The organism is Pseudomonas sp. F007, assembly GCF_057814275.1.
Map to the genome: position 1 here is coordinate 344,316 of NZ_JBVATA010000009.1, position 57,671 is coordinate 401,986.

The window sequence follows — 57,671 nt, forward strand, 5'->3', positions numbered from 1 at the left end:
GCCGGTGCAGATCGAGTAGGAGCGGCGCACTTCTTCGCCGTCCATCAGGGTGCGCATCACCAGGTGCTGGCCCTGGGTGAAGTGGAAGCTGTCCTGCAGATCCTGGGGAATCTCGAAGGCGATGGACACCGCGTCACGGGTCTCGGTGCGCACGTCCTTGATGGTCAGGCTGTGAAATTTGCTCATTGTTTTTCTCCAACTGGGACGGTCGAATCGCCGCTCAGATGCACTTGAAATAGTCGAACGGTTCCCGGCAATCGATGCAGCGATACAGCGCCTTGCAGGCGGTCGAGCCGAATTCGCTGAGCACCTCGGTGTGCACGCTGCCGCACTGCGGGCACAGCACCTGCGGGCTTTCACCGAGCAGGCTGCGCTTGCTGGTGCTGCCCTCGGGCGGCGCAATGCCGTAGGCGCGCAGGCGTTCGCGGCCGCTGCTGGTGATCCAGTCGGTGGTCCAGGCCGGGGTCAATTTGCGTTCCAGCTGGGGCGCCTGGAAACCGCCAAGCTCCAGGGCCTGGCGGATATCGCTTTCGATCACTTCGGTGGCCGGGCAACCGGAGTAGGTCGGCGTGACCACCACGTGCAGGTGGCCGGCCTGCCAGTCGAGGTCGCGGACGATGCCCAGGTCGACCACGCTGACCACCGGCACTTCCGGGTCCATCACCTCGGCGAGGATCGCCCAGGCGACGGCCAGGTCGGCCGGTTGGGCCGGTCGGGCGCCGAGGTCGCTGGCGATCAGCTCACCAGGTTGCATCGGGGTACGCTCGTGGCAGGAACTGCATTTCAGCCAGCAGGATGCCCAGGTGTTCGGTGTGCAGGCCTTTGCGCGCGTTCAGGTAGAAGTAGCTCGCAGCCGCCGGGACGGGCAGGGTGGCGCTGGCGAAAATCGCTTCGACCTTGGCCTGCCAGGCGCTGGCGACGGTGGCGATGTCCGGGGTGATACCGGCAGCGCACAGGCGCTGTTCGCTGTCATCGGCGGCGAGCAGCTCGACGGTGAAACGCCAGACTTCGGGGATCGCCGCGAGCATGCGCTGGTGACTTTCCTCAGTGCCGTCGCCCAGGCGCTCGACCCATTCGCTGGAACGGCGCAGGTGATAGGTGACTTCCTTGACGGCCTTGGCGGCGATGCCGGCAATGCGTTCATCGCTGGATTGGCTCAGGCCCTTGAGCACTTCCAGGTGCCAGGCGTCATACAGGAATTGCTTGAGGATGGTCACCGCGTAGTCGCCGTTCGGTTGTTCCACCAGCAGCAGGTTGCGATAGGCGCGCTCGTCGCGGCGGAACGCCAGGTGATCGGCGTCGCGGCCGTCATTCAGCAGCTCAGCGGCGTATTCCAGCCAGTTGCGCGCCTGGCCGACGAGGTCGAGGCCGACGTTCATCAGCGCCAGCTCTTCTTCCAGCGCCGGCGCCTTGCCGCACCATTGGCACAGGCGCTGGCCCTGGATCAGGGCGCTGTCGCCGAGGCGCAGCAGGTATTCGATCAGATCAGTCTTGTTGTCCATGGTCGACCTCACATGTGTCCGACTTCGGCCGGCAGCTCGTAGAAGCTGGCATGGCGGTAGACCTTGTCGTCCGAGGGGTCGAACAGCGGGTCTTTTTCATCCGGCGAGGACGCGGTGATCAGCGCCGAAGGCACCACCCACAGGCTCACGCCCTCGCTGCGACGGGTGTACAGCTCGCGCGCATTTTCGATGGCCATGGTGGTGTCGGCGGCATGCACGCTGCCGACGTGCTTGTGGTTGAGGCCGTGCTTGCTGCGCACGAAGACTTCGAAGAGGGTCCACTGGGACATGAGGTTTACTCCACATCGGTTGCTTGTTGGGGCTGGCTTGGTGGGGCGCCGCGTCGAAGCGAAGACGACAGTGAAATCGTCGCCGCGCTCGAGGCCGCCTTCGCTGCGATGCGGCGACCCGACGAGCCAGCTCCTACACACAGGGGTTTTTTGCCGGATCAGGCGGCGTTCTTGTTTTGTTTTTTGCGGGCGTGGGCGACGGCGGCTTCGCGTACCCAGGCACCGTCTTCAATCGCCTTGCGGCGGGTGGCGACGCGTTCCTGGTTGCACGGGCCGTTGCTCTTGAGCACTTCGTAGAATTCGTTCCACTGGATCTCGCCGAAATCGTAATGGCCGCGCTCGGCGTTCCACTTCAGGTCCGGGTCGGGGCAGGTGCAGCCCAGCAGCTCCAGCTGCGGAATGGTCTGGTCGATAAAGCGCTGGCGCAGTTCGTCGTTGCTCTGGCGCTTGATTTTCCAGGCCATGGACTGGGCGCTGTTGGGCGAATGTTCGTCGCTTGGGCCGAACATCATCAGCGACGGCCACCACAGACGGTTGATCGCGTCCTGGACCATGTCTTTTTGCGCCTGGGTACCGTGGCGCATCATGGTCAGGAGGATTTCGTAGCCCTGGCGCTGGTGGAAGCTCTCTTCCTTGCAGATGCGGATCATCGCCCGCGAGTACGGACCGTAGGAGGTGCGCTGCAGCACCACCTGGTTGACGATCGCCGCCCCATCCACCAGCCAGCCCACCGCGCCCATGTCGGCCCAGTTCAGGGTCGGGTAATTGAAGATGCTCGAATACTTCGCCTTGCCGCTGTGCAGCTTGTCGATTTCTGTATCGCGATCAGCGCCCAGGGTTTCCATGGCGCTGTACAGGTACAGGCCGTGACCGGCTTCGTCCTGGATCTTCGCCATCAGTTGCAGCTTGCGCTTGAGCGACGGGGCGCGAGTGACCCAGTTGCCCTCGGGCAGCATGCCGACAATTTCCGAGTGAGCGTGTTGCGAGATCTGCCGGATCAGGGTCTGGCGGTAGGCGTCGGGCATCCAGTTCTTGGCCTCGATCTTGATCTCGGCATCGATCTTTTCCTGGAAGGCGCGTTCCTCTGCGGACATCTCCGAGAGTTCCTTGATGCGCTTGACGCCGGTTTCGACTAGCTGTGCGTACATTGTTGTTCTCCCGCCTTGGCACGGTTCTGAGGCATGGAGAACTTTATAAGCGATACAGAAATTAATATCAAACGTAAAATGACGTGTCGTATTGTTTTTTTGTATCGCTTTGGGATGAGTGGTGATTATTTTGGGGGGGGGGAAGTTCTTATGATCGATGCGTAACCCTTGTAGGAGCTGGCTTGCCAGCGAAGAACCTGAGACCGCCGCGTGGCATCAGGCTTATCGCGTCATCGTTGCCCTCCTTCGCGAGCAAGCTCGCTCCTACAGGGGGGCGGTGGTCGGTGACAAAAAACCGGGCAAAAAAAAGCCCCGCATCGCGGGGCCGTAAAGGGTGCAGCAGTCATGCTTTAGGGCGTTTGTCCACCACGTGGCAGGCCTTGCCCTCGGAACGTTTGATCGAGTGGAACGGCTGCAGGACGATCCGTGAGCTGATGCCGATGTAGGTCTTGATGTGCTTGCTCAGTTCGTTGCACACCGCCTTCTGCTGGTCATCGCCCAGGTGCTGGTGTTCGGCTTTCAATTCAACGTGAACGTCAACGCTGTCGAGGTTGCCGTTGCGATACAGATGAATCTCATAACACTCGGCAAGCTGTTTGACTTTCAGCACCTGCTCCTCGATCTGCGTCGGGAACACGTTGACCCCACGGATGATCAGCATGTCGTCGCTGCGGCCGGTGATCTTGTCGATCCGTCGCATCGGCCGCGCAGTGCCGGGCAGCAGGCGCGTCAGGTCGCGGGTGCGGTAGCGGATCATCGGCAGGGCTTCCTTGCTCAGGGAGGTGAACACCAGTTCGCCCATCTGCCCGTCCGGCAGCACTTCGCCGGTGATCGGGTCGATGATTTCCGGGTAGAAGTGGTCTTCCCAGATGGTCGGGCCGTCCTTGGTCTCGGCGCATTCCATGGCGACGCCCGGGCCCATGATTTCCGAGAGGCCGTAGATGTCGAGGGCGGTGATGCCCAGGCGCTCCTCGATGGCGCGGCGCAGCTCGGCGGTCCACGGCTCGGCGCCGAAGATGCCCAGGCGCAGGGCCAGCTTGTGCGGGTCGATGCCCTGGCGCTCGATTTCATCGGCCAGGTTGAGCATGTACGACGGCGTGACCATGATGATGTCCGGCTGGAAATCCTTGATCAGTTGCACCTGCTTCTCGGTCTGCCCGCCGGACATCGGGATCACCGTGCACCCCAGGCGTTCAGCCCCGTAGTGCGCGCCGAGGCCGCCAGTGAACAGGCCGTAGCCATAGGAAATATGCACCTTGTCGCCACGCCGACCACCGGCCGCGCGGATCGAACGGGCAACCACATTGGCCCAGGTGTCGATATCGTTCTGGGTGTAGCCGACCACGGTCGGTTTACCAGTGGTGCCGCTGGAGGCGTGCAGGCGCACGACGTCATTCATCGGCACGGCAAACATGCCGTAGGGGTAGTTGTCACGCAGGTCGGACTTGGTGGTGAAGGGGAACTTCGCCAGGTCCTCGAGGGACTTGATGTCATCCGGGTGCACGCCCAGGGCATCGAAGCGCTGACGGTACAGCGGCACGTTTTTGTAGGCGTGGGACAGGCTCCAGCGCATACGCTCCAGCTGGTGCTGGCGCAACTCGTCGACACTGGCGGTTTCCAGCGGGTCCAGCTGTGGGTCGAGCACGGCTTTGGCTATTGGCATGTTCATGGTTTCACTCGAATTGTTTTTGTGTTTCAGCCCCCTGCACACAGGGGGCTTGAGTGCATGCCCCAAGGATACCGCTGTCGGCTCCCCGGGAATCGCGTTTCTTTATTGGGACAGCCGCTCGATGACCAGCGCGATCCCTTGGCCGACGCCGATGCACATGGTGCACAGGGCATAACGACCGTTGCGTTCTTCAAGCTCCTGCAGGGCGGTGGTCACCAGCCGTGCGCCGCTCATGCCCAAGGGGTGGCCCAGGGCAATCGCGCCACCGTTGGGGTTGATCCGTGGATCGTTGTCGCCCAGGCCCAGTTCGCGCAGCACGGCCAGGCCCTGGGCGGCGAACGCCTCGTTGAGTTCGATGACGTCCATGTCCGCCAGGCTCAGGTTGGCCAGTTCCAGCACCTTGCGCGTCGCCGGCACCGGGCCGATGCCCATGATCCGTGGTTCGACGCCGGCGGTGGCCATGGCTACTACCCGACCGCGAGCCGTCAAACCGTGGCGCTTGGCGACTTCCGGGCTGGCCAGCAGGAGGGCACAGGCACCGTCATTGACCCCGGAAGCATTGCCGGCGGTGACGCTGCCGCCCTCGCGGAACGGCGTGCCGAGTTTGGCCAGTTGCTCCAGGGTGGTGTCTCCGCGCGGATGCTCGTCGTGCTCGACCACTTTGGCCGGGCCTTTGCGCTGCGGGATTTCCACCGCGACGATTTCCTTGGCCAGGCGTCCGTTGGCCTGGGCCGCTGCTGCACGTTGCTGGCTGCGCAGGGCAAAGGCGTCCTGGTCGGCGCGGGAAATGTTGAACTGCGCGGCGACGTTCTCGGCGGTTTCCGGCATCGAATCAATGCCGAAGGCTTTTTTCATCAGCGGATTGACGAAGCGCCAGCCGATGGTGGTGTCAAAAATCTCCGCCTGACGGGAAAACGCCTGCTCGGCCTTGCCCATCACCAGCGGGGCGCGGGACATCGACTCGACGCCGCCCACCAGCATCAACCCGGCTTCGCCGCTACGAATCGCCCGCGCCGCCGTGCCGACCGCATCCAGCCCCGAACCGCACAGACGGTTGAGGGTGGTGCCGGGCACGCTGACCGGCAATCCGGCCAGCAGCGCCGACATGCGCGCGACGTTGCGGTTGTCTTCGCCGGCCTGGTTGGCGCAGCCGTAGATCACGTCGTCGACGGCGTTCCAGTCCACTTGCGGGTAGCGGCGCAGCAGTTCACGCAACGGCACCGCGCCGAGGTCATCGACACGTACGCTGCTGAGGACGCCGGCGTAGCGGCCGATCGGGGTGCGGACTGCGTCAATGATCAGCGCGTCATTCATTCGAGTTCTCCGGCGTCAGCACCGGGCCGCGCACTTTGTAGGATTTGCCGTGGAACAGGGCGATCAACTGACCCTGCTGGTTTTCAATACGCACGTCATAGTTGCCGGTGCGACCGGAGCGGCTTTGCTCGATGCAGTCGGCATTCAGGGTGTCGCCCAGGCGCGCCGGGGCGATGTAGTCGATGCTGCAACCGATGGCCACGGTGGCCTCGTTGTAACTGTTGCAGGCAAAGGCGAAGGCTGAGTCGGCGAGGGCAAACAAGTAGCCGCCGTGGCAGGTGCCGTGGCCCTGAACCATATCGTCGCGCACGGTCATGCCGACCCGCGCGCAACCCGGGCCGGCGGACAACAGGCGCATGCCCATGGCCTGGCTGGCGTTGTCGCGCTGGAACAGGGTTTGCGCGCAGGCGCTGGCGAGGTCCAGCGCTTGATGATCAGTCATGGAATTTGCTCCCTTCGGCTACCCGGCGCCGCAGCAGCAGCGATGGCCGGTAGCGCTCTTCGCCGTAGCCGGCTTGCAGGTTGTCGAGGGTCGTGAGGATGTGCCCCAGGCCCACGGCATCGGCCCAGGCCAGTGGGCCTTGGGGGTAGTTGACCCCGGCGCGCATCGCCAGATCGATGTCGGTGGCCGAGGCCACGCCTTGCAGCAGGGCGTCGGCGGCTTCGTTGGCGAGCATCGCTACGGTGCGCAACACCGCCAGGGCCGGGCTGTCGCTGAGCAGGCTGACCGTGAGGCCGGCGCGTTGCAGCAGGGCCACGCCTTGTTCCAGGGCCAGCGGATCGATACCGGCCGCGTGGCTGATGGCGATGCGCTTGGCGTTGCCGTAGTCGTGCGCCAGATCCAGCAGGATCAGGTTGCGCAAGCCGTCTTCGCGCGCGCGCTGGCAGGCCATGCGTCCGTCGCTCAGGGCCAGCACCGCATCGCCGACCCGCAGCAGGCCCGAGCCGTCGCGCTGGATGACCTCGACGCCGTGTTCGCGCAGGCGTGGCAGCAGCTCGCGGGCAATGCCCAGATCGCCTTCGGCCACACAGCTTTCGATGCTGGCGCCGCTGCTGATCTCGCTCGCTGGCGGGCGCATCGCACCTTCGGCATAGCGATAGAAACCCTGTCCGCTCTTGCGCCCCAGGCGTCCGCCGTCCACCAGTTCCTTCTGAATCAGCGAAGGTTGGAAGCGGGTGTCCTGGTAATAGGCGTCGAACACCGAGCAGGTCACTGCGTAATTGACGTCGTGGCCGATCAGGTCGGTCAGCTCGAACGCGCCCATGGCAAAGCCACCGGCTTCGCGCATCAGGGCGTCCAGGGTCGGGCAATCGGCGGCGCCTTCCTGCAGCAGGCGCAGGCTCTCGGCGTAGAACGGCCGGGCCACGCGGTTGACGATAAAGCCCGGGGTGGAGCGGGTGTGCACCGGCTTCTTGCCCCAGGCTTTGGCGGTGTCGTACAGGCACTCGGCCAAGGCTGGATCGCTGGCCAGGCCAGAGACGATTTCCACCAGTGCCATGACCGGTGCCGGGTTGAAGAAGTGCAGCCCGAGCAGGCGCTGCGGCTGGCGCAGTTGTGCGGCAATGCTGGTGATCGACAGCGACGAGGTGTTGCTGGCGAGGATGCAGTGGTCGCCGCAGATCTCTTCGAGCTGGCGGAACAGCGCGCGCTTGACCTCGAGGTTCTCGACGATGGCCTCGATGATCAGGTCGCAACCGGCCAGGGCTTCGATGGTCTCCACCGCCTGCAGGCGAGCGATGGTAGCGCTGCGCGATTCGGCGGACAGCTTGCCGCTATCGACGCGTTTGCCCAGTTGCCGGTCGATGCCTTCGATGGCCTCGGCGGCAGCGCCAGGGCGGTTGTCCAGCAGCAGTACCGGATGACCGGCCTGGGCCGCGACCTGGGCGATACCGGCACCCATGGCGCCGGCGCCGATCACCGCCACCCGTTCAGTTTTGTTCAGTGCGGTCATGACTCAGCGTCCCTTGAAGGTCGGGGTGCGTTTTTCCATGAAGGCGCCGACGCCTTCGCGGTAATCCTCACTGCGCCCGGCCAGGCGTTGCAGGTCGCGTTCCAGATCCAGCTGTTCGTCAAAGCTGTTGCTCAGGCTGGCGTTCAGGCTGCGTTTGATCAGCGCCAGGCCATAGGTGGGCTGGGTGGCCAGGTGTTGTGCGAGTTTCAGTGCTTCGGCGCGCAGTTCGGCGTCGTCCACACAACGGTAGATCAGGCCCCATTGTTCAGCCTGTTCTGCCGTCAGGCGGTTGCCGAGCAGGGCGAGGGCCTTGGCGCGGGCCATGCCGACCAGCCGTGGCAAGGTCCAGGTGCCGCCGGAATCAGGGATCAGGCCGATCTTGCAGAACGCCTGGATGAAGCTCGCCGAACGGGCGGCCAGGACCAGGTCGCAGGCCAGCGGAATGTTCGCGCCGGCACCGGCTGCCACGCCGTTCACTGCGCAAATCACCGGCAGCGGCAGGTCGCGCAATTGGCGGATCAGCGGGTTGTAGAACTTCTCGATCGACTCGCCCAGGTCCGGCACGGCGCTGCCCGGTGCGACGTTGCGATCGCTCAGATCCTGCCCGGCACAGAAGCCGCGGCCTTCGCCGGTCAGCAGCAGTACCCGCACGTCCGGGTTGTTGCGTACTTGCTTGAGCGCTTCCTTCACCTCGCCATGCATCTGCGTGTTGAAGCTGTTCAGTTGCTCGGGGCGATTGAGGCTGAGCAGGGCGACGCCGGCCTCGATGGAAAACAGGATGTGTTCGAAGTTCATGGTCTTGGCGCTCTCTGGGAGGTCGTTCGCTTTATAGGTGTTCGGGGCGTTACTGGCCGGTGAAGGAAGGCGTGCGTTTTTCCTGGAAGGCGCTGATGCCTTCGTCACGATCGCGGGTGCCGGCCAGCACCGTGAAGGCATGGCGCTCGAAGCGCAGGCCGCTGGCCAGGTCGGTGTCCATCGCCTTGAGCAGGGCTTCCTTGGCCAGGCGCACCGCCAGCGGCGCCTTGCTGGCGATGTTGCGGGCGACCTGCACGGCGCGCTCGACGGTGAACTCCGGCTGGGTCACTTCGCTGACCAGCCCGGCGCGCTGGGCCTGGCGCGCGTCGATCGACTCGCCGGTGAGGACCATCTGCATAGCCATCGACTTGCCGACCGCCCGCAGCAGGCGTTGGGTGCCACCGGCACCGGGCATGATCCCGAGGTTGATTTCCGGTTGGCCGAAGCGCGCGTCTTCGCCGGCAATGATGATGTCGGCGTGCATCGCCAGTTCGCAGCCACCACCGAGGGCGAAGCCGTTGACTGCGGCGATCAGCGGTTTGTTGAAGCGGGTGATGGCCTGCCAGGACGCCTGGCGCGGATCGTCGAGGATGCCGACCAGGTCGCGTTCGGCCATTTCCTTGATGTCGGCGCCGGCGGCGAACGCCTTGCGGCTGCCGGTAATGACCACGGCGCGGGTGTCCGGATCGGCCTGGGCAACGCTCAACTCATTTGCCAACTCGCCCAGCAGCTGGGTGTTCAGGGCATTCAGGGCTTGCGGGCGTTGCAGGGTCATCAGGCGGACGCCGGGCTCGATCAGCTCGACAGCAAGGGTTAGCGGCATGGTGGGTGCCCTCACGGTGCACGCTCGGCGGTGGGCCGGCTTGTTATTGGATCGACCGCAGGGGTCGGTTTTCGCCGAGTATACCTATGATGTGATACGAAAAAGCAATACTAAAAGTGAATTAGCGTGTCCTATTTGTGTTGGGTTTCTACTCTCCTGCTCTGTTCAAGGACGTTTTTTATTGGCGGATAGCCCCGTTTTTATTGGGTTTGTTCGGTGAATTTGCGGGCCGTGGCAGGTCATCGGAAACCGCGGTTTCAAGTGATACGCTTTTTAGTCTTTGTGCTTGTAAAAACGATGTGATACAAATTGATTCATAAATCGCATCGCTTTGTGAAGGAAGCTGCCATGACGTGCTACAGCCTCGACGGCCTGACCCCGGTGGTTGATCCCAGTGCCTATGTGCACCCGTCCGCCGTATTGATCGGTGACGTGATCATCGGCCCCCATTGTTATGTCGGGCCGCTGGCCAGCCTGCGCGGCGACTTCGGGCGGATCGTCCTCGAGGAGGGCGCCAATCTGCAGGACACCTGCGTGATGCACGGTTTTCCGGACAGCGACACGGTGGTCGAGCGCAACGGCCATATCGGTCACGGCGCGGTGCTGCACGGTTGCCGGATCGGCGCCGACGCCCTGGTGGGGATGAATGCGGTGGTGATGGACAACGCGCGGATCGGTGCGCGGTCATTTGTCTCGGCGGCCGCCTTCGTCAAGGCCGGCTTCGAATGCCCCGAGCAGTCGCTGGTGATGGGCGCGCCGGCGAGCATCAAGCGCAGCCTCAGCGACCAGGAGGTGGCCTGGAAACAGGCCGGCACCCGCGAGTATCAGCAGTTGGCCAAGCGCTGCCTGGAACAGATGCAGGTCTGCGAGCCGTTGACTGAGCCAGAGGCGGATCGCCCACGGATCAGCGACAGCGGGTTGCGGCCCAAGGGCAGCAGCGTGTGAACCCTTTGTAGGAGCCGGTCAGCTACCTTGGTGTCGCCTGACACACCTTCGCCAGCAAGCCGGCTCCTACAGGGGGGCGGCTTTCGGTATATTCCCTTTCTTTTTTCGCTCGGTACGCCCATGTCGTCCCTGACACCCTTGAACCATCTGATCACCCGCTTCCAGGAACAGACGCCCATCCGCGCCAGCTCCCTGATCATCACCCTGTACGGTGATGCCATCGAGCCCCACGGCGGCACCGTCTGGCTGGGCAGCCTGATTCAATTGCTGGAGCCGATCGGGATCAACGAACGGCTGATCCGCACCTCGATTTTCCGCCTGACCAAGGAAGGCTGGTTGACCGCTGAAAAGGTCGGTCGGCGCAGCTACTACAGCCTGACCGGCACCGGTCGCCGGCGTTTCGACAAGGCCTTCAAGCGGGTCTACAGCACCAGCATGCCGGCCTGGGACGGCTCCTGGTGCCTGGTGATGCTCTCGCAACTGAGCCAGGACAAACGCAAACAAGTGCGCGAAGAGCTCGAATGGCAAGGCTTTGGCGCGATCTCGCCAGTGGTGCTGGCCAGCCCGCGCAGCGACCGTGGCGATGTCAACGCAACGCTGGTCGATCTCGGCGTTCTGGAAGACACCATCGTCTTCGAAACCACCGCGCAAGATGTGCTGGCCTCGAAGGCGCTGCGCATGCAAGTGCGCGAGAGCTGGAGCATCGAAGAGCTGGCGGCGCACTACAGCGAGTTCATCCAGTTGTTCCGGCCGCTCTGGCAAGCGCTGCGCGAGCAGGAGACCCTGCAACCGGAAGACTGCTTCCTGGCACGTGTCCTGCTTATTCACGAGTACCGTAAATTGCTCCTGCGTGACCCGCAGTTGCCGGATGAACTCCTGCCCGGCGATTGGGAAGGCCGCGCCGCACGCCAGTTGTGCCGCAATATCTATCGGCTGATCTACGCCAAGGCCGAAGAGTGGCTCAACAGTGCACTGGAAACCGCCGACGGGCCGTTGCCGGATGTCGGTGACAGCTTCTACCGCCGCTTCGGAGGCCTGAAGTAAAGAGTGACGGGTACTGGCGTAGACAATAAAAACAAGCCTGCGTGAGGTCTGGAAATGATGCCTTCAAGTGCACAGCGTGCTGATGGGTTCGAGCAGTGGATCCATCAGATCAATCAAGTCTGCGGCGCCTTCGATGCACAGACATTGGGCGGCGGCTTCAGTGGACAGATCCGCCCCTACCAGAGTGGTGCGCTGAAACTCAGCGTGGTCGACGCCTGTCAGGCAAGGTTGTTCCGCACCCCGGCGCAAATCGCCGCAGGCGAGGGCAGCAAATTCTTCGCCGTGTTCCAGCTCGACGGCGAAGCCGACATGGCCCAGGGCGACAGCAAAGCACTGCTGCGAACCGGCGACATCACCCTGATCGATGCTTCCCGGCCCAGCGACTTCACCTACACCGGTAACTCCCGACAGTTGTCGCTGATCCTGCCATCGGAAGCACTGCGTCAGGCCATGCAGTTCAACCCGGTCGCCTGCGCCCAGCGCATCGCCGGCACCACACCGCTGGCCCGGCTGTCGCGGCAACTTATCCTTGAGGCGACGCGCCAGGACAACCTGACCCTGCAGGAAAGCGAAGCGACCCTGGAGGCGGTCATCAGCCTGCTGCGCCCGGCGCTCTGCGCGGCCGATGACAGCAACGACGTCCACGAGCGGGTGTTTCGCAAGACCCTGGAGTGCATCGACCGGCACATCCAATCCGAGGAACTGTGCCCCGAATGGCTGGCCAGGGAAGTCGGCATGTCGGTGCGCGGGCTGTACCGGATCTTCGCCAGAAAAGGCCTGGTGGTCGCGCGCTACATCAAGAACCGCCGGCTGGACCTGTGCGCCGAGTCCCTGCGCAAATCCTCAGGCGAACAGAAACTGTCGGTGCTGGGTTATTCCTGGGGCTTTGCCGATTCCAGCCACTTCTCCACGGCCTTCAAATCGAGGTTCGGCATCGCGCCGGGGGAATATCGCAAGCAGCATGCGGGGTGAGGGTGGCGAGGTTTAGACAGGGTTGAGACGGATCTGACAACCCTGCTGTCTTAATACACAGACCCATCCTACACACCAAACCGAAACGTCTGATTCCATCCGTTATCCCCTTCATGAAAGCCTTCCTGCGCTTCATCGAGGGTAGGAATAGTCCTCCCCCGACACTGAAAAGGTCCAGGGAGGTCTGAGTTTTGTCCGATAAATACCGCGTTTTTCACAACCACACCCTCGAAATCCACCGGCTCCAGGCCAAGATCGACCTCCTGGCCTTCGACGGCGAAGAAGGCCTCAGCCGGCCCTTTCTCTACACCCTCGAATTCACCAGCGATGCGCGGGACATCGGCGTCGAAGAGGTGCTCAACAAGCACGCCTGGTTCAGCCTCTACGGGCCGCCGGAAGACAGCTATTCAGGCTTGCGGGTCATCGAACACAAGCCGGCGCGCACCCTGTACGGGATCATCACCGGCTTCCAGCGCCTGTCGGAGTCTGCCGAACTGACCCGCTATTCGGTGACCCTCGAGCCGCGCCTGGCCCTGGCCGGACGCGGCAAGCAGTACCGGATCTACCAGGATCAGTCGGTGCCGGAGATCGTCAAGAGCATCCTCCTCAGCCGCCATGACATGGAGCATTTCGACTGCCCATTCCGCCTGGTGCACGAGTACCCGCGCCGCGAACAGGTGATGCAGTACAACGAAAGCGACCTGGATTTCATCCATCGCCTGCTGGCCGAAGTCGGCATCTGGTACCGCATCGCCAGCCACCCGACCGTGCGCCGCGACGTGGTGGAATTCCACGATGAGCAGAAGGGTTATGAGTTCGGCATCAAGCTGCCGTACCACCCCCTGACGGGCCAGAGCAACGACAAGGACCGCCTCTGGCACCTGCAGGCCCGCCACCAGGTGGTGGAAAAACACATCACGTTCCGCAGCTACAACCCGCTCGATGCGCGCGCCTACCTCGATGGCGATGTGAACCAGGTGCGCAACGACAAGACCACCTACGGCGAGGCCTTCAACTACGCCGAGCCCTACCGCGAACTGGGCAATACCCTCTACCAGTTCGAAAGTCTGGCCCGGGAAAGCGGTTACCACTTCGCGCGCCTGCGCCACGAGCGCTACCTCAACCAGCGCACCCGCCTCAGCGGCACCAGCAACTGCCTGAGCCTGGCCCCCGGCCAGGTGCTGGAGACGTCCGAACTCGCCCCGCAAGCCTTCAACAAACGCGCGGTAATCACCCACCTGCGCACCCACGCCGCCCGCAACAGCGCGTTTATCGCCCACTTCGACGCGATGCCCTACGACGCCTTCATCTGTTTCCGCCCCCCGATTCCGAGCAAACCGAAGATCGCCGGCACCATTCCCGCGCGCATCAGCAGCAACGTCGCCCGCGACACCTACGCGGAAATGGACCGCCACGGCTACTACCGGGTCAAATTCCTCTTCGACCGCGACACCTGGCCCCAGGGTCGCGAAAGCCGCTGGCTGCGCCTGGCCCGACCCTACGCCGGCGACACCTACGGCCTGCACCTGCCGCTGATCGACGGCACCGAAGTGGCGATCGCCTTCGAAGAGGGCGACCCCGATCGCCCCTACATCGCCCACGCCCTGCACGACAGCGAACGGCCCGATCTCGTTACCGACAGACGCCGCGATCACACCCGCAATGTCTTGCGCACGCCTGCGAACAACAAGTTGCGCATGGAAGACAACCGCGGGCAGGAGCACGTCAAGCTCAGTACCGAGTATGGCGGCAAGAGCCAGCTGAATCTGGGGCATCTGGTGGATGCCAAGAAGCAGAAGCGAGGGGAGGGGGTTGAGCTCCGGACCGATGACTGGGGCGTCATTCGCGCAGGAAAAGGCGTGCTCATCAGCGCCGATAAACAGACCAAGGCCATCGGCGATGTGCTGAGCATGGAGCCGGCAACCGACGCGATCCAAAGCGCACGCCAGCAACTCGCCGAATGCCGGGAAATCGCTCAGGCCCATCACAGCCAAACACCCGACATCGGTGGATTGCAGCAACTGCAGACCGACGCCAAAGACCTGCACGGCGCCGCCATCCTGCTCAGCGCACCCAAGGGCATTGGCGCAGTGACCCCGGCCAGCCTGCTGCTGAAAAGCGGCGACGCGCTCTACGTGCAAAGCGCCGACGACATCAACCTCGCCGCCGCGCAACGCCTGTCGGTCCACGCCAACCAGGGCATGTCGCTATTGGCCCAGCAGGAGGGCATGCGCCTGGTATCGGGCAAAGGCCCGCTGCAAATCGAATCCCACGGCGACCTGCTGGACCTGATCGCCCAGCAGGACCTCACCCTGCAGTCGGCGCAGGGGCACGTGCAGGTGACGGCGAAGAATGGGATCACGTTGGGGTGTGGCGGGGCCTACATCCGCATCACGCCGGCGGGGGAAATTCAGCTTCATAGCCCAGGCTTGATCAGTATGAATGGGCAGCATCGATTCAGCCCACCGTCGGGGGCAGGCTTTCCATTGCCCGAGCTGCCCAGTTCCGTATGCAAGGAGTGCCTGAGAAAGGCGCGGGCTCAGGCCGAAGGCTTTACCGGTCGGGAGGCGCGAGGATGAGTTCAGTTCATTGCGATATCTGGATCGAGCGTCTGGAGTCGTCCTGCGCCGACGCGTCCATCACTTACCTTGACGTGATCATCGATCAAGCCGGCAGCCCGAGCCCGCTGCTACCGAGTGTACTGAGCGTTGAACCGGCGTTGCCCTGGCGCTCATTGTTCAGCGGCTTACCCGAGGAGGGCGCCGTGGACTTGGCACCGCTGCTGGTTCGCGTCGACCTAGCGCAACCGATGCAGCGGTTGTGGTTTGTCGGTCTGGTGCAAACGCTGAAATGCCAATCGCAACTGCTGGTGCTGGCCTCGCTATGGCCGTTTGAGACGCTGGCCGACCACCTGGGTCGCTGTATTGAAGCGCGCAATGGCGGGTGTTTGGGGTTGCTGCGCTATTACGACCCGCGGTTGTTTCCCTTGCTGTTCAGTCATGTGCTTGAACCCGAGCAGCAGCGGGACTTGCTCTGTCCTGCGGTGTTCTGGAGTTGGCTGGACCGCGATGGCTTGCCGGGACGATTGGTGGGTGCTGCGGATTCGCCGCCAGATCCTGAAGACTTCTCTCATATCGAATTGAGCGATAGCCAGTTGGAGACGCTGGGCTGTGCCAGCGATGCGACGTTGGCAATCAAAAGTCTGGCTGCAGTGATCCCACGTTACTTGAGTGCGGAGCAGCGGTTTCAGGTGTGTTACGCGGCCATGCTCGATGCGACGCAGCGCGGATTATTGCTCGATGCCGATCGGCAGGCGTACACGCTCAGCAAGGTGTACGAGGCCTGTGCCACTCATTCTGACAACAGGAGTTAATCAGCATGTTCATACCTATACGTGGCGATGGGGGGCTCGTCATGCTCAGCGCTCTTCTAGCGACAATATTCCCGCAAAGCGCGCCGGGTGGAACTCTCCAAGCCATCAATCACACCCATTGGGCGATCAATCGATTTGCCGTTGATGGCCAGTCGGGGCTGGACATCATCGGGCCCTATCAGGGCGGTGGCGGTGGTTGTTGTTATGCGGCGCCTACGCGCTGGAAACCGGGGATGACGGTGCGGGTTGATTGGGAGACGGGGGTGGCCTATTCCTTTGATTTTCCCGGCTATGCAGATCGAGAAAAGTATTTGGCCTGGGTTGAGAACCTTGAGGCTCAAAAACGCCAACACACCCAATTAGTCCCCATCCCCGACTACACCGGCCAAAAAGTCTGCGGCCTCACCGTGCACTTTCTTCCCTGTGATGAGCTCCAGGTGACCACCTCCTGCCATGCCTATGGCAGCCCCGAATACCCGATCAAGACCCCGTTAAATATTCCGGAGCCACAATCATGTCCGAAATAAATCACGCCAGTATCTGCTATCCACCTCCATTTCCTGAGCAGGGGCGGTTACCAGAGAGTGCGCACCAGGTTTATCGCAACCTCCGACGTCAGGACCAATGGGGGCACGACTACCACGATGCCCTCAGCGTGGCGGCGGGGCGCCGGGTGATGCCGCCGTGCTGCAAAACTCTGCACATCAGTCTGTTCTTCGACGGCACCGGCAACAACCTCAACCACGATCTGTACCTGGCGAACCCTACCCATCCCACCAATATTGCCCGGCTGTTTCGCGCCAGTATCGGTACAGGGCATGCGGGCGGCACCGGGCATGCCGGCAGCACGGCCAGAGGTCTGCTCGACGCTCCGGTGCTCGGCAATGCCGACTATTTCAAGTACTACATGCCCGGCGTCGGCACCCCTTTTGCGGAGGTCGGTGACCTGGATTACACCACGCTCGGGTTGGCCACCGCTGCGTATGGCGAGGAGCGGGTCAACTGGGGGTTGATGATGCTGATTGATGCCTTGCGGCGCGCCTTGGAATTACCGCGTCTGGATTACGCGGCCCAGAGCCGAGCAGTCAAGGCCATGGGCACTTTGCCGGGTATGGAATCTGCCATGGGCCGCGCCAATCGGTCCAACGAGTTTCGTCGGCAGCTTGACGCGCTGGAGAAGCCGCTGCGCATCGCGCTCTCCGACTACCATCCTGGCCGCTCACGATTGTTGGGCCTGCGCCTTTATGTCTATGGTTTTTCCCGCGGCGCTGCGGCGGCCCGGGCCTTTGTCAATTGGCTCAATGGCCTTTTGTCGCGGACCGCCTCGACGCCGTCATTGGCGTTGCGCGACCTGACGTTGCCCGTTAGCGTCGAGTATCTGGGTTTGCTGGATACCGTGGCGTCGGTGGGGCTCGCCGATATTTTTCCGGGGGCGAATGGTCATATGAGCTGGGCCGATGGCAATCAGCAGATACCGGAACGGTTGGTGAAACGTTGCCTGCACATCGTGGCCAGCCATGAGCAGCGTCTTTGTTTTCCGCTGGAGTCGATTCGGCAGGAGAACGGTGGGTATCCGGCAAATTCCACAGAGGTGATTTATCCGGGGGTGCATTCGGACCAGGGCGGTGGGTATCCGCCGGGGGATCAGGGTAAGGCTTATAGCGAGGGTAGGTTTGAGGGTGACGGACTGTTGCTGTCGCAGATTGCGTTGCATGACATGTATGCGGATGCGTTTGCACATGGTGCACCTTTGAAGGTACCACCACTGTCTCTACCTTCAGACCTGCGGAACGAGCTCTGGCGAGCAATGGAATCTGAGTTGCAAAAAGAATTCGATGCGTCCTCAACGCTGGTGGTCAGATTCAACGCCTGGCGAGAGGTCACTCTAGGCTTACTTCCCGTCTCCCAACCCCTATCCCCCGAACAAACAGAACTCTACCAACCCCTGCCATCCACCACCTCCCTCGAACAGGCCCTGCGTGAGCAGATGACCTGGATCACTGCCTGGCGCATTGACCGCTACGCCTTTGCCAGTCTCAAACAGACCCCTTTTTATGCGCAGGCTTCCGATACGGAGGCCGATCCAACCGATCGAGAAAACGCCGAAGCTGCCCGGAACGCAAGGCAGGCACTCATCGTAAAAAACCGTCGAGAACAACAGGTCAACGAACAATTCAAACGTCTCGCACCCATGCCATTGGCCCCCGGCGTCAAGGACTTCGACGCCGACATGGCCCAGACGCAGTTGCGCGAAGCAGCCGAGGAGTTCGGCATCGATTACCGAAACCCAAGCGTCATCACACCCTTTGTGGTTCGTCTGGCACGGCTGGCGATCATCCCGGCGCTGATTGTCAACCAGGCCAGTCCTGAAGCCCGGGTCGAGCGCCAGTTGATGAGAAATGCCGGCAAGGAAAAAGTCAGCCTGTTGTTCCCACCGCCGAAACACGAGCGCAATCATGTCAGTGAAACCCTGCGGTTGAACGTCGACGAAAGCCGCAACGCCACTGAGCCTACGGGCTTGTTGCGTGCGCTGTTCGACGACCAGGTCCACGACTCCCGTGCCTGGTTTCTCTTCAAGCATGGGCGTGAGCCCGGGGGCAGCTACTTCGGCGAGCGCATGGTGTTCTTCGGCGAGAGCAACCGCCGCGAATTGGTGCTGTTCCTCGAGAAGAATGGGCAGTTGCTGGCCGAGGACGCCGGTCGGCGCAGATTGGAAGCTGAGCGTGCGCAACAACCGCCTTACATGGATGCCGAGCGTATGGCAGCAGTCATGAAAGCCATCGATGCACGATGGGCAGACTATGACGCGCAAAATGCAGGAGCCGTTGATGGAACGGTCTGATAGGGCTTGTGTGCGCATGACTCAAGCGAGCGAACCGCTGCTCAAGCACCCTCTGCGGACCTCAATGGCGGCCGGTACATGCGGACTGGTGGGAATGCTCCTGGTTCAAGGTGCCCTGGCCGGCTCTCTTGAAGCGATCAATCACACGCACTGGGCGATCAATCGTTTTAGCGTCGAGGGCCGCTCGGGAGTCGACGTCATTGGACCGTACCAAGGTGGTGGGGGAGGCTGTTGTTATATCGCCCCGTCGCGCTGGAAGTCGGGAATGATGGTGCGTGTCGATTGGGAAACGGGCATAGCCTATCCCGATGGATTTCCCGGCTTTGCAGATTCTGCCAAGTACGAAGCTTGGGCGAAGACGATCAGAGCCCAAAAACGCCAACACTCCCAATCCGTCCCCATCCCCGACTACACCGGCCAAAAAGTCTGCGGCCTCACCGTGCACTTCCTGCCCTGCGACGAACTCCAGGTCACTACGTCCTGCCATGTCTACGGCAGTCCCGAATACCCGATCAAGACGCCGCTGCATCTGCCACAGCCGCAGTCGTGTCCCTCTAAAACATCTGCGAGATAGCAGGAGCAAATCCAATGAAACCGGTAATACGTCAAGGAGACACGCCGCAAGAGTCTGGCGGTGAAGTGCAGGATGGCCGCTGCTGTGCCTGGGGATCCATGCAAGCTCTCTGGATCCCCAGGTCTTGGGTGATCTCATGAATCGCGCTCCAGATTTCGCGCCGTACCCCAGCGCCCAGGCACCCGCGTATACCCGCTGGCTGGCAGTCGGAGCGGGCCTGCTGGTGATGTCGAGCAGCACCAGTGTGTTGTTGCGGCCTTATGTTGAACCACTTCCGATGTTGGTCAGTGTGGCCGCTGCCTTGCTGGTGCTGATACTGGCCTTGCTGATACGCCTGCTGTTGTTTCGTTTCAATCAGCATAACGCCGAGTGTTATGCCATGGCGGTAGCCCAGGAGCATGAAGTCTGGTGGGAGCATCATCGGCAGACCGCCGGCTTGGTCGAGGCGGTGTTGCTTGGAGCAGCCTGCACCACAGCGCAACACGGACTCCGGTTGTTCAGTTCGGACCATCAGCCTCCGGTGCCGGAGAAAACCATCGAAGGACAGACTGTTCGTCTTCTGCAGGTGCATGGCAGTGACTTCGTTGAGCGTGAGCGCAATCTGGCGATCCTGCTTGCCTTGCAATGGCAAGCACAACGCGCGGAGCAACCGATGGTGCAGCCCATAGGTTGTTACTGGCAGGGCTCGCAGGAGTCCTGGCAGGCCTTTGTCGAACAAATGGCACGCTGTTTTCCGCACATGAAATTGCCGGAAAAACCGCTGCCCTGGCTGGGCCTTCGCAGCTTGAATGCAATCATCGACCAACTGCAGGTGGCGCCTGCGGGAGCCCGAATCCTCTGCGCCGGTTGCCAGTCCACAGTCGCGCAACCGGAGAGTCTGTCGCCAGCTGGAGAAGCTGCGGTGCTCTGGTTATTGGGTGCCGAAGAGGGGGTGCGCTTGTCTCGCGGTGAATGGTTCGAGGTGGACACTGAGCCCCTCCAAGTCGTCGCCGATCGGGCGTTGCAGCAGAGCGAGCTGACAACGCCACCTGACGCCTGCCCATCGTTCATCCAGCCCCATGTAGCCGATCTTTCAATCAGCGGCTGGAACACCTCGCAGCACCTGCAAGACGCCAACTTTGGAGCTCTGGAAGGTCTGCAGGCCATGGTCGTGCAGACGCTGGCGGCCTGGTACGCCCAACAGCACCAAGTGCCGTGCGCCTGGCTGGCAAACGATCCTCATTACACCCTTGCCCTTGGAGTTGTGAAACCCAATGACTGAATCAGTTGAAGCTTCGAAATTTTCGCCGCTGGCAACGGTACTTTTACTGGCCCTGATCCTGGGCGTTTCGGTCGCCGTGGGATACACGGCCTGGTGGTTGTGGAGCGGTGCACAGCCACTGGATGACGCGCAATTGCGGGAAATGGCACTCAAGGCTATTTCGCTGTGGGCGTTGTGTTTCGTGATAGCGATATTGATTTGGCATATATTTTTGAACGGAGTCCGCAAGCTGGTGGGGGCGTCGCGGACAACCCCGCCGCCGGTGTTAAAGGCTACTGCGCAAACCAGTCTGTCAAAGATGATAGGCGAACTACGCTTCCAGCACGGCTCACTCTGGCGGCGAAAAAACCGCCTGTACCTGGTCATCGGCGAACCCGAGCAAATCCAGGCCATCGCCCCGCACCTGTCCCAGGACCACTGGCTGCACGGCGAACACAACGTCTTGCTCTGGGGCGGTAGCGTGCAGAAACCGCTCCCCGGATCAGTCATCGAGCTATGCCAGCAACTCACCCGCTGGCGTGCCCTGGACGGCGTAGTCTGGGCCCTGACGCCTGCACAAAGCCAAGAACAACAGACCTTGAGTCACGGCGTGGCACGTCTGGGTGAGTTGGCCACAAAACTGGGTTGGTCGTTGCCGCTGCATGTGTGGCAGGTGTGCGACAGTCAATGGCCGCAACCTATGCGTCTGACCCAGGCCGTCGGTTGTGCGCTGCCAGAAAAAACCACCGCGCAAGCCCTCGACGATGCGTTGCAGACGTTGATCCAACCGCTGCGCCAGGAAGGCTGGGCAGAAGTGAGCATGGACTTCAAACACGATTTCCTGCTGCGCCTATCCAGGGGGTTACAGGTCGAAGGCATCGCTCGTTGGCGGCATGCCCTGGCGCCGCTGTTCGGTATGTACGCCCGCAGCCTGCCATTGCGTGGGCTGTGGTTCAGCCTCCCATTGCCTGTCGGGGAAAAATCCAATAATCACCACTGGCCCCATGAGCCGGCCTGGTCCGGGATTCTCGATGGACAGAGGCGGCGCAGTCGACGCCTCGGCTGGCCGGCGACGCGCATGGCGTATCGGTTGGCCTTGGGACTGGCCCTGGTCTGGAGCGTCGGAATGCTGCTCTCATTTACCAGCAACCGCACACAGATTGCCCATCTGCAAAACACCCTCGCGACCCTGCAAACGGCGGAGCAGGGCGACCCACAGCTTCGTGCCTTTTCCGAGCTCACCCGCGAACTCGACCGCCTGGATTACCGCGCCACAAACGGCACACCCTGGTACCAACGCTTCGGCCTGAACCAGAACGACGCCTTGCTCAACGCCCTCTGGCCGCGTTACGTCGAGGCCAACCAACGGCTGTTGCGCGACCCGGCGGCGGCCAATCTGCAAGCCGCGCTGAAGCGCCTGATCAAACTACCGGCTGACAGCCCGCTACGCACCCAACTCTCGGCCCAGGCCTACGATCAGCTCAAGGCCTACCTGATGCTGGCGCGTCCGGACAAGGTCGACAGCGCGTTCCTCGCCAAGACCCTCATTGCTGCCGAAACCGAGCGCGAAGGTATTTCGACCGGCCTCTGGCAAGCACTCACCCCCGAGCTCTGGAAGTTCTACGCCGAGCAACTGCCCGCTCACCCAGACTGGCGCATCGAAGCCGACCCCAAGCTGGTCGCGCAAGCCCGGCAAGTGCTGCTCAGCCAACTCGGCCAGCGCAACGCCGAAGCCAGCCTCTATGAAAAAGTCCTGGCCGATGCCGCCACCCAGGCGCCGGCCCTGCGCCTGGCGCAGATGGTCGGCGACACCGACGCCTCGGCCTTGTTCTCCAGCCGCGCGGAAGTCCCCGGGGTCTTCACCCGTCAGGCCTGGGAAGGCCAGGTGCGCCAAGCCATCAACGCGATTGCCGAGCAGCGCCGCGAGGAAATCGACTGGGTGCTCAGCGACCAGCATCACGAAATCGCCGCCGAGTTGACCCCCGAGCAACTGCGCCAGCGTCTCACCGAGCGCTATTTCCAGGATTACGCCAACGCCTGGCTGGACTTCCTCAACGGCCTGCGCTGGCGAGAAGTGAAAAGCCTGGGCGAGGTGATCGACCAGTTGGCGCTGATGAGCGACGCCCGCCAGTCGCCGCTGATTGCGTTGATGAACACCTTGGCCTATCAGGGCCAGGCCGGTGCCCGTGGTCCGGCGTTCAGTGAATCGCTGGTCAAGTCGGCGCAAAAACTCATCGCCCAGGATGCGGTGGCAGCCATCGATCAACAGCTACCCGGAGCGACCAGCCCCCTGGACAAAACCTTCGGCCCGTTGCTGGCCTTGATCGGCAAAGAAAGCGAAAACGCCGACCGCCTGAGCCTCGCCGCCTTCCTCAATCGCGTCACCCGGGTACGCCTGAAACTGCAGCAAGTCAGCAACGCGACCAACCCGCAGGAAATGACCCAGGCGCTGGCGCAAAGCGTGTTCCAGGGCCAGAACATCGACCTCACCGACACCCAGTCCTACGGCAGCCTCCTTGCCGCCAGCCTCGGCGCCGAGTGGGACGGCATCGGCCAGACCCTATTCGTGCAGCCGCTGGAACAAGCCTGGCAGCGAGTCCTGCAACCCTCGGCCGCCGGCCTCAACAGCCAGTGGCAACGTTCGATCGTCAACGAATGGCACAGCGCATTCGCCGGCCGCTATCCCTTCGCCGCCACCACCAGCGACGCCTCGCTGCCGATGCTCGGGCAGATGATCCGTACTGACTCCGGACGCCTCGAGCAATTCCTCCAGCAGCAACTCGGCGGCGTGCTGCGCAAGGAAGGTCAGCGCTGGGTCGCCGACACCCGCCACAGCCAGGGCCTGCGTTTCAATCCGCAATTTCTCACGGCGATCAACCAACTCAGCCAGCTCGCCGACGTGCTCTTCACCGACGGCGGCCTGGGCCTGAGTTTCGAGCTGCGCGGCAAAGGCGTGCGCGACATCGTCGACACCACCTTCATCCTCAACGGCGAAAAACACCACTACTTCAACCAGCGCGAACGCTGGCAGCGCTTTACCTGGCCCGGCACCAGCAGCCACCCCGACAGCCGCCTGCTGTGGACCAGCGTCTACACCGGCGAACGCCTGTTCGCCGACTACGAAGGCACCTGGGGCCTGATCCGCCTGCTGGAGCACGCACGCATCACCCCGTTGAACGACAGCGACAGCCAGATGCGGGTGCAAATCAAGGCGCCGGACAACCTGGAGCTGACCTGGAATTTGCGTACCGAGCTGGGGACTGGGCCGTTGGAGTTGCTCAAGTTGCGGGGCTTCACTTTGCCTACCGAAGTGTTTCTGGAGGAGGGGGCTAAGGCCAAACCTGTGGTGAAGAACCGCAAGTCCGGCTAAACCAAAAACAAAAAAAACCTGCGAAGCCCCCCTCGCAGGTTTTTTCGTTTCAAGCCTTCGATACAACCTGGCAAGCATCCTCCTTACTGTTGCACCACATTGGCTTTGTTGCCATCGCCGGTCTGCTGCACGTTGCTGTATTGCGAGGTGCCGCTCTGGTTGATGGTGGCGCTGTTGTTGTTGCCGCCCTGGGTCACGTAGGCCAGGTTAAGGTTGTCGGTCTGGGTGATGGTGATGCTGTTGTCTTCACCGTAGAGCTGGGTGGTGAAGGCCTGGTTGTCGCCGCCGGACTGGTCGAGTTCGACTTTGTTGCGGGTGCCGGCGGTGGTGCCCTGGGCCAGGTTGCTGATGCCGCGCTGATCGGCGATGAGGATGTTGTCGGTGCCGTTCTGGTCGAACCACAGCTCGTTGTTGGTATCGGCCTGGACCACGGTGGCGGTGTTGCCGTCCATGCTCTGGTTGAGGTTCAGCACATGGCCGCTGTCTTTCTGGGTGAAGTTGGCGGTGTTGCCGGTGCCCGACTGACTGATATTGGCCGTCTGGTTGCTGCCGAACTGGCCACCCAATTGCGGGCCTTTCCAGTTGCTGGCGTAGACCTTGTTGTCCTGGCCCACGGACGACACGTTGAGAGTCTGGTTGTCACCGGTCTGGTAGGTGTAATGCAGGTTGGAGGTGCCATCCTGATAGATCGACAGTTTCGCCTGGTTGGCCTCGTACTGGTCGGCATACACGGCGTTGCTATCACCGGATTGGCCCACCAGGGCGGTGTTGTTTTCACCAAAGCTCTGGTCGATCCCGGTTTCGTTGGCGATGCCGTATTGATTGATCGTGGACTGGCTGTTGGTCTGCCCCTCTTGCCAGACTTCAACGCCGTGACCATCACCGTTCTGGTTGACGTTCGATTTACTGCCGCCGCCATAGCGCTGATCGCTGTAGGCATAGTTGTTATCGCCGGTCTGACGGATCTCGATCTGGCCGTCCTGGTGATTGAGGTGCTCGCTGGTGCCATAGTTGCCGTTACCGGTCTGGATCACCAGGGCGCTGTTCCGGGCGCCGCCGTCCTCCAGCTGTTCGATGTTCGCTTCGTTATTGTCGCCGAGCTGCTGGGTCGTGCCCTTGCTGTCCGATTGCCATTCCTGGTAGACCAACGAGTTGTTGCCGCTGCCGTTCTGTTCCTGCACGGCTTCGTTGCCACCGCCGCCGATCGACTGGCTGGCATGGGCGGAGTTGAAGCTGCCTTCCTGGGTCACGCTGATGGTGCTGTTGTTGTCGTCGATCTGCTCGGCATAGCTGGCGTTGTAGTCGCCGTTCTGGGTTTGCTCGATGGTACTGCTGGCCAGTTGCTGCTTGGCGGCCACATCGTTGCCCGTGCCGGTCTGGTTCTGGGTGGTGGTGCTGGCCGAAGCCTGGATCTGCAGGACATCGGCGATGTTTTCAGTACCGTCCTGGGTCTGGTAGGAAATACTGTTGGCGGCCATGGCCTGGGCGCTGAGGACGATCAGGATCGCGGCGCTGAGGGGTTTCAAAGTGAACATGGTATTACCTCCTAAGGGATTTAGTGCCTGGTCTAGCGATACTGCTGAACCGAAACGCTCATACCGTTGCCCGACTGCGTCACGGCGCTTTGCAGCCCCGTACCGGCCTGATCGATGCTTGCGTTGTTGTTGCTGCCGTTCTGTGAAATCTGAGCCCGGTTGCTGCTGCCGGTCTGGGTGATCGAGGCCGCGTTGCCGTAGCCCTGTTGCGTGATCAAGGCCATCAGGTCGTTGCCCTGTTGCAGGATCCAGGCTTCCTGATTGCTACCCGACTGGACGATGTTGCCCAGCAGTGACTGGCCGTTCTGTTGAATGCTGGCCTGGTTGCCCAGACCGTTCTGATTGATCAGCGCCTGCTGGCCAACCGGTGGTGGCAGTTCACCCAGGTCGGTGGCGGCTGCCAGGTCGTCGTTGTCCATCAGATCGTCGGCCCATGCACCCGAACCTGGCAGGTTCAGGAGCAACGACAGGCAGAGCGCGGTGAGGGTCAGCGGTTTCATGGCAAGCTCCTGGAGACCTGGCCAGACCCATCGGCTGTGAACCGGTGGGGGATGGGCTCAGTGGCTCAGTTCGAGTTGCAGGGTCTTCGGCAACTCCCATGCCAATCTCCATAAATAGCGCTGTAATGCTTGTTCCAGAGCGGTTAAGGCCTTTGGTTGCGATGCGCTATGGTCAGTCGGGAAGGGCGTTTACCCCCAGGTTTGGGGATGACGGGGCGTTGGGGGCGGGCGGTTCGGCGGTTAAACATCGCCCGCCACCGGGCAAAACCATGGCGGTGCGCTATAACCCATATACGGGTGCCGGAGCCCGGAGCGGGAAGCCAACTGGATGAATATGCCTCTAAGAATCAGCCGGCGAAAAGCACAGGGCGCGGGCTCGGGGACGCCTCGCGTGGCCTTCAATCTGCTGCGTTGGTTCTCCTTTGTCAGCCTGGGCATCATCGGCACGGTGGCGGTCGGACTCGGTGCGGTCTCCACGCGTTTTGTGATCACCGAAAGCGTCCAGCGCGATGCCCTGCTGACCGCGCAATTCATCCAGGCGATTGCTTCAGCCGAAGTGCGGCATGTCTCGATTGCCAATGTGCGGACCATGGGCGAGTTGCTCGATCCGCGTCAGGATCATCAATTTCCCGACGTTGATCCCTTGGCCCGTGCGGCGGCCAGGGGCGAATTCCTCGATCATGTCGCGCACCTGCCCGATGTGCTGCTGGCGAACATTTACGCCCCCGACCGCACGGTGATCTGGTCGACCAATCCGGAGCTGATCGGCACGCGGATTCATACCGATGAAGACCTCGATTACGCCTTCGATAACAAGGTGCCGGTCTCGGCCAGTTATCACGACGTGGATCGCACGCGCCTGGAGCAGAAATTCCTCAATCCACCGGATTTCCTGTTTATCGAAAACTACATTCCGCTGTTCGATGTCGATGGCAAGAACGTCTCGGCGATGGTCGAGATCTACAAGGAACCCAAGGACCTGATCAATCGGATCGAGCGCGGGCTGGTGCTGATCTGGCTGGCCACGGCGCTGGGGGGCGGGTTGATTTACCTGGGGCTGTACTGGATCGTGCGGCGGGCAGCGATGCTGCTGGCGCAGCAGCAGCGCCAATTGGTGACCAACGAGACCTTCGTGGCGCTGGGGGAAATGTCCTCGGCCGTGGCCCACAGCCTGCGCAACCCGTTGGCGACCATTCGCTCCAGTGCCGAACTGGCGCTGGAGTTCGACGACGGCGCGGCGCACAAGAACATCAATGACATCATTGCCCAGGTCGATCGCATGTCGAAGTGGGTACGCGAGTTGCTGCAATCGTTGCGGCCGCTGACCGACGATGCCGAGGCGGTCAATCTGGTGGCGAGCATCCATGACAGCCTGGCGGCGTTCGAACAACAGATCGCCCGTTCTCGCACACAGGTGCTGTTCACCCCGCAGAGCGCGCCGCTGGTGCTCAATCAGCAGGTGCAGCTCACGCAGATTCTCAACAGCCTGATCGCCAATGCCCTGGAAGCCATGGGCCCCGATGGCACGCTCAGCGTCAGCGTGCAGGAGGAAGGGCAGCGGGTAAGCCTGGTGATCAGCGACACCGGCAAGGGCATGAACGAGGAGCAGCGCAGCATGGCATTTCGCCCGTTCTTCACCACCAAACAAGGTGGGCTGGGGGTCGGCCTGGTGTTGGTCAAGCGCATCATGGAGCGTTTTGGCGGCAGCGTGAGCCTGGACAGCAGTGAAGGCGAGGGCACTTCGGTGCGCCTGGATTTCAAGGCTGCCCCCGGGGAACGGGTGTGAACTTTCCCCGCTAACGGGTGTCATCCCCCGGTTTTTACCGGCTGTGATCTTTTGACATAATTTGTAACATCTTGTTTTTTTGGGTGTTAATACTTTCGCAAAATGCCATCTCGAGAGTGGCGAGGTAATTGCTCATAGCCATTACCTCTCCAAAAAACTCGAGGTGGTTGGCAATGACTAGAAATACGCGGCACCCTTTCAAGTGGATGGGCCTGTTGACGCCGTTGAGCGTCTGCGTGGCGTTGGCTGTGGGTTCCTTCGAGCTTCAGGCCAGCCCCATCGATGACGAGAATCAACCCGAGGCTTCCGATCCGTCGGCCTACCAGGACGAGCCGGCCGACGAACCGTCGGCGCTCAGCAGTATCCTGACGATGCCCGAGGCCAACGAAGACTCCTTCGATTTGCCCAATTACGTCAAAGGGACCAAGACCGATCTGCGGGTGGAAAACGTGCTGCCGCCGGCGGCGCAGACCAGTTTCAACTACCCCACCAACGGCAAGCCCAGCCCGCTGTTCGGCGCCTTGCCGTTTACCCAGCAACTGCTGCTGTTCGAGGAATTCGGCCCGGAAAAACTCGACCCCACCACCCCGGCCGCACCCTTGGGCTTTCCAGTGGCGGCCATCGGCCCGGCACCGGAGCAGGACCCCGTCAGCGCCGCTCGCAGTGGGCCACCCAGTGCCGAACTGGACGCCTTTCTGCGTCAGCCAGGCCTGACGCCATTCCCCAGCCAGGTGTCGAACACGGTCGACCGCAACCCGTGGCAGGCACAGATCGAGTACTTCCTCAATCGCCACATCGGCTCCTCCGCCGAAGGCCGGCCGCCAGGAAAGGGCTGGTCCCATCAGCGCTGGAACGAGTTCTACCCGCAAGCGGCCTACAAGACCGTGCAAACCGGGATCCGCGTCAACCGTGGCCTGCGCGATGCGCGGCAGATGCACGGCTACGCGCTGGGCGAGTTCGGCCCGGGCGGGCTGTATCACAACGTGGCCGGCGTACCTGCCACCGATGGCACGGCCAAGGGTGTCGACCCACGGATCCACCCCAAGATGCCAGTGCAGAACCACAACTCGGTGTGGACCTTCGATGGCACCTTGCCGCCCAAGTTGCTGATGGTGCGCTACGGCCAGCCGGTGATGATGCGTCACTACAACGGCTTGCCGATCGATCCCTCGGCCAACGCCGGCTTCGGCCTGCACACCATTTCCACCCATGAACACAACGGCCACAACCCGGCCGAGAGTGACGGCTATGCCAACTCGTTCTTTTTCCCCGGGCAGTACTACGACTACCGTTGGCCGGTACAACTGGCCGGTTATGACAGCATCAACACCAGCGCCCAGGACCCGCGCGCGGCGTTCCCTTGCTCGCCGGGTGAAACCCTGTGGGTCAACGACGCCAACCCCGGGCGCAAGACCTGCGACCACGGCACCATCAAGATTCGTGGCGATTATCGCGAGACCATGAGCACCCACTGGTTCCACGACCACATGCTCGATTTCACCGCGCAGAACGTCTACAAGGGCAACGCGGCGATGATGAACTACTACAGCGCCCTGGACCGCGGCAACGAGTCGGTGGACGACGGCGTCAACCTGCGATTCCCCAGCGGCAATGCGCTGGCGTGGGGTAACCGCGACTACGACATCAACCTGCTGTTCGCCGACAAGGCCTGGGATCAGAACGGCCAACTGTGGTTCAACCCGTTCAATACCGACGGCTTTATCGGTGACCAGGTGCTGGTCAACTGGCAATACAAACCGACCCTGGATGTGCGGGCGCGCAGCTACCGCTTCCGTATCCTCAATGGCTCGGTGTCGCGCTACTTCAAGCTGGCGATCGTGCGCGAAATCAAGGGCAGTAGCGGCGAGTTCCAGGGGCCGAAAAACTCCGGGCTGTCCTACAGCCGGGTGCCGTTCCACATGATTGCCAACGACGGCAACATCATGGAACACAGCGTGCCATTCGACGGCAGCATGGACCTCGACGCCGATGGCGATAAGCAGAATCACAACGCGATCCTGCCGACCCAGGGCATCGCCGAGCGGTTCGACATCATCGTCAACTTCGCGAAAAACGGCATCAAGCCAGGGGACAAGCTGTTCGTGGTCAACCTGCAGGCCCAGGACGACGGCAAGGGGCCGAAGGAGGTCATCCCCCTGGGCGATGTGCTGTCGGAAAAATACCTGGCAGTGATCAAACAGACCAGCAAGGGCCCGCAGTGGGACAAGGGTGATCCGGCGGTAGGCAAAGTCCTGCAACTTAACGTCAAGGCCTACACTGGACAAGACCTGGCCATGGATCCGGCAGCCTACGAACCGGCCAAACCAGGCAAGGCCGAAGGCAAGGTGATGATCCCGCTGAAGATCCACCGCGACAACCCGGCTGACCAGGCCCTGCTGGCCAATGCTCGGCACCGCACGTTCGTCTTCGGCCGCTCCGATGGCACCGATGAAGCACCCTGGACGGTGAAAACCGATGGCGGTTTCGGCTATCACATGGATCCACGCCGGCTCAACGCCTCGACGCAACTGGCCAGTGGCCCCACCGATGCCGGGGTCAACGGTTTCGGCACCCTGGAGGTGTGGAACATCAAGGCCGGCGGCACGGGCTGGAGCCATCCGGTTCACGTGCACTTCGAGGAAGGCATCATCCTCAGCCGCGGCGGCAAGGCGCCGCCAGAGTGGGAAAAGTGGGCACGCAAGGACGTCTATCGCATCGGTTCGGAAGCCGATGGGCTGGACAACGTCGAAATGGCGATCAACTTCCGCGAATTTGCCGGGACCTACATGGAGCACTGTCACAACACCCAGCACGAGGACAACTCCATGCTGCTGCGTTGGGACATTGAACACCCCGGGCAATTCCAGTTGATGCCAACGCCGCTGCCGAGCTGGGATGGCGTGCGCTATGTGAACTCTGCCGCGCTGCCGACCTTCCGCAGCGGTGACGGCAAGGGCCCACAAGTGGCCGTGAAAAAATAACCTGTCGAGGACCTGACCATGACCCGTCCACCCCCCCGCACGAGCCTGTTGATCCTGACCGCCGTGGCCTGCCTGTTGAGTGGCGGGGGGCTCTGGGCCAGCGACGAGGCGACCCCTGTCGAAGCGTCTGCGACGCCCTGGGGCGCCGACTATTTTCCCAATACGGTGCTGACCAACCAGGACGGTCAGCCCATGCGCTTTTTCGATGACCTGATCAAGGACAAGGTGGTGGTGATCAACTTCATCTTCACCGGCTGTGGCGACTCCTGTCCGCTGGAAACCGCACGGTTGCGCCAGGTGCAGAAACTGCTCGGCGATCGGGTCGGCAAGGACGTGTTCTTCTACTCCATCAGCATCGACCCACTGAGCGACACACCCGCGGTACTCAAGCAGTACGCGGAAAAATTCAAAGTCGGCCCGGGTTGGCAGTTCCTCACCGGGGACTTCCAGGAGATCGCCGATCTGCGGCGCAAGCTCGGGCTGTTCATCGAGGGCGTCGACAACGGTCGCACCAAGGACCACAACCTCAGCCTGATCGTCGGCAACCAGGCCAGCGGGCGCTGGATGAAGGCCTCGCCGTTCGAAAATCCGTGGATTCTCGCCGATCAGTTGGCCAACACCCTGCAGAACTGGAAGCACGCCAGCACCGAACAAAGTTATGCCGATGCCCCGGTGCTGCGTCCGCCAAGCAATGGCGAGGAACTGTTTCGCACGCGCTGCGCCTCCTGCCATAGCCTCGGCCCGCAGGATGGCCAGGGGATCGGCATGCGCAATATCGGCCCGGATCTGATCGGCGTGACCCAGCAACGCGACCCGGTCTGGCTGCGACGCTGGATCAAGGAACCGGACCGCATGCTCGCCGAGAAGGATCCGTTGGCACTGAAATTGTATGAGGAGTATGACCGGATCTCGATGCCCAACCTGCGCCTGGACGACAACGCGACCGTGGCCATCCTGCGTTTTCTCCAGGACGAAACCGAACGCCAGCAAGCGCTCGTCACACCGGTGGTCAACAGTGAGGAACACGGCCATCGACCCGGGCCGGTACCGGCGGAGATCAGCCTTATGCAGTAGCGGCTTAATAACATCATTGGCCTGCTGTTTTGGCCAATGGCTTCTACACTGGTGTGGAGTATTAACCGCTTAGTTATACAACCGGATTGCAATCAGGAACGTCTCTCATGCAGACGCTGGAAACAACAAAAATACCTGAGCAAGCCTTTTCATCGGGCGAGCGCAAGGGCTGGGGCGGGCAGTTCAATCTGCTGCGCTGGTTTTCCCTCGCCAGCTTTTTCATCATCGCCGCGGTGGCGCTGGGCCTGGGGTATGTCTCGACGCGCTTCGTGGTCACCGAAAGCATCGAGCGCGATGCCTTGCTCACTGCCCAGTTCATCCAGGCCATCGGCGCCGCCGAACGGCGTCACGCCTCGATCAGCGAAGCCCGGACCATGGGCGAGTTGCTGGACCCGCGCCAGGACTACGCCTATCCCGACGTCGACCCACTGTCGCGGGCTGCGGCGCGCAACGAGTTTCTCGATCATGTCGAGCACCTGCCGGATATCTTGCTGGCCACCGTTTATGCGCTGGACCGTACCGTGGTCTGGTCGACCAATCCGGACCTTATCGGGGTGCGCATCGACGACGATGATGAACTCGATGAGTCCTTCGCCATGAAGGTGCCGGTGTCCTCCAGTTACCACGAAATCGATGATGAGAAGCCGGAGCAACGCCTGCTGCGCGAGCCCAAGTACCTGTTCATCGAAAACTACATCCCGATGTTCAATGCCGACCAGAGCAAGGTCATCGCCATGGTCGAGATCTACAAGGAGCCGGCCGATCTGGTGGAGCGTATCCGCCGCGGCTTTACCGCGATCTGGGTGGCGACGATTTTCGGCGGCCTGCTGATTTACCTCGGCCTGTACTGGATCGTGCGCCGCGCCGCGCTGTTGCTGCAGACCCAGCAACAGCAATTGGTCACCAACGAAACCTTCGTCGCGCTAGGGGAGATGTCCTCGGCGGTGGCCCACAGCCTGCGCAACCCGCTGGCGACCATTCGCTCCAGCGCCGAGCTGGCCCAGGACATCGCCAGTGCCCCGGCGCAGAAGAATATTGGCGACATCATCAGCCAGGTCGACCGTATGTCGCGTTGGGTCCGCGAGTTGCTGGTGTCCTTGCGACCGATGCACGACGATCACGAGGCAGTCGACCTGGTGCTCGCCCTGGACGACACCCTGAGCGCCTTCGATGCACTGATCAAACGCTCGAATGTCGAGGTGCGTTTTACCCCGGGCAGCTATCCGGCGGTGGTCAGCCAGCGGGTGCTGCTGACGCAGATTCTCAACAGCCTGTTCGCCAATGCCCTGGAGGCCATGCCCAAGGGCGGCGTGCTCAGCCTCGACATCGCGCAGCTGGAAAACGGGCACTTGCAGATGACCCTCACCGACACCGGCAAGGGCATGAGCAAGCAGCAGGAACAGATGGTCTTCAAACCTTTTTTTACCACCAAGCAGGGCGGCCTCGGGGTTGGCCTGGCGTTGGTCAAGCGAATAATGGAGCGCTTTGAGGGTTCGGTCGAACTGACCAGCCAGGAGCAGGAAGGAACCCGTGTGTGTCTGACCTTTAAAGTGGCAGCGGGAGGGGAATATGGAGCACAGCATACTGCTGGTTGAGGACGACGAGTTGCTCGCCGAAAACATCCAGACCTATCTGGAGCGCAAGGGCTTCGAGGTGACCGTCTGCCACAGCGCCGAAGAAGCGCTGGAGCAACTGAACACCTTTGTGCCCGATGCGGTCTTGACCGACAACTCGTTGCCGGGGATGAGTGGTCACGACCTGATCCAGAAGCTGCGCATCAGCGCGCCGGATCTGAAAGTGATCATGATGACCGGCTACGGCAACGTCGAGGATGCGGTCACGGCGATGAAGGAGGGCGCGTTTCACTACGTGACCAAACCGGTGGCCTTGCCGGAACTCAAGTTGCTGCTGGACAAGGCGCTGGCGACCGAGCGGATGGAGCGCACGCTGTCGTTCTATCAGGAACGCGAGGCGCAGAAGTCCGGGGTGCAGGCATTGATCGGCGAGTCCGGGCCGATGCTGGCGCTGAAGAACACCATCTGCCAGTTGCTCGATGCCGAGCGGCGGATGGCCAACTCCGACCTGCCGCCGGTTCTGGTGGAGGGCGAGACCGGCACCGGCAAGGAACTGGTGGCCCGGGCCCTGCATTTCGACGGTCCGCGCAGCAAGGGGCCGTTCGTCGAGTTCAACTGTGCGTCGATTCCTTCCAACCTGCTGGAATCGGAGTTGTTCGGCCATGAGAAGGGCGCGTTCACCGACGCCAAGGATCGCCGCCTGGGCCTGGTGGAAGCGGCCGATGGTGGCACGCTGTTCCTCGATGAGGTGGGCGAGATGGACCTGCTGCTGCAGGCCAAGCTGCTCAAGTTGCTCGAAGACCGGACCATCCGCCGGGTTGGCTCGGTGAAGGAGCGCAAGGTCGACTTGCGGATCATCAGCGCAACCAATTGCAACCTTGAACAGATGGTGCAACAGGGCAAGTTCCGCCGCGACCTGTTCTTCCGCCTGCGGATCATTTCGATCAAGGTGCCGCGCCTGTATGCACGGGTCGACGACGTGCTGCTGCTGGCCAGGCATTTCCTCGGCGTGCATGGCCGGCGCTACGGCAAGCCGAACCTGTATTTCAGCCCCCAGGCCGAGGAACTGCTGCTCAGCTACAGCTGGCCGGGCAACGTGCGCGAGCTGCGCAACATGCTCGAGCAAACCGTGCTGCTGGCGCCTCACGACAGCGTGGGCGCGGCACAGTTGAATGTCTGCCACAGCCTGGTGGAGGAGTCGCTGCCGCAGTTCGAGTCATCGTCATTCAACGAGCCGCGGCCGACGTTCAATGGCAGCGACAGCATGAACCTGCCGGAAGTGGAGCGCGACATGGTGCGCAAGATGCTCGACAAGACCGACTGGAACGTCACCAAGTCTGCACGGCTGCTGGGTTTGAGCCGCGACATGCTGCGTTACCGCATTGAAAAACTCGGCCTGGAGCGCCCCGACAAACGCCAGTGGTAGAGCGTCACTCGGTCGCCGGCGCCTGGTCCTCGGCATCTACGGGCTCGCAGTCGTTGGGGCAGCGTCCGATGGGCACGGTGTTGTCGACGTAGACCCCCAGATCCGGGTTGTAGGTGCGGCGCAGCAATTGCGGCCGGGTGTCACCTACGCTGGGCAATTGCGAATTGTTGAAACTGTGGGAATCGGACAGCGGTACGAAATCCTGTGGCGCTGAGTCGGCGAACGGCTTGGCCGGGGTGGAGTACAGCGTCTGGGTTTCCGAGTCGATCAACAGGGGCCCCTGGGGAGCGTCGAGGTCGTCGGCGACGGCGGATAGACAGACCAGTAACAGCAACAGCGATCCAGTGTTTTTCATGCCACCACCTTCTGCCTGACTCGCGCGAATCCCCAGACATCAAGTGTAGCAGTCACACCGGACTCCGCCGTCCCGGGTGCCCGGCTTGTTCTATTCTTCAAGGTACACATTCACTGCGGGAGATGGCGTCATGGCAAAAGAACAACCACGGGAGCAGGAAGACGAGCAGAAGCCCGACGAGGCCCGACCGGAAGAAAATCCGCCGCCGCAAACCTGGAAGCATGACGACAGCCGGGAACTATCGGACCTGGATCAGGAGCGCCCCCTCAAGCCCTGAACCCTCACATCAAAAGGCGTAGGGAATGCTGACCTTGGCCCAGAGCATCTGGCCCTCGGGACGGTTCTCTACGTCGAACTCCCTGGCCCAGCGCAACTCGGCACTGGCGTATTTGAGAAAAGTGAAATACAGCGCCGGACCGATGGCGAATACTTCGCCGCGCACCCCATCGTTCACATCCTGGCCGTTGAACTGCACGGTCCTGCCGAACTGTTTGTCGTCGGTGGTCTGCTTCAGGTAGTAGCCGTTGAGGCCCAGGTTCAGGTTGTCGGTGACCTTGTAGCTGGCGGAATAATCGAAGTGGAAAATCTGCCCCGAGCGGTAGTCGGTGTCGTGGTTTTCCTGGTTGAAACTGTAGGTGGTCTTGAGCGACAACTCGGTTCTTTCGCTTGGTAGCCAGGTGAAGGAAAACAGCGGTTTGTAGGTGTAGAAGTTGTTACTGGTATTGGCCAGGCGAGTCGCGTCGTATTCGCCCGTGGGAATGGTGATCTCCACCGCCGCGCCCAGAGTCAGGTTTTTTCCCATATCCCACAGGATGATCGGCGCCACCGTGGTGTCGCCCATGCTTTCTCGGTCATCGGAAAGGCCGAAAGCCTGCACTTCCTGCTTGATCCACGGCTGCGCGATATAGAACCCCAGGCGACCGCCGGCAATGCGCAACGGGCTGAGGTAGTCCAGGCGCGGAATCACCGCTTCGGACTTGATCTCCACCCCTGGCACCTTGCCGCCGAGCGAGCTGATATTCAGCTCCCGGGCCTTGTAGTAGTTGTAGTAGAGGTTGAACGCAACCATGTTGTCCGGAAGGCTGTTGACGTCCAGTGGCAGCATGAAGAAGCCATCGGTGCCGGGACCGATATTGTCGACTCCGGATTCGGTCGCCTGGGCCGTGGCACAGAGACTCGACAGCAGGGCCACGCCGGCGGCCAGGCGCAGGGGAGAAAACAGAGGATTGGGGTTCATGTCTGGGCTCTTGTTCTTGTGGTTGGAGGCGCCATCGACCTTCACGCAGGCCTTGCTATAGAAATAAGCGCTCGGGGCTCGGCGGGGCAGGGTATTGGCGGACACAGAGCGGACATCTGCGGACAGCCTCTGGCCCGCCTTGATACCTGGCCGACGCTGTTGGCAGCAGGTTGGCGGTCAGGCGGCCAGGCGTGCTAACGTTTGTCGACATAACCAGTTACAAAAATAAGAACAGCTGCGGAAACCGTCGTCCATGCCTATCAAAGTCATCGATCCCCACTACGAACTGGCGCTGGTGTCTCCCTTCCTTCTGCAAACCCTGGCCGAAGTGGCCGCCGCCAAGGGCATCGACCCGCACAGCCTGTGTCGTGGCCTGGGCTTTACCCTCGACGATCTCGAAGATCCCGCGCAGCGGATTTCCTACCGCCAGGCGGTGGCGATGATCCAGCGCGCCCTCAAGGTCATTCCCAACCAGGGGCTCGGGCTCTGGGTTGGCAATCAGAACGTGTTGGGCACCCTTGGCCTGCTGGGGCACGTGCTGTCGCTGTGCAGGACCCTGCGTGATGCCTTTGAGCTGGGGATTCGCCATCAGCACACCACCGGCGGCATCGTGGTCTCCAGCGTGCAGGAAGTGCCAGGCCAGGTGTTTGTCGACGCCGAATGTCGCCTGCCGTTTGCCGACGTTCAGCAGTTTGCGGTGGAGGAGTTCTTCGCCAGCCTGCTGGTCTATGGCCGGGCGCTGGTGGGGGCGGATTTCCACTGCCTGCGAGTCGAATTCATGCACGCCGCACCGGATTACGTGGCGCAGTATCATCGCTTGCTTGGGGCCGATGTGCGCTTCGGTTGCCTGCACAATCGGCTGGTGCTGGAGGCGCACTGGCTGGATGTGTGCCTGCCCAATCATCATTCCCTGGCGTTGCGCCAGGCGGTCAAGCTGCTGGAGCTCGAAGGCGCCCAGGTGCATCAGAAACTGGACCTGATCCAGGCCGTGGAGCGCGCCATCTCCCGCGACCTGACCCGTGGCAGCCACCTGGAAAAAATTGCCGGCGACCTCAACATGAGCGGTCGCACCCTGCGCCGCCGCCTGACCGAGCACGCCCTGACCTTCGAGGCCCTGCTGGAGCAGGTGCGCCAGGCGCGGACCATGAGCCTGTTGGCCAACCCGGACATGTCCATCGAGCGCATCACCGAGGAAGTCGGCTACAGCGACGTTCGCAGCTTCCGTCGGGCGTTCAAGCGCTGGACCGGGCAAAGCCCGAGTGCCTACCGGGGGGAGGCGCAATTACCGGCGCACTAGTCACAAATCCTTACTTGGCGTAGTAGAATTCCCGCCTTTCCCAAGGAGTTCCCATGAGTAACTACCAGCCCGGCATCCTCGCGACCCCCGTTCCGTCCCAGGCGCGGCACCTGTTTTTTGCCCTTGAATCGGTAGAAGCCCTGCCAGCGGCGCTCGATCAACTGGTGCAATGGGTCGACGGCCAATCGGCGGTGGTGGGTTTTGGCAAGTCGCTGGTCAATGCGCTGGGGGCGAAAGTCGCCGGTCTGCGACCGTTTCCGGCGATGATCGGCGTCGGCGTGGAGAACCCTTCGACCCAGCACGCACTGTGGCTGTGGCTGCACGGCGAGGACCGCGGCGAGCTGCTCAATCGCAGCCAGGCCATCGAGGCCGCGCTGGCCCCGGCATTGCGCCTGGTACAAATGAACGAAACCTTCCGCCACATGACCGGGCATGACCTGACCGGTTATGAAGACGGCACCGAAAATCCTCATGATGATGCAGCTGTGGCGGCTGCTTTGGTGGCAGAAGGCGCGGACGGTGAAGTCGGCGCCAGCTTCGTCGCGATCCAGCAGTGGCAGCACGACCTCAAGGGCTTTAACGCCATGCCGTCCGAAGAGCAGGACCACATCATGGGTCGGCGCAAAAGCGATAACGAAGAACTCGACGACGCGCCGCTCTCGGCCCACGTCAAGCGCACCGCCCAGGAAAGCTTCAGCCCCGAAGCCTTCATCGTGCGCCGCTCGATGCCGTGGATCGAAGGCGACCGCGCCGGCCTGATGTTCACCGCCTTCGGCCACTCCTTCAACGCCTTCGAAGCCCAGCTGCGGCGCATGAGCGGCCTGGAAGACGGCATCGTCGACGGCCTGTACCGCATGAGCCGACCGATCACCGGCGGCTACTACTGGTGCCCGCCACTCAAGGAAGGCCGGCTTGATCTGCGGGCGTTGAACGGCGGCTGACCACACCCTTGTAGGAGCTGGCTTGCCAGCGAAGGGGCCACCAGCCACACCGCATCAACTTCTTCGCTGCGATACGGCGGCCCGACAAGCCAGCTCCTACAGGGTTGCGATGACAGCAGGTGTGGGGATCGGCCGCCGATGATCTGTCGTCCTCTCCACCATCACGACTGGCGGTTCTTGTCAGAAAAACCCGACAGGAGTACAAATGTACTCCATGACTACTTTAACTCCCCGCCGTGCCGCCATCCTGACCTTCATCAGCGACCGTATCGCTCAACAAGGTCAGTCCCCGAGCCTCGCTGAAATCAGCGAGGCCTTTGGTTTTGCCTCGCGCAGCGTGGCGCGCAAGCATGTGATTGCCCTGACTGAAGCCGGCCTCATCGAGGTCAACCCGCATCAGGCCCGTGGCATTCGCCTGCTCAATCAGCCGCGCCGCCCGGAACTGCTGGATATCCCGGTGCTCGGGCGGGTCGCCGCCGGTGCGCCGATCGGTGTCGATGCCGAGGTCCATAGCCGTTTGTGGCTCGACCCGGCGCTGTTTTTCCGCACCCCTGACTACCTGCTGCGGGTCCAGGGTGACTCGATGATTGGCGACGGCATTCTCGACGGCGACCTGGTGGGCGTGCGCCGCAGTACCCAGGTGGAAAACGGCCAGATCGTGGTCGCGCGGCTGGAGGGTGAGGTCACCATCAAGCGCTTCGAGCGCCACGCCGACAGCGTGCACCTGTTGCCACGCAACCCGGCCTACAGCCCGATCGTGGTCAGCGCCGACCAGGACCTGGCGATCGAAGGGGTGTTTTGTGGCCTGGTGAGGCAGGGCTGATGGGCGCCGTCGTTGCGCTGGATACCCTGTTCAATGGCGGCCAGGTCTGGAAAGGCCGGCCTGCGCCAGCCCATGTCAGCACCCAACCCACCGGCCACGCGGCGCTGGATGCCGCATTGCCCGCCGGTGGCTGGCCGGAGGCGGCGCTCACGGAAATCCTGATTGCCGGGCAGGGCGTTGGTGAGTTGCAACTGGTCTGGCCGACCCTGGCCCGCTTGACCGCTGCCGGCGAGCGGGTGGTACTGGTCGCTCCGCCCGCCATTCCCTATCCCCAGGCGTGGCAGAACGCCGGAGTCGACCTGCGCCAGTTGTCGATCATCCAGGCCAGCGACCGCGAGGCGCTGTGGGCCGCCGAGCAATGCCTGCGCTCGGGCAGTTGCGGCGCCGTGCTGTGCTGGCCGAAGCAGGCCGATGACCGGGCCTTGCGGCGTTTGCAGGTGGCGGCCGAAACCGGGCAGACCCTGGTGTTCGCCTACCGGGCGAGCCAGGAAGCGCTCAACCCTTCGCCGGCGGCCCTGCGCATTGCCATCGATGCGCGTCCGGCCCAGTTGCGCGTGCTCAAGTGCCGGGGCGGGCTGCTGCGTACGGCACCGATCGCCTTCGCCACGCGGCACTGAGGTTGCAATGCGCTGGGTCTGTATTGTTTTCCCGCAGCTGGCGCTGGACGCGGTATTACGTCAGCGCAGCGATCCTGAAGAACCCCTGGTGTTGCTCAGCGGTCCGGCCCAGCGGCGGGTATTGCAGGCGGTCAATGAGCCGGCGCGGGCCCTGGGGCTGCGCGCGGGCCAGTCGATGACCGCTGCCCAGGCCTTGAGCAAGGCCTTTGTCAGTGCCGACTATGACGTGGCTGGCGTCGAGCACTGGCAGCAGTTTCTCGCGGCCTGGGCCTATGGTTTCAGTTCCCAGGTCAGCGTGCATTTTCCCCGCACCCTGCTGTTTGAAATCGAGTCGAGCCTGGGGCTGTTCGGGCCCTGGCCAAAGCTCGAGGCGCGTTTGCGGGCCGAGCTGACAGCGCTGGGGTTTCGTCATCGCCTGGTGACCGCGCCCAATCCGCTGGCCGCGCGAATCCTCGCCAATGCCCACGACGGCCTGGCGGTGGCGGATCAGTCCAGCCTGGAGTGTTTGCTCGGGCAGATGTCGGTCGAGCGCATCGGCCTGCCACCCACAGACGCCACGGCCCTGTCGCGGATGGGCTTGCGCACCCTTGCACAACTGCGGGCGTTACCACGCCAGACCCTGGCCCGACGCTTCGAAGCCACGCTGCTCAAGCACCTCGACACCTTGCTCGGCGAGCGGCCCCTGGCCCTGGGCTTTTACCTGCCGCCGGACCGTTTCGATGTGCGTATCGAACTGAATTTCGACGTGCAGTCGCACCAGGCCCTGCTGTTTCCATTGCGCCGCCTGACGGCTGACCTGGCCGCGTTTCTCTGCGGTCGCGACAGTGGCGTGCAGCGTTTCGACCTGCATCTGGAACATGCCGGCCTGACCGACACCCTGGTCAAGGTCGGGCTGCTCAGCGCCGAGCGCGACCCGGGCATGCTGTTCGAACTGGCCCGTGGACGCCTGGAGCAGGTCCAGGTCGAGGCGCCGGTGCGCGGCTTTCGCCTGTCGGCGCGGGATTTGCCAAGCTTCGTGCCGCAGCGCCGCGAGCTGTTTGACGAGCGCCCCCAGCAATCCTTGCCCTGGGAGCAACTGCGCGAACGCCTGCGCGCCCGCTTGGGTGACGACACGGTACAAGGCCTGGGCTTTCAGGCCGATCATCGCCCGGAGTGTGCCTGGCAGCCCAGCACCCAGAGTCAGTTGGCCGTGATGCTGTCGGACGCTCGGCGTCCGGGTTGGTTGCTCAGTGAGCCGTTGCCGGTGCAGGAAGGCGCGGCGCAGATCCTCATGGGGCCGGAACGCATCGAGTCCGGCTGGTGGGATGGCGCCGACGTGCGCCGGGATTACTACCTGATCGAAACCCGCAGCGGGCAACAGGGTTGGGCCTATCGCGAGGTGGGCGAGGGCGGGCCGCTGTGGCTGCAAGGTTGGTTCGCATGAGCACCGGTTATGCCGAGCTGCACTGCCTGTCGAACTTCAGTTTCCAGCGTGGGGCCTCCAGTGCGCAGGAGCTGTTCGAACGGGCCAAGGCCCAGGGTTACCAGGCCCTGGCGATCACCGACGAATGCACCCTGGCCGGTATCGTCCGCGCCTGGCAGGCGTCCAGGGTGCTGGGCCTGCCGCTGATCATCGGCAGTGAAGTGCGGGTCGAGGACGGCCCGAAGCTGGTGCTGCTGGTGGAGAACCTCGACGGTTACCAGGCGTTGTGCCGCTTGATCACCCACGCCCGCCGGCGCAGCGAGAAGGGCCACTACCGGGTCCTGCGCGAGGACTTCGACGAGCCGATGCCGGGGCTCCTGGCCTTGTGGTTGCCGGATCGCGTCGACAGCCAGGCCCACGGCGCCTGGTTGCAGCAGCGCTTTGCCGGGCGCCTGTGGCTGGCGGTCGAGTTGCATTGCGGGCAGGACGATGCCCGGCGCCTGGCCGAACTGTTGGCGCTGGCGGCGGATTTGCAGATCCCGGCGGTGGCCTGCGGCGATGTGCACATGCATGCCCGGGGCCGGCGAGCCCTGCAGGACACCATGACTGCGATTCGCCTGCATGTGCCGGTGGCGGCTGCCGGTCAACGCCTGCACCCCAATGGCGAGCGCCACCTGCGCAGCCTCGAAACCCTGCGCGTGCTGTACCCGGCGGCGTTGCTCGAGCAGAGCCTGGTGATCGCCCGGCGCTGCAGCTTCGACCTCGGCCAGTTGCGCTACCAGTACCCGCGCGAACTGGTGCCCGAGGGCCAGACGCCGACGTCCTGGCTGCGCCGCCTGACCGAACAGGGCCTGTGCCGGCGCTGGCCCGAGGGACCGAGCAGCGAGGTGCTGGCGCTGATCGATAAAGAGCTGCAACTGATTGCCGAACTGGGCTACGAAAGTTACTTCCTGACAGTGGAGGACATCGTCAGCTTCGCCCGGCGCCAGCGCATCCTCTGCCAGGGCCGGGGCTCGGCGGCCAACTCGGCGGTGTGCTACGCCCTGGGCATCACCGAAATCGACCCGAGCCGGATGAACATGCTGTTCGAACGGTTTCTGTCCCGCGAGCGTAACGAGCCGCCGGACATCGACGTCGATTTCGAGCATGAGCGCCGTGAAGAAGTCCTGCAGTACGTATTCCAGCGCTACGGACGCCGCCGCGCCGCGCTGACCGCGGTGGTCAGCACCTACCACGGGGCCGGGGCGGTTCGCGATGTGGCCAAGGCCCTGGGTTTGCCGGCCGACCAGATCAACGCCCTGGCCGATTGCTGCGGACGCTGGAGCGACGAAGCGCCCCCCCTGGATCGCCTGCGCGAGGCTGGCTTCGATCCCGACAGCCCGGTGCTGCGTCGGGTGCTGGGGCTGACCCGGCAACTGATCGGCTTTCCCCGGCACCTGTCCCAGCATCCCGGCGGTTTTGTGATTTCCGAGCAGCCGCTGGACAGCCTGGTGCCGGTGGAAAACGCGGCCATGGCCGAACGCACCATCATCCAGTGGGACAAGGATGACCTGGACATGGTCGGCCTGCTCAAGGTCGATATCCTCGCCCTGGGCATGCTCAGCGCGATTCGCCGCTGTTTCGACCTGGTGCGCCACTACCGTGGATTGGAGTTGAGCCTGTCGAAGATCCCGGCCGAGGACCCGGCCACCTACGACATGATTTGCCGCGCCGACACCATCGGCGTGTTCCAGATCGAATCGCGGGCGCAGATGTCGATGCTGCCGCGCCTGCAGCCGCGCAAATTCTATGACCTGGTGATCGAAGTGGCGATCGTCCGCCCCGGGCCGATCCAGGGCGGCATGGTCCATCCGTACCTTCGACGGCGCAACCAGGAGGAGCCGGAGACCTATCCGTCCAAGGCGTTGGAAGCCGTGCTCAAGCGCACCCTGGGGGTGCCGTTGTTCCAGGAGCAGGTGATGCAGATCGCCATCGTCGCCGCCGACTACAGCCCCGGCGAGGCCGACCAGTTGCGCCGGGCCATGGCCGCCTGGAAACGTCACGGCGGCCTCGACCCGCACCAGGTGCGCCTGCGCGAAGGCATGCTCAAGAATGGCTATTCAGAAGCCTTTGCCGCGCAGATCTTCGAACAGATCAAAGGCTTTGGCAGCTACGGCTTTCCCGAGTCTCACGCCGCCAGCTTCGCCCTGCTGACCTACGCCAGTTGCTGGCTCAAATGCCATGAGCCGGCGGCCTTTGCCTGTGCCCTGATCAACAGCTGGCCGATGGGCTTCTACAGCCCCGACCAGATCCTCCAGGACGCGCGCCGGCATCATCTGCAGGTGCGTGCGGTGGATGTCTGTGCCAGCGACTGGGATTGCAGCCTGGAGCCGACCGACGGCCCGCAACCGGCGATTCGCCTGGGGTTGCGGATGATCAAGGGCTTTCGCGAGGAAGATGCGCGGCGTATCGAAGTCGAACGTTTGCTGGGGGCCTTCATCGACGTCGCCGACCTTGGCCGACGCGCCCAGCTCGATGCCCGGGCCCAGGCATTGCTGGCCGATGCCGGCGCCTTACGCCAATTGGCTGGGAATCGGCACCAGGCGCGCTGGGAAGTGGCGGGGGTGCAACAGCAACTGGGCTTGTTCGCCGCTTTGCCGAGCCAGGATGAGCCCCCGGTGTGCCTGCCCAAGCCCAGCGTCAGCGAAGACCTGCACGCCGATTATCACAGCGTCGGCACCACCCTGGGCCCGCATCCGCTGGCGTTGCTGCGCACGCAATTGCGCGGCCTGCGCTGCCGCAGTTCGCGGGAGTTGCTGGCGGTGGAGGATGGGCGCAATGTCAGCGTGGCCGGCCTGGTCACCGGCCGCCAGCGCCCGGGCACCGCCAGTGGCGTGACCTTCGTCACCCTGGAGGACGAATTCGGCAACATCAATGTGGTGGTCTGGCGCGACCTGGCCGAGCGCCAGCGCAAGGCCCTGGTCGGCTCGCAACTGCTCAGGGTCGATGGCCGCTGGGAACAGGTCGGTGAAGTGCGCCACCTGATCGCCGGCCGGCTGAGCGACCTGAGCCCGCTGCTCAATGGCATCAGTGTGTTCAGCCGGGATTTTCGTTGAGTCATGGCTGACGGGCGAAGGTCCTCAGTAACTGCGCGGTGTGCTCCGGGCGTTCGAGCATCGGCAGGTGGTTGCAGCCTTCAAGGATCACGCCGGGGCTGGCCGGATTATCCGGCAGGCCATTGGCAAGGGTTTGCAAGGCAGAGATATCGATCACTTTATCCTCGCGGCAGCCCACACCGAGTACCGGCAAGTCGAGCTTGGGCAAGCGTGAGTCGAGGGCCTGCCATTGTGGCAGTGGACGGATTTGCGCCAGGGTGCTCTCGATAAATCCGCGCTGTGCCTGGTTGCTGGCAATCGCCTGGGCAACCTGCTCGTCGGACATTGGCGGCGGGTCCAGATAGACCAGGCGCGCGGTGCGCTCGACGCCGGCGCGGTCATCGTAGATAAACGGATTGATGCCTTGGTTCAGTTCGCGGATGAAGTCGTTGTCAACAAAGCTCAACCCCAGCGAGCCGATCAAAGCCAGGCGCGCCACCCGCTGCGGACGCTCGGCGGCTTGTACGCCGACAATGGCACCCCCCATGGAGTGGCCCACCAGTGTCACCTGCTGCAGATCCAGCGCCTGGATAAACCCATCGAGGCGCTGTGCCTGCGCCTCGATGTCATAGTTGGCGCCGGCGATACGCGTCGACTCGCCCCAGCCAGGCAGGTCGGGAATCACCAGATGGAAATCGGCGCCAAGGTCCTCGGCAAGGCTGAGCCAGACCTCCTTGCTGGAGGCAAAGCCATGGACCAACAGCAGGGTGGGGCCGTTTTTCGCCCCTTCGTAATAGGCCCAGGTGGTGTCTGTCGCCTGGACTGATCGAGCTTCCAAAGTGGCTTTGGCGTTGCTGGCGAAAAATAGCGAGCTGAGGGCGAGCGCTGTGCCGAGCATAGGGGTCATGACCGTGCTGCGGGTTTTGCGGGCGGGGGTGAAATCGGGTTGTGCGTCCATGTCGAATTAATCCTGATTGCAGAGAGGGGCAATGCAGGCAGGATTGGAGGCGGATTGCAGCGGGGCAGCAATGCTGGCATCTCGGAAAAACTGCCAGCTGAAGTGTCAATGAACCTGTGGAAGTGGGCTTGCCCGCGAAAAGGTCGTCACAGCCAATATCTCAGCGCCTGACACCCCGCCTTCGCGGGCAAGCCCGCTCCTACAGTGGGAGCGGGGTTGCCCGCGATGGCTCTATCGCTGACGCCCATCGTCGGCAGCGCCACCCGGCCAACTCCGCTCCCCACCTCCCGGCGCCTCGTTCCAGGCTTGCAGCGAGCGGGTGGGCAGGTCGAAGTAGTCGCGGGTGCGGGCGTAGCCGTGGCCGCCCATGCGGCCGATGGCGTCGAGGCCGAGTTGGTCGATGTACAGGGTCTTGGGGTCGATCAGTTCATCGCGGACATGGGCCATCAACACCTCGCCGAAAATGATCTCCCGCGACTGGCCGATGTTCAGCGCCATCATCCGTCGGCACTCCAGCGCTACCGGCGCTTCGCCGATGCGCGGGCAACTGACCCGGGTGCCCGGAATCGCCGTCAGGCCAGCGGCGGTCAACTCGTCAAAGCCGGGGGCGAAGGGCACGGCGCAGATGTTCATGGCTTCCACCAGTGCATCGCTGACGATGTTGACGGTGAATTCCTGGTTGAGCTGGATATTGCGCGTGGTGTCTTTCGGGCTCAGGTCGCCGTAGTTTTCCACGCCGAGGGCGAGGATCGGCGGATCGGCCGACAGCGCGTTGAAGAAGCTGAACGGTGCGGCATTGACCCGGCCTTCACCGTCGATGGTGGTGACCAGGGCGATTGGGCGCGGAACCACACTGCCGATCAGGATCTTGTATTTGTCCCGTGGACTGAGGGAGCTGAAGTCGAAACTGTGCATGGGTTTTGAACTCCGGGGATCAATCGCGAAAGGGGTCGATTGCGCACAGCGGCATCTGTGCGCTGTAGTCGTCGGCAAACGGGATGGCCGGCTTGAACAAGGTGTGCCAAGCGGACTGGTCGGCGGCGCGCTGGCTGTGGCTGCGCATCAGCTTGGCGTACTGTTTTTGCGCCTGGCGTTGCAGGGCGGGGTAGTCGACGCCCTGCACCTGGCCGTCGCGCATCACGCAGCGGCCGTCGATGTAGCTGGCGATGCAGTCGTCGCCGCGTCCGGCGAGGACCAGGTTTTTCAGCGGATCGAACAGCGGCCCGAGGTGCAGGCCCTTGAGGCTGAACACGGTGATGTCGGCCTTGGCCCCGGGCGCCAGGCGCCCCAGGTCATCGCGACCCAGGGCTGTGGCGCCGCCGAGGGTGGCAGCGTTGTACAGGTCCAGCGCGCGGGTCAGGTGACTGCCGCGCTCCATCAGGCGGGCGATGTTCAGGCCCTGGCGCATGTTGTCCAGCAGGTCCGCTGGCCAGGTGTCGGTGCCCAGGGCCAGGTTGATGCCCTTGGCGCGGTAGCGGCCAAACGAATTCAGGGCCTCGCCATCACGGGCGAACACCACCGGGCAGTGAACCAGGCTGGCCCCGCCGTCGACCACCCGCTGCAGGTCGTCGTCGCCACTGGTGTAGATCCCATGGGGCAGCAGGCTGCGTGGGGTGAGCAGCTCGAGTTGCTGCAGCCAGGCCAGGGGGGATGCGCCGCGCAGCCGTTGGACCATGGCGTATTCGCTGGGGGATTGGCAGCAATGCAGGCGCATTGGCGCATTCAGTTCGCGGCTCAACTGCGCGGTACGTTGCAGCAACGCCGGGGTGCAGGTCTGGATGCGATCGGGCAACAGCGCGCCGCGAATCAGGTCGCCGTGACGGCCATTGAAGTCGGCAAAAAACCGTTCGGCCGCCGCCAGCCCGGCCAGGCCCCGGGCTTCGTCCCAGTGATGGTCGAGCTGGCCTTTGGCCCGCCAATAAGCCATGCCGCTCATGTAGCACGGCCCGAGGTAGGTGCGCAGCCCGAGGTCGGCGGCGACTTCGGCCACGGCGGCAAATTCGTCGTAGGTCTCGGCCCACTCGCGGTAATACATCGAGGTGATCGGCATGGCCGTGGTGATGCCGTTGCGGATCAACTGGGTGAAGGCGTAGCGGTACTTGAAGACTTCTTCTTCGGCGCCGTAGCTTTCTCGTGATCCGGCAGCCAGGTACTGCTCGGACCACATGCGGCCCATCTGCGATTCGTCGCCGTTGTCCAGGGTCAGCACCGTGGAGTCCAGATCGCCGAGGGCATCGAGGTCGATGAAACCGGGCCCGATCAGGGCGTTGCCATGGTCGATCCACTGGTCCACCGGCCCCGGATAATCACGGCCGACAAACAGGATGCGCGAGCCCTCGAACACCACCTGGCCGTCGCGCCACAGCACGTGCTGGCGTCCGTCGAACCCGACCACGCAGCTGGCCTTCAGGCCAATGATGGTCACAGGCGACTGTCCAGCAGTTGGCCATTGGCCGCGATCAGCCGGCCGCCGCGATAGACCTGGCGCGGCGGACGGGCAACCACGGCTTCACCGAGGGTTTGCACGTTCATCAGGAGGAAGTCCGCGGGTTGCCCCAGCGCCACGCCATACCCTTTGCGCCCCAACGCCTGCGCGCCGTTGAAGGTGGCTGCCGCAAAGGCCGCCGCCAGTTCTTCGTCTTTGTTGAGGTCGAAACGGAACGCCAGCAACATCGCTCGCTCCAGCATGTCGCCATTGCCCATGGGCGACCAGGCGTCGCGGATCCCGTCCGAGCCCAGGCAAACATTGACCCCCACTTCGCTCAGGGCAAGGAAGGGGGGGACCGCGCAGTCGGCCGGTGCCGAACTCATCAGCGAGATGCCCAGCGCGGCCAGGCGCTCGGCCAGCGGTTTGACCTGGGCCCAGGGCAACATGCCCAGGCAATAGGCGTGGCTGATCATCACCCGGCCCTGACGGGCGAAACGCTGGGTGTAATCGGCGATCCGCGCAATCTGCCAGAGGCCCAACTCGCCCTTGTCATGCAGATGGATATCGATGCCGCGGTCGAATTCACTGGCCAGCTTGAACACGAAATCGAGCTGGGCAATCGGGTCGTTGTCGATGCCGCAGGGATCAAGCCCGCCAACGTTTTCCACGCCCAGGGCCATGGCCTCGCGCATCAGCTCGGCGGTGCCGGGACGGCTGATCAGGCCGGTCTGCGGGAACACCACCAGCTCGAGGTCGATCAGGTCGCGATAGTGTTCGCGCAGTTGCTGCATGGCTTCGACGTGACGCAGGCCGAATTCCGGGTCGATGTCGACGTGGCAGCGCATGGTCAGGGAGCCCCGGGCGATGCAGTTTTCCAGCAGCGCACCGGCGCGCTCGGCGATCGGCGTGGCGATCTCGCGCAACACCTGGCGCTCATTGCTGATGTAGTCCTTGAGGGTCGGGCCGGCGCTATTGGGGCGCCAGGGTTGACCCCAGAGGGTCTTGTCCAGGTGCACATGGCTTTCCACCAGTGCCGGGGTCAGCAACTGGCCCTGGCCGTCGATGTCGTTGGATGCCAGCGGCGCGGTCGAGGCCGGACGGCGTTCGGTGAACAGGCCGTTGTCGATCAGCAGGTCTTCGGCGGGGGCGCCGTAGGGGCGGACGTTGCGGAGCCAGTGGGAGGGGGTCATGTCAACCTCGTTCAGGTCTTGAGTTTTGTATTGGCCAGTCGGGCCCCTTCGCTGCGATGCGGCGTCCCGACAAGCCAGCTCCTACAGAGGTTGCGTCCACCTGTAGGAGCTGGCTTGCCAGCGAAAGGGCCTCGGTCTAACGCCGAATGTTTAACCCTTGAGCTTCGACCAGATCCGGTCCTGCAACTCGCGCGCCTTGTTGCTGCACTCTTTTTCCGGGCGCAGGCGCGAGGCGAATTCTTCGGGCATGTTGATCGCGTCCATGACTTTCCACTTGGCGTCGAGCAACTGGTCGCTCTCGATGCCGTTGGCGTACGCGATGGCGTTGGACACGGCGGCGGCGTTTTCCGGCTTCATCATCCAGTCGATGAAGATCTTCGCGTTCTCCGGGTGCGGCGCGCTTTTCGGCACGGCGAAGTTGTCCTGGAACATCGCCAGGCCTTCACGCGGGTAGACGTACTTGATGCTGCTCTTTTGCAGGGTGGCGCGAGCGGTCGAGCCGTTCCAGTTCTGCATCATGATCACTTCGCCGGAGGCCATGCGGTCGACGGTGTTGTCCGAGCTGTACATCTTCAGGAAGGGTTTCTGTTTCTGCAGCAGCTCCAGCACCTTCTTCGCGTCCTGGGGGTTTTCGCTGCACTCGTCGACGCCCAGGTAATGGCTGGCGGCGTTGATCAGGCTGCTCGAGGTGTCGAGGGCGGCCAGTTGGCCCTGCAGTTCCTTGCGCGGCTCGAAGAACTCTTTCCACGAATCATCGAGTTTGCCACCGGGCACCCGCGCGCTGTCGTAGGAGAACCCGGTGGAACCCCACAGGTAGGGCGCGGAGAACTTGCGCCCGGGGTCGAACGAAGGGTCGCGGAACGCCTGTTTGACGTACTGGAAGTTCGGCAGGCTGGAGGCATTGATGGGCAGCAGCAGGTCCTGGTTGATCAGGGTTTTCATGATCGATTGCGACGGCACGATGACGTCATAGGCCGCGCCGCCGGCCTGCAACTTGGCGAGCAGGGTCTCGTTGCTGTCGTAGCCGTCCATGGTCACCTTGATCCCGGTTTCCTTCTCGAACTTGGCCAGCAGCGGCACCGGGTAGTAGTCGGTCCAGTTGTAGAAGAACAGCTCCTTGGGTTCGGCGGCCTGGGCGGTCATGGCCGCAGAACAACCGAGGGCAAGACCGGCAACAGCGTAACGCAGGCTTTTCGATATCATGGTTTTCACGCTCCAGAAGTACCGCGAAGGAAAAGGGCTCACTCAGTCTTGCCGCGCTGTCCCAGCCAGAAGGCCAGCACCACCAGCACAATGGAAATCACCAGCATCAGGGTCGAAATCGCGTTGATCTCCGGGGTCACCCCGGCCTTGATCGCCGAGAAGATGTACACCGGCAGGGTGGTGGAACCGGGGCCGGCGACGAAGAAGGTCATGATGAAGTCGTCGAGGCTGACCACGAACGCCAGCACCGAACCGGACAGCACCGCCGGCCACAGCAGCGGCAGGGTCACCCGACGAAACACCTGCCAGGGGTTGGCGTACAGGTCGTTGGCCGCTTCCAGCAGGCTTTTGTCCAGGTCATTCAGGCGGGCGCGGATCGGCAGGTAGGCGAACGGAATGCAGAAACCGATGTGGGCGATGATCACGGTGAACAACCCGAGCTTGATGCCCAGCGCCATGAACAGCAGCAGGGTGGCGACGGCGGTGACGATCTCCGGCAGGATCAGCGGCAGGTTGATCCCGCCCTCGACCATCTTCTGCCCGTAGAACGGCCGGTAGGTGGCCAGGGCGGCGAGCAGGGCGATGGTGGTGGCGCAGACCGTGGCAATGCTGGCGACGATGATCGAGTTCAGCGCCGCCGTCTGGATCGACGGGTTGGCGATGATTCGTCCGTACCAGGCGAAGGAAAACTCGGTCCACACCGTAGCCGAGCGGTTGGCGTTGAAGCTGTAGGCGATCAGCACGAAGATCGGCAGGTACAGGTAGGCCAGGATCAGCAGGCTGACTTCACGGGTCAGCGGCAACTTCTTCAGGTGCAGGGCGATCATGCGGCGGCTCCCCGGTTGAGTTTGTTGGCGGACGTGCGGCTGTACAGCGCGTAGAGCACCAGGGACACCAGCAGGATGGCCAGCAGCAAAAACGACAGCGAACTGCCCAGCGGCCAGTTGCGCGCGGTGCCGAACTGTTGCTGGATCAGGTTGCCGATCATCAGGGTCTTGCCGCCGCCGAGGATCGCCGGGGTGATGAACGCACCGAGGCTCGGCACGAATACCAGCAAGGCTCCGGCGATCACCCCCGGCATCGACAGCGGCAGGATCACCCGGCGCAAGGCCAGCCAGCGGTTGGCGCCCAGGTCATAGGCGGCTTCCACCAGGCGCCAGTCGAGTTTTTCCAGGGTCGAGTAGATCGGCAGGATCATGAACGGCAGGAAGCTGTAGACCAGCCCGACACTGACCGCGAAATCGTTGTACAGCAGGGTGATGCCGCCGGCCTGGGGCAGCAGCGCGTTGAGGCTCTGGGCGATCCAGCCCTGTTCGCGCAGGATGATCAGCCAGGCGTAGTTGCGGATCAGCAGGTTGGTCCAGAACGGAATGGTGATCAGCAGCACCATCAGGTTGCGCCGCCGTGGCGTCAGGCTGCTCATCCACAGGGCTACCGGGAAACCGAACAGAAAGCACAGCAGGGTGGTGCCGCCGGCCTGGCCGATCGAACGCAGCAATGCCTGGGCGTAGACCCAGTTGAGTTCCAGGTCGCCGTCGAAGCCTTCCTGGAAAAACAGCTGCACATAGCTTTGCAATTGCCAGTCGGCCTGCCAGTCGACGCCGCCGTAGACGTTGCGCGGCAACAGGCTGATATAGCCCATGATCCCCAGCGGGATCGCGATCAGGCCCAGCAGGGTCAGGACCACCGGGCTGAGCAACAGGGCCCGGCTGAGGGCGGGGGAAGTGCTGCTGACGCTCATGGCTCAGGCCTCCATCAGCAGGCAGGCGTGGGGTGGCAGGTGCACGGCGACCCCTTCACCGACGGCGCGGGCGCGGTTCAGGCCCTCGTTGTTTTCCCGCAGCATGACCTTGATGTCGTTGTTCAGCCGGCACTGGTACAGGGTGGCCGTGCCGACATACAACACTGCCTCGATGATTCCGCGCAGGTGGTGCGGTTGAGTCGGGTCGACCAGTTGCGAGCGCTCCGGGCGAAACGCCAGTTGCACCGCCGGTGAAGCGAAGTCGAACGGGTGGGTGCAGGGAATTTCCACCGGCATGCCGTTGGGCAGGAACAGGCTGTTGTTGTCCTGGCCGCGCTTGAGGCGACCGGGGAGGAAGTTGATGTCGCCGATGAACTGGGCGACGAACTGATGTTGCGGCCGCTCGTAGATATCGGTCGGGCTGCCGATCTGCAGGATCTTGCCGGCGGACATCACGGCGATCCGGTCGGACAGGGTCAGGGCTTCTTCCTGGTCATGGGTGACGAAGATGAAGGTGATCCCGGCTTCCTTCTGCACGCGCTTGAGTTCGACCTGCATTTCCTTGCGCAGCTTGAGGTCCAGCGCCGACAGCGGTTCATCCAGCAACAGCACCTTGGGCTTGGGCGCCAGGGCGCGGGCCAGGGCCACGCGCTGCTGTTGGCCGCCGGACAGCTCGGAAGGCTTGCGTCGCGCCAGGTGCTGCATTTGCACCAGCGCCAGCATCTCGTCGACCCGGCGCGCCGCCGATGTGCGATCAAGACCCTGCATCTCGAGGCCGAAGGCGATATTCTGCGCGACACTCATGTGGGGAAACAGCGCGTAGCTCTGGAACACCGTATTGACCCGACGCTGGAACGGCGGCAAGTGGTTCACCGTTTCGCCATCCAGGCGGATCTCGCCATCGCTGACATGCTCGAAGCCGGCGATGGTGCGCAACAGGGTGGTTTTACCGCATCCGGAGGGGCCCAGCAGGGTGAAGAACTCGTTATCGGCGATGTCCACCGACACGTTGTCCAGGGCGGGTGCCTGGTCCGGGTCTTCGCAATAGCGCTTTGAGACGTTACGCACTTCGATGGCTGCTGGATGACCCATAATGGTGCATTCCTCTAATTATTGTATGCAAAATCTGGATGCAATTTAGAAATACCCCGTTTAATCTGCCCATGCAAGCCCCTTTTTCACTTGGGCGCCGAATGCCCGGGGCGGTTGTTTTTTGATGAAGGAGTTTTCCCATGGCCGACAAAAAGCTGGAAACCACGGTAGACCGCGTCTACCAAGGGGTTTACCTGGCGATCAGCAAGCACACCTTGCGTCCCGGAATGAAGTTGGGAGAGGCGTCGTTGGCCGAGCTTTTCAATGTCAGTCGCACCTCGGTGCGGGCGGCGCTCAAGCAGCTGGAGGCCGATGGCCTGGTCACCACCGAGCCCAATAAAGGTGCGTCGGTGTCCCTGCCCAGTGATGAAGAGATCCGTTCGCTGTTCGAAACCCGGCGGCTGATCGAGATCGGCATCGTCAGTGAATTGTGCCGCCGCCGCGACACCGCGGTGACCCGTGACCTGCGCGATCACTTGTTGCTGGAGCACGAGGCGGCGCATGCCGGCGACCACGAGCGGTTGATTCATTTGTTGGGCGAGTTCCACATCAAGCTGGCGCGCAGCCTGAACAATCCGGTGCTCCTCGACTGGTTCTGCAAGCTGATTTCCCGGGCGTCGCTGTACGCCGTGGCGCTGGACGACGACAGCCACCAGACCTGCCGCGACGATGAACACCTGCGGCTGATCGAATACATCGAGGCCGGCAACCAGAGTGCAGCCATCGAGTTGATTTGCATGCACCTGAACGGCATCGAGAAGGCGATCCTCGACGGCGCCGCCAGCTTGAAGAGCGGCTATCACCCGCTCAAGCACCTGATCGAGGTGTAGCCCGCTCGCCAGCAACTGTGACAATCGGCTGAAGTTGTATAACAATGAAACGATCAGCGTGGGCCGTGCTCAAAGCCTTGAGCGTGGGCCAACCTGCGTCGGACTGTTATTTAACTTTTGCGAAATGCGCACAGAGTCTATCGATGCAGTTTCTAACGCAAAGCCATGGATGTCGGGGCTGGAAAGGTGAAATGGCCGGACGCATTCGTGCGTTCGACTGGAGCCGTACCGAACTGGGGCCCTTCGATACCTGGAGCAAAAGTCTGCGCTGCAATGTGCAAATGTTGCTGGCGTCCCCCGTGCCACTGGTCATGCTCTGGGGCAAGCCCGGCTACATGATCTATAACGATGCCTACTCGGTGTTTGCCGGGGGCCGGCATCCGTACCTGCTGGGTTCGCCGGTGGAACTGGGCTGGCCGGAAATCGCCGAATTCAATCGCAATGTGGTCGACACCTGCCTGGCTGGCGGAACCCTGTCCTATCGCAACAAAGAGCTGGAATTGTCGCGTAACGGTCAGCCCGAAGCGGTGTTCATGGACCTGTCCTACAGCCCGGTGGCCGATGACGACGGCCGCCCGGGCGGGGTGCTGGCGATTGTTGTGGAAACCACTGCGCACATGCTTTCCGAACGCCTGCGCGAGCAAGCGCAAGCGGCCTACCGTGCGGAAAACGAACGGGTACGCCTGGCGCTCAATGCCGGTGCCTTGCTCGGCTCGTTCGTCTGGGACATCAAGGCCAACCTGTTGTCCGGCGATGAACGTTTTGCCCGGACCTTCGGCTTCCCCCGCGGGCAATCGCTGCAGCACATGTCGCCGGAAACCGCCAGTGAGCGGATCCATCCCGATGACCTGGCCCGGGTCGACCAGCAAGTGCAGCAGGCGCTGGAAACCGGCGGGGCGTTCAACGCCGAGTACCGCATCCAGCGCGCCGATGGCAGTTATGCGTGGGTGCTGGCCAGCGGTTGCTGCGAGCTTGATGAGCAGGGCGAGGCCTTTCGTTTTCCCGGGGTGCTGATCGACATTCACGAGCGCAAGAGCGCCGAGGAGTCGTTGCTCAAGTTCACCCGTGATCTCGAGCAGCGGGTGGTCGCGGAGGTGGACGCGCGCCTGGCCGCCGAAGAACAATTGCGCCAGTCGCAGAAGCTCGAAGCCATCGGCGGACTGACCGGTGGCGTGGCCCACGACTTCAATAACCTGCTGCAGGTGATCGCCGGCAATCTGCATCTGCTGGCGCGCCATGAGAGTGACAACCCGACTGTCCAGCGTCGGGTCGGTGCGGCGCTGGCGGCGGTCGAGCGCGGCGCCATGCTCTCGGCACAATTGCTCGCCTTCGCCCGGCGCCAGCCCCTGTCGCCAGCCGTGTTCGACACCCGGCAGATTTACCAGGGGCTGGGCGAGGTGTTGCAGCGAGCGCTGGGTGAAAACATCGACATCGATGTGCAGTTGCCTGCCGCGCCCTGGTCGATCCACGTCGACCGCAATCAGCTGGAAAACGCCTTGCTCAACCTGGCGATCAACGCCCGCGATGCCATGCACGGCGAGGGCACCATCACCATCAGCGGGCAAAATGTCGCGCTCGATCGGCGCTTTTGCCAGGGCAAGGGCATCAGTGCCGGCGACTACGTGCAATTGTCGGTACGCGACACCGGCGAGGGCATGGATAACGAAACGCTCAAGCAGGCGTTCGAGCCCTTTTTCACCACCAAGGCCGATGGCCACGGTACTGGGCTGGGCCTGAGCATGGTGTTCGGTTTCGTCAAGCAGAGTGGCGGTCACATCGATATAAGCAGCACCCTGGGGGAGGGCACTGTCGTGCGGATGTATTTCCCCCGCAGTGATCGTGTCCAGCGCGCAGAACTGCCGGTACGCCGTGCGCAGCACGATGGCGGCCACGGGACTATTCTGGTGGTGGAGGATCATGAGGAAGTGCGTGATACCGCGGTCGAATTCCTGCAAGCGGCGGGTTATGAGGTGCTGGTCGCGGCCAACGGCGACAGCGCCATGCAGATGTTGCAGGACGGCAGCCGGGTGGACCTGATTTTCACCGATGTGGTGATGCCCGGGCTGATCAAGAGCTCGGACCTCGCGGCCTGGGCCAAGGTCCAGGTGCCACCGGTGGCGGTGCTGTTCACCTCCGGGCACACCCGCGACATCATTTCCCGAAACCATCAACTGAGTCCGGACACCCATTTGCTCAGCAAGCCTTACAGTCCGGATGCCTTGATGACGATGGTTCAGCATGTCCTGGGAGGCGACTGACGGCCGTTTGCCTTGCCGCTGGTCTGATTGACGGTCGACAGCCCCCCTTGGGCAAGGCCATTCTGCCAATGGGCGAGCACGCGAAAAGGTGTTCGCCACTGATCAACAAACGGAGGTGTTCCATGCCGGTGAAACATGACCTGTACCAGGACTTGAGCCATACCAGAGACGAGGTGCAGAAACTGCGTGCCAGCGATCCGCATTTGCATGCGCTGCTGGACAAGTACGCTGCCATCGACACCCAGGTGCTCGACGCGGAAGCCGCCGCCAAGGCGGATGACCAACTGACCAGGCTCAAGGCAGAACGCCTGTTGATCAAGGATAAAATCGCCGGAAGGCTCAACGGGGCAGGTAAGGTCTGACGCCCGAAACGCGATTGCTCGTGCTTTTGTAGGAGCGAGCCTGCTCGCGAAGAACTTGAGGACGCCGCGTTCTTTCAGGATGTCCGCGTTTTCGTTGACGTTTTTCGTCGGAACGCCGCCCGGAGCCGGCTCGCTCCTACTAGGTTATTCGGCGTTCAGGCGCCCCCGTCTTTTTTCTCTATTGCAGCGCCTTGCCCAGCGGCAATCGCGTCATGTGGCTGGCCTTGAGCGAACCGAAATACAGCCAGTCACCGTACTCACGCACGGTAGTAATCGGCGAGTAGTTGCCGCTGCCGGCATCCTGCAGATTGGCGATCACCTTGCCCTGCAGATCCACCCCCACCACAAAGGCCCGGCGCTCGGCGGGCTTGGGCAGGACCATCAAGGCCCGGACAATCATCTTGCGCACGAAGGGTTGCTCGGCGGTGGCGTCGAGCAAGGCGTTGCGCGGCGTGTACAGCGCCACCCAGAAACGCTCCTGGCCATTGAAACTGAGGTTGTCGGGCATGCCTGGCAGGTTGTCGACGAACACGTCATGGGTGCCCGCCATAGGCCCGCTCAACCAATAACGCGTGATGCGATAGGCCCCGGTTTCATTGACCAGCACGTAGCTGTCCTGCGGGCCCAGGGCGACTCCGTTGGCAAATTGCAGTTGATCGAGCAGTAGCTCGGTCTTGCCGGTTAGAAAGTCATAGCGCAGCAGCCGGCCGTCGCCGCCATGTTCGATGATTGCCTCGCCGTCATGGCCGTAGCCCCAGCGGCTGGACGCATCGCTGAAGTAGGCGTAATGACCGGTCTTGTCGATCACCACATCGTCGGTAAAACCGAACGGCAGGCTGTTGGCTTCCCTGGTCAGGACGAGTAACTGGCCTTGCGCATCGAGGGCCAGCAAACCCTTTTTCGCATCGGCAATGATCAGCCGGCCGTCCGGGTGACGGGCCAGGCCCAAGGGTCGTCCTCCGGTATCGATCAGCACCGTGCGTGTCTGGCCGTCGAGGCTGCTGCGGATGATCCTGCCATCATTGAGCCCGCTGATCAGGAAACCTTCCTCCAGCAACAACGCTTCCGGCCCGTCGATATTCGCTGCGCCCACGTGTTCCAGGTCGCGCAGCTTCTGATTTTCGGCGTAGGTGC

49 protein-coding genes (2 of these 49 cut by a window edge) are annotated in these 57,671 nt (G+C 62.8%); 25 read left to right on the plus strand and 24 right to left on the minus strand.

Annotated elements, in window-relative coordinates; translation table 11 throughout:
- The 11 genes from paaE to paaF form a co-directional block, all read right to left on the minus strand.
- Positions 1–186: the start of a 1,2-phenylacetyl-CoA epoxidase subunit PaaE gene (paaE, locus tag ACZYR5_RS23700; RefSeq protein ID WP_489091640.1), read on the minus strand. Its footprint begins 891 nt before the window's first position; the window shows 186 of its 1,077 coding nt (coding positions 1–186); its start codon is at positions 184–186; its stop codon lies off the left edge, out of view.
- Positions 187–220: 34 nt separating this feature from the next.
- On the minus strand, positions 221–754 hold the full coding sequence (gene paaD, locus ACZYR5_RS23705; protein ID WP_489091639.1) for a 1,2-phenylacetyl-CoA epoxidase subunit PaaD: 534 nt from the start codon (positions 752–754) through the stop codon (positions 221–223).
- Positions 741–1,502 carry a 1,2-phenylacetyl-CoA epoxidase subunit PaaC gene (gene paaC / locus ACZYR5_RS23710; protein ID WP_489091638.1) on the minus strand — a complete coding sequence of 254 codons (762 nt, stop codon included), beginning with the start codon at positions 1,500–1,502 and terminating at the stop codon, positions 741–743. Before paaC ends, paaD begins: the two co-directional genes overlap by 14 nt.
- An 8-nt stretch (positions 1,503–1,510) precedes the next feature.
- Positions 1,511–1,792 carry a 1,2-phenylacetyl-CoA epoxidase subunit PaaB gene (gene paaB, locus ACZYR5_RS23715; protein ID WP_401265268.1) on the minus strand — a complete coding sequence of 94 codons (282 nt, stop codon included), beginning with the start codon at positions 1,790–1,792 and terminating at the stop codon, positions 1,511–1,513.
- 158 nt (positions 1,793–1,950) lie between these two features.
- On the minus strand, positions 1,951–2,940 hold the full coding sequence (paaA, locus tag ACZYR5_RS23720) for a 1,2-phenylacetyl-CoA epoxidase subunit PaaA (protein ID WP_489091637.1): 990 nt from the start codon (positions 2,938–2,940) through the stop codon (positions 1,951–1,953).
- A gap of 343 nt (positions 2,941–3,283) precedes the next feature.
- Positions 3,284–4,609 carry a phenylacetate--CoA ligase PaaK gene (gene paaK, locus ACZYR5_RS23725; RefSeq protein WP_489091636.1) on the minus strand — a complete coding sequence of 442 codons (1,326 nt, stop codon included), beginning with the start codon at positions 4,607–4,609 and terminating at the stop codon, positions 3,284–3,286.
- Positions 4,610–4,711: 102 nt separating this feature from the next.
- A complete protein-coding gene (gene pcaF, locus ACZYR5_RS23730) occupies positions 4,712–5,923 on the minus strand; it encodes a 3-oxoadipyl-CoA thiolase (protein ID WP_489091635.1) in 1,212 nt (403 codons plus the stop codon).
- Entirely contained in the window at positions 5,916–6,365 is a 450-nt protein-coding gene (gene paaI / locus ACZYR5_RS23735) for a hydroxyphenylacetyl-CoA thioesterase PaaI (RefSeq protein ID WP_489091634.1), read from the minus strand. Before paaI ends, pcaF begins: the two co-directional genes overlap by 8 nt.
- On the minus strand, positions 6,358–7,875 hold the full coding sequence (gene paaH, locus ACZYR5_RS23740; protein WP_489091633.1) for a 3-hydroxyacyl-CoA dehydrogenase PaaH: 1,518 nt from the start codon (positions 7,873–7,875) through the stop codon (positions 6,358–6,360). Before paaH ends, paaI begins: the two co-directional genes overlap by 8 nt.
- A gap of 3 nt (positions 7,876–7,878) precedes the next feature.
- Positions 7,879–8,670 (minus strand): 2-(1,2-epoxy-1,2-dihydrophenyl)acetyl-CoA isomerase PaaG, encoded by a 792-nt coding sequence (gene paaG, locus ACZYR5_RS23745; protein WP_489091632.1) that lies wholly within the window; start codon positions 8,668–8,670, stop codon positions 7,879–7,881.
- 49 nt (positions 8,671–8,719) lie between these two features.
- Positions 8,720–9,493, minus strand: coding sequence for a 2,3-dehydroadipyl-CoA hydratase PaaF (gene paaF, locus ACZYR5_RS23750; RefSeq protein WP_489091631.1), 774 nt, complete (start codon positions 9,491–9,493; stop codon positions 8,720–8,722).
- Between the two features lie 348 nt (positions 9,494–9,841).
- Between paaF and paaY the strand changes: the two genes are divergently transcribed.
- The 10 genes from paaY to ACZYR5_RS23800 all read left to right on the plus strand — a co-directional run bounded on the left by paaY (position 9,842) and on the right by ACZYR5_RS23800 (position 23,853).
- Positions 9,842–10,438, plus strand: coding sequence for a phenylacetic acid degradation protein PaaY (paaY, locus tag ACZYR5_RS23755; protein WP_489091630.1), 597 nt, complete (start codon positions 9,842–9,844; stop codon positions 10,436–10,438).
- A 120-nt stretch (positions 10,439–10,558) separates the two neighbouring features.
- A complete protein-coding gene (gene paaX, locus ACZYR5_RS23760) occupies positions 10,559–11,482 on the plus strand; it encodes a phenylacetic acid degradation operon negative regulatory protein PaaX (RefSeq protein ID WP_489091629.1) in 924 nt (307 codons plus the stop codon).
- 54 nt (positions 11,483–11,536) lie between these two features.
- Positions 11,537–12,454 (plus strand): transcriptional regulator FeaR, encoded by a 918-nt coding sequence (feaR, locus tag ACZYR5_RS23765; protein ID WP_489091628.1) that lies wholly within the window; start codon positions 11,537–11,539, stop codon positions 12,452–12,454.
- 191 nt (positions 12,455–12,645) lie between these two features.
- Positions 12,646–15,033 (plus strand): type VI secretion system Vgr family protein, encoded by a 2,388-nt coding sequence (locus tag ACZYR5_RS23770; protein WP_489091627.1) that lies wholly within the window; start codon positions 12,646–12,648, stop codon positions 15,031–15,033.
- Complete coding sequence (gene tla1, locus ACZYR5_RS23775) at positions 15,030–15,827, plus strand: toxin Tle1 chaperone Tla1 (protein WP_489091626.1); 798 nt, start codon at positions 15,030–15,032, stop codon at positions 15,825–15,827. Before ACZYR5_RS23770 ends, tla1 begins: the two co-directional genes overlap by 4 nt.
- Before the next feature lie 41 nt (positions 15,828–15,868).
- Positions 15,869–16,354 (plus strand): Tli1a family immunity protein, encoded by a 486-nt coding sequence (gene tli1a / locus ACZYR5_RS23780; RefSeq protein WP_489091625.1) that lies wholly within the window; start codon positions 15,869–15,871, stop codon positions 16,352–16,354.
- The gene (locus ACZYR5_RS23785; protein ID WP_489091624.1) at positions 16,342–18,669 is read left to right on the plus strand and encodes a T6SS phospholipase effector Tle1-like catalytic domain-containing protein; all 2,328 of its coding nucleotides are present in this window, start codon (positions 16,342–16,344) and stop codon (positions 18,667–18,669) included. The genes tli1a (ACZYR5_RS23780) and ACZYR5_RS23785 overlap by 13 nt, the downstream gene beginning before the upstream one ends.
- Positions 18,670–18,763: 94 nt before the next feature.
- Positions 18,764–19,243: a Tli1a family immunity protein gene (gene tli1a, locus ACZYR5_RS23790; protein WP_489091623.1), complete on the plus strand. Its 480-nt coding sequence runs from the start codon at positions 18,764–18,766 to the stop codon at positions 19,241–19,243.
- A 244-nt stretch (positions 19,244–19,487) separates the two neighbouring features.
- Entirely contained in the window at positions 19,488–20,504 is a 1,017-nt protein-coding gene (locus ACZYR5_RS23795) for a hypothetical protein (RefSeq protein ID WP_489105780.1), read from the plus strand.
- On the plus strand, positions 20,497–23,853 hold the full coding sequence (locus ACZYR5_RS23800; protein WP_489091621.1) for an ImcF-related family protein: 3,357 nt from the start codon (positions 20,497–20,499) through the stop codon (positions 23,851–23,853). Before ACZYR5_RS23795 ends, ACZYR5_RS23800 begins: the two co-directional genes overlap by 8 nt.
- A gap of 83 nt (positions 23,854–23,936) precedes the next feature.
- Here the strand turns inward: ACZYR5_RS23800 and ACZYR5_RS23805 are convergent, their stop codons facing one another.
- On the minus strand, positions 23,937–25,388 hold the full coding sequence (locus tag ACZYR5_RS23805; protein WP_489091620.1) for a curlin: 1,452 nt from the start codon (positions 25,386–25,388) through the stop codon (positions 23,937–23,939).
- A gap of 32 nt (positions 25,389–25,420) precedes the next feature.
- Positions 25,421–25,888, minus strand: a complete 468-nt coding sequence (locus tag ACZYR5_RS23810) for a curlin (RefSeq protein WP_489091619.1) — start codon at positions 25,886–25,888, stop codon at positions 25,421–25,423.
- 334 nt (positions 25,889–26,222) lie between these two features.
- Between ACZYR5_RS23810 and ACZYR5_RS23815 the strand changes: the two genes are divergently transcribed.
- The 5 genes from ACZYR5_RS23815 (at position 26,223) to ACZYR5_RS23835 (ending at position 34,729) form a co-directional block, all read left to right on the plus strand.
- Positions 26,223–27,674 carry a sensor histidine kinase gene (locus ACZYR5_RS23815; RefSeq protein ID WP_489091891.1) on the plus strand — a complete coding sequence of 484 codons (1,452 nt, stop codon included), beginning with the start codon at positions 26,223–26,225 and terminating at the stop codon, positions 27,672–27,674.
- A 173-nt stretch (positions 27,675–27,847) separates the two neighbouring features.
- Positions 27,848–30,655 carry a multicopper oxidase domain-containing protein gene (locus ACZYR5_RS23820; RefSeq protein ID WP_489091618.1) on the plus strand — a complete coding sequence of 936 codons (2,808 nt, stop codon included), beginning with the start codon at positions 27,848–27,850 and terminating at the stop codon, positions 30,653–30,655.
- Between the two features lie 18 nt (positions 30,656–30,673).
- The gene (locus tag ACZYR5_RS23825; protein WP_489091617.1) at positions 30,674–31,729 is read left to right on the plus strand and encodes an SCO family protein; all 1,056 of its coding nucleotides are present in this window, start codon (positions 30,674–30,676) and stop codon (positions 31,727–31,729) included.
- Positions 31,730–31,836: 107 nt separating this feature from the next.
- Positions 31,837–33,324 (plus strand): sensor histidine kinase, encoded by a 1,488-nt coding sequence (locus ACZYR5_RS23830; RefSeq protein WP_489091616.1) that lies wholly within the window; start codon positions 31,837–31,839, stop codon positions 33,322–33,324.
- Positions 33,299–34,729, plus strand: a complete 1,431-nt coding sequence (locus ACZYR5_RS23835) for a sigma-54-dependent transcriptional regulator (RefSeq protein WP_489091615.1) — start codon at positions 33,299–33,301, stop codon at positions 34,727–34,729. Before ACZYR5_RS23830 ends, ACZYR5_RS23835 begins: the two co-directional genes overlap by 26 nt.
- Before the next feature lie 4 nt (positions 34,730–34,733).
- Here ACZYR5_RS23835 and ACZYR5_RS23840 read toward each other — a convergent pair whose 3' ends face one another.
- Entirely contained in the window at positions 34,734–35,084 is a 351-nt protein-coding gene (locus ACZYR5_RS23840; protein WP_489091614.1) for a hypothetical protein, read from the minus strand.
- 130 nt (positions 35,085–35,214) lie between these two features.
- Here ACZYR5_RS23840 and ACZYR5_RS23845 point away from each other — a divergent pair, with 130 nt between their 5' ends.
- Entirely contained in the window at positions 35,215–35,361 is a 147-nt protein-coding gene (locus ACZYR5_RS23845) for a hypothetical protein (RefSeq protein ID WP_489091613.1), read from the plus strand.
- A 9-nt stretch (positions 35,362–35,370) separates the two neighbouring features.
- On the opposite strand, the gene ACZYR5_RS23850 is transcribed toward ACZYR5_RS23845, so the two are convergent.
- Positions 35,371–36,321, minus strand: a complete 951-nt coding sequence (locus ACZYR5_RS23850; protein ID WP_489091612.1) for a SphA family protein — start codon at positions 36,319–36,321, stop codon at positions 35,371–35,373.
- A gap of 253 nt (positions 36,322–36,574) precedes the next feature.
- On the opposite strand from ACZYR5_RS23850, the gene ACZYR5_RS23855 reads away from it, so the two are divergent.
- The 6 genes from ACZYR5_RS23855 (at position 36,575) to ACZYR5_RS23880 (ending at position 44,496) form a co-directional block, all read left to right on the plus strand.
- On the plus strand, positions 36,575–37,618 hold the full coding sequence (locus tag ACZYR5_RS23855) for an AraC family transcriptional regulator (RefSeq protein ID WP_489091611.1): 1,044 nt from the start codon (positions 36,575–36,577) through the stop codon (positions 37,616–37,618).
- Positions 37,619–37,671: 53 nt separating this feature from the next.
- Positions 37,672–38,559: a Dyp-type peroxidase gene (locus ACZYR5_RS23860; protein ID WP_489091610.1), complete on the plus strand. Its 888-nt coding sequence runs from the start codon at positions 37,672–37,674 to the stop codon at positions 38,557–38,559.
- A gap of 205 nt (positions 38,560–38,764) precedes the next feature.
- On the plus strand, positions 38,765–39,382 hold the full coding sequence (gene lexA / locus ACZYR5_RS23865; protein ID WP_489091609.1) for a transcriptional repressor LexA: 618 nt from the start codon (positions 38,765–38,767) through the stop codon (positions 39,380–39,382).
- Positions 39,382–39,999 (plus strand): translesion DNA synthesis-associated protein ImuA, encoded by a 618-nt coding sequence (imuA, locus tag ACZYR5_RS23870; RefSeq protein ID WP_489091608.1) that lies wholly within the window; start codon positions 39,382–39,384, stop codon positions 39,997–39,999. The genes lexA and imuA overlap by 1 nt, the downstream gene beginning before the upstream one ends.
- A gap of 7 nt (positions 40,000–40,006) precedes the next feature.
- The gene (locus ACZYR5_RS23875; protein WP_489091607.1) at positions 40,007–41,422 is read left to right on the plus strand and encodes a Y-family DNA polymerase; all 1,416 of its coding nucleotides are present in this window, start codon (positions 40,007–40,009) and stop codon (positions 41,420–41,422) included.
- On the plus strand, positions 41,398–44,496 hold the full coding sequence (locus ACZYR5_RS23880; RefSeq protein WP_489091606.1) for an error-prone DNA polymerase: 3,099 nt from the start codon (positions 41,398–41,400) through the stop codon (positions 44,494–44,496). The genes ACZYR5_RS23875 and ACZYR5_RS23880 overlap by 25 nt, the downstream gene beginning before the upstream one ends.
- 1 nt (position 44,497) lies before the next feature.
- Here ACZYR5_RS23880 and ACZYR5_RS23885 read toward each other — a convergent pair whose 3' ends face one another.
- The 8 genes from ACZYR5_RS23885 to ACZYR5_RS23920 all read right to left on the minus strand — a co-directional run bounded on the left by ACZYR5_RS23885 (position 44,498) and on the right by ACZYR5_RS23920 (position 53,087).
- Positions 44,498–45,433: an alpha/beta fold hydrolase gene (locus tag ACZYR5_RS23885; RefSeq protein ID WP_489091605.1), complete on the minus strand. Its 936-nt coding sequence runs from the start codon at positions 45,431–45,433 to the stop codon at positions 44,498–44,500.
- Between the two features lie 231 nt (positions 45,434–45,664).
- Positions 45,665–46,348: a flavin reductase family protein gene (locus tag ACZYR5_RS23890; RefSeq protein WP_489091604.1), complete on the minus strand. Its 684-nt coding sequence runs from the start codon at positions 46,346–46,348 to the stop codon at positions 45,665–45,667.
- A gap of 19 nt (positions 46,349–46,367) precedes the next feature.
- Positions 46,368–47,858: an amidohydrolase family protein gene (locus ACZYR5_RS23895; protein WP_489091603.1), complete on the minus strand. Its 1,491-nt coding sequence runs from the start codon at positions 47,856–47,858 to the stop codon at positions 46,368–46,370.
- Complete coding sequence (locus ACZYR5_RS23900; protein WP_489091602.1) at positions 47,855–49,051, minus strand: amidohydrolase family protein; 1,197 nt, start codon at positions 49,049–49,051, stop codon at positions 47,855–47,857. The genes ACZYR5_RS23895 and ACZYR5_RS23900 overlap by 4 nt, the downstream gene beginning before the upstream one ends.
- A 150-nt stretch (positions 49,052–49,201) precedes the next feature.
- A complete protein-coding gene (locus tag ACZYR5_RS23905; RefSeq protein ID WP_489091601.1) occupies positions 49,202–50,254 on the minus strand; it encodes an extracellular solute-binding protein in 1,053 nt (350 codons plus the stop codon).
- A gap of 38 nt (positions 50,255–50,292) precedes the next feature.
- The gene (locus ACZYR5_RS23910) at positions 50,293–51,081 is read right to left on the minus strand and encodes an ABC transporter permease (protein WP_489091600.1); all 789 of its coding nucleotides are present in this window, start codon (positions 51,079–51,081) and stop codon (positions 50,293–50,295) included.
- Positions 51,078–51,995 (minus strand): ABC transporter permease, encoded by a 918-nt coding sequence (locus tag ACZYR5_RS23915; RefSeq protein WP_489091599.1) that lies wholly within the window; start codon positions 51,993–51,995, stop codon positions 51,078–51,080. Before ACZYR5_RS23915 ends, ACZYR5_RS23910 begins: the two co-directional genes overlap by 4 nt.
- Positions 51,996–51,998: 3 nt before the next feature.
- The gene (locus ACZYR5_RS23920) at positions 51,999–53,087 is read right to left on the minus strand and encodes an ABC transporter ATP-binding protein (protein WP_489091598.1); all 1,089 of its coding nucleotides are present in this window, start codon (positions 53,085–53,087) and stop codon (positions 51,999–52,001) included.
- 140 nt (positions 53,088–53,227) lie between these two features.
- On the opposite strand from ACZYR5_RS23920, the gene ACZYR5_RS23925 reads away from it, so the two are divergent.
- The 3 genes from ACZYR5_RS23925 to ACZYR5_RS23935 all read left to right on the plus strand — a co-directional run bounded on the left by ACZYR5_RS23925 (position 53,228) and on the right by ACZYR5_RS23935 (position 56,537).
- Entirely contained in the window at positions 53,228–53,917 is a 690-nt protein-coding gene (locus ACZYR5_RS23925; RefSeq protein WP_489091597.1) for a GntR family transcriptional regulator, read from the plus strand.
- Positions 53,918–54,060: 143 nt separating this feature from the next.
- Positions 54,061–56,175, plus strand: coding sequence for a hybrid sensor histidine kinase/response regulator (locus ACZYR5_RS23930; protein WP_489091596.1), 2,115 nt, complete (start codon positions 54,061–54,063; stop codon positions 56,173–56,175).
- Between the two features lie 122 nt (positions 56,176–56,297).
- Positions 56,298–56,537, plus strand: coding sequence for a DUF465 domain-containing protein (locus tag ACZYR5_RS23935; protein ID WP_489091595.1), 240 nt, complete (start codon positions 56,298–56,300; stop codon positions 56,535–56,537).
- 178 nt (positions 56,538–56,715) lie between these two features.
- Here the strand turns inward: ACZYR5_RS23935 and ACZYR5_RS23940 are convergent, their stop codons facing one another.
- On the minus strand, positions 56,716–57,671 hold the 3' portion of the coding sequence (locus ACZYR5_RS23940) for an SMP-30/gluconolactonase/LRE family protein (RefSeq protein WP_489091594.1). 142 nt of this gene lie beyond the right edge of the window; 956 of the gene's 1,098 nt are visible here — the last part of the coding sequence; its start codon lies beyond the right edge, outside the window — the gene reads right to left on this strand; its stop codon occupies positions 56,716–56,718.

Bases quoted from the DNA above. Each gene is read 5' to 3' on its own strand.
- ACZYR5_RS23805 (WP_489091620.1), bottom strand. From the start codon at position 25,388: ATGTTCACTTTGAAACCCCTCAGCGCCGCGATCCTGATCGTCCTCAGC.
- paaG (WP_489091632.1), bottom strand. From the start codon at position 8,670: ATGAACTTCGAACACATCCTGTTTTCCATCGAGGCCGGCGTCGCCCTG.
- ACZYR5_RS23840 (WP_489091614.1), bottom strand. From the start codon at position 35,084: ATGAAAAACACTGGATCGCTGTTGCTGTTACTGGTCTGTCTATCCGCC.
- paaY (WP_489091630.1), top strand. From the start codon at position 9,842: ATGACGTGCTACAGCCTCGACGGCCTGACCCCGGTGGTTGATCCCAGT.
- ACZYR5_RS23845 (WP_489091613.1), top strand. From the start codon at position 35,215: ATGGCAAAAGAACAACCACGGGAGCAGGAAGACGAGCAGAAGCCCGAC.
- tla1 (WP_489091626.1), top strand. From the start codon at position 15,030: ATGAGTTCAGTTCATTGCGATATCTGGATCGAGCGTCTGGAGTCGTCC.
- ACZYR5_RS23830 (WP_489091616.1), top strand. From the start codon at position 31,837: ATGCAGACGCTGGAAACAACAAAAATACCTGAGCAAGCCTTTTCATCG.
- paaC (WP_489091638.1), bottom strand. From the start codon at position 1,502: ATGGACAACAAGACTGATCTGATCGAATACCTGCTGCGCCTCGGCGAC.
- ACZYR5_RS23920 (WP_489091598.1), bottom strand. From the start codon at position 53,087: ATGGGTCATCCAGCAGCCATCGAAGTGCGTAACGTCTCAAAGCGCTAT.
- feaR (WP_489091628.1), top strand. From the start codon at position 11,537: ATGATGCCTTCAAGTGCACAGCGTGCTGATGGGTTCGAGCAGTGGATC.
- ACZYR5_RS23825 (WP_489091617.1), top strand. From the start codon at position 30,674: ATGACCCGTCCACCCCCCCGCACGAGCCTGTTGATCCTGACCGCCGTG.
- paaI (WP_489091634.1), bottom strand. From the start codon at position 6,365: ATGACTGATCATCAAGCGCTGGACCTCGCCAGCGCCTGCGCGCAAACC.
- ACZYR5_RS23905 (WP_489091601.1), bottom strand. From the start codon at position 50,254: ATGATATCGAAAAGCCTGCGTTACGCTGTTGCCGGTCTTGCCCTCGGT.
- tli1a (WP_489091623.1), top strand. From the start codon at position 18,764: ATGCTCCTGGTTCAAGGTGCCCTGGCCGGCTCTCTTGAAGCGATCAAT.
- ACZYR5_RS23835 (WP_489091615.1), top strand. From the start codon at position 33,299: ATGGAGCACAGCATACTGCTGGTTGAGGACGACGAGTTGCTCGCCGAA.
- ACZYR5_RS23860 (WP_489091610.1), top strand. From the start codon at position 37,672: ATGAGTAACTACCAGCCCGGCATCCTCGCGACCCCCGTTCCGTCCCAG.
- ACZYR5_RS23815 (WP_489091891.1), top strand. From the start codon at position 26,223: ATGCCTCTAAGAATCAGCCGGCGAAAAGCACAGGGCGCGGGCTCGGGG.
- paaF (WP_489091631.1), bottom strand. From the start codon at position 9,493: ATGCCGCTAACCCTTGCTGTCGAGCTGATCGAGCCCGGCGTCCGCCTG.
- ACZYR5_RS23885 (WP_489091605.1), bottom strand. From the start codon at position 45,433: ATGGACGCACAACCCGATTTCACCCCCGCCCGCAAAACCCGCAGCACG.
- ACZYR5_RS23875 (WP_489091607.1), top strand. From the start codon at position 40,007: ATGCGCTGGGTCTGTATTGTTTTCCCGCAGCTGGCGCTGGACGCGGTA.
- ACZYR5_RS23810 (WP_489091619.1), bottom strand. From the start codon at position 25,888: ATGAAACCGCTGACCCTCACCGCGCTCTGCCTGTCGTTGCTCCTGAAC.
- paaX (WP_489091629.1), top strand. From the start codon at position 10,559: ATGTCGTCCCTGACACCCTTGAACCATCTGATCACCCGCTTCCAGGAA.
- ACZYR5_RS23930 (WP_489091596.1), top strand. From the start codon at position 54,061: ATGCAGTTTCTAACGCAAAGCCATGGATGTCGGGGCTGGAAAGGTGAA.
- paaA (WP_489091637.1), bottom strand. From the start codon at position 2,940: ATGTACGCACAGCTAGTCGAAACCGGCGTCAAGCGCATCAAGGAACTC.
- tli1a (WP_489091625.1), top strand. From the start codon at position 15,869: ATGCTCAGCGCTCTTCTAGCGACAATATTCCCGCAAAGCGCGCCGGGT.
- lexA (WP_489091609.1), top strand. From the start codon at position 38,765: ATGTACTCCATGACTACTTTAACTCCCCGCCGTGCCGCCATCCTGACC.
- paaH (WP_489091633.1), bottom strand. From the start codon at position 7,875: ATGACCGCACTGAACAAAACTGAACGGGTGGCGGTGATCGGCGCCGGC.
- ACZYR5_RS23800 (WP_489091621.1), top strand. From the start codon at position 20,497: ATGACTGAATCAGTTGAAGCTTCGAAATTTTCGCCGCTGGCAACGGTA.
- ACZYR5_RS23820 (WP_489091618.1), top strand. From the start codon at position 27,848: ATGACTAGAAATACGCGGCACCCTTTCAAGTGGATGGGCCTGTTGACG.
- ACZYR5_RS23910 (WP_489091600.1), bottom strand. From the start codon at position 51,081: ATGATCGCCCTGCACCTGAAGAAGTTGCCGCTGACCCGTGAAGTCAGC.
- paaD (WP_489091639.1), bottom strand. From the start codon at position 754: ATGCAACCTGGTGAGCTGATCGCCAGCGACCTCGGCGCCCGACCGGCC.
- imuA (WP_489091608.1), top strand. From the start codon at position 39,382: ATGGGCGCCGTCGTTGCGCTGGATACCCTGTTCAATGGCGGCCAGGTC.
- ACZYR5_RS23900 (WP_489091602.1), bottom strand. From the start codon at position 49,051: ATGACCCCCTCCCACTGGCTCCGCAACGTCCGCCCCTACGGCGCCCCC.
- ACZYR5_RS23925 (WP_489091597.1), top strand. From the start codon at position 53,228: ATGGCCGACAAAAAGCTGGAAACCACGGTAGACCGCGTCTACCAAGGG.
- pcaF (WP_489091635.1), bottom strand. From the start codon at position 5,923: ATGAATGACGCGCTGATCATTGACGCAGTCCGCACCCCGATCGGCCGC.
- ACZYR5_RS23915 (WP_489091599.1), bottom strand. From the start codon at position 51,995: ATGAGCGTCAGCAGCACTTCCCCCGCCCTCAGCCGGGCCCTGTTGCTC.
- ACZYR5_RS23785 (WP_489091624.1), top strand. From the start codon at position 16,342: ATGTCCGAAATAAATCACGCCAGTATCTGCTATCCACCTCCATTTCCT.
- paaK (WP_489091636.1), bottom strand. From the start codon at position 4,609: ATGAACATGCCAATAGCCAAAGCCGTGCTCGACCCACAGCTGGACCCG.
- ACZYR5_RS23890 (WP_489091604.1), bottom strand. From the start codon at position 46,348: ATGCACAGTTTCGACTTCAGCTCCCTCAGTCCACGGGACAAATACAAG.
- paaB (WP_401265268.1), bottom strand. From the start codon at position 1,792: ATGTCCCAGTGGACCCTCTTCGAAGTCTTCGTGCGCAGCAAGCACGGC.
- ACZYR5_RS23935 (WP_489091595.1), top strand. From the start codon at position 56,298: ATGCCGGTGAAACATGACCTGTACCAGGACTTGAGCCATACCAGAGAC.
- ACZYR5_RS23850 (WP_489091612.1), bottom strand. From the start codon at position 36,321: ATGAACCCCAATCCTCTGTTTTCTCCCCTGCGCCTGGCCGCCGGCGTG.
- ACZYR5_RS23855 (WP_489091611.1), top strand. From the start codon at position 36,575: ATGCCTATCAAAGTCATCGATCCCCACTACGAACTGGCGCTGGTGTCT.